General features: G+C 40.1%; 56 protein-coding genes and 1 pseudogene (1 of these 57 only partly in view). 30 read left to right on the top strand and 27 right to left on the bottom strand.

The features are described from left to right. Positions 1 to 78, bottom strand: the start of a protein-coding gene (locus tag PGX00_RS18470; protein ID WP_272139339.1) for a glycerol dehydrogenase. It extends 1008 nt beyond the left edge of the window; the window shows 78 of its 1086 coding nt (coding positions 1–78); it begins with the start codon at positions 76 to 78; its stop codon lies off the left edge, out of view. Positions 79 to 337: 259 nt separating this feature from the next. On the opposite strand from PGX00_RS18470, the gene dhaK reads away from it, so the two are divergent. Genes dhaK through ptsP form a run of 3 tightly spaced genes read left to right on the top strand, consistent with a single transcriptional unit; the run spans position 338 to position 4445 of the window. Continuing rightward, on the top strand, positions 338 to 1402 hold the full coding sequence (gene dhaK, locus PGX00_RS18465; protein ID WP_272139337.1) for a dihydroxyacetone kinase subunit DhaK: 1065 nt from the start codon (positions 338 to 340) through the stop codon (positions 1400 to 1402). A gap of 1 nt (position 1403) precedes the next feature. Then, the gene (dhaL, locus tag PGX00_RS18460; RefSeq protein ID WP_272139335.1) at positions 1404 to 2042 is read left to right on the top strand and encodes a dihydroxyacetone kinase subunit DhaL; all 639 of its coding nucleotides are present in this window, start codon (positions 1404 to 1406) and stop codon (positions 2040 to 2042) included. A gap of 3 nt (positions 2043 to 2045) precedes the next feature. After that, complete coding sequence (gene ptsP, locus PGX00_RS18455) at positions 2046 to 4445, top strand: phosphoenolpyruvate--protein phosphotransferase (protein WP_272139333.1); 2400 nt, start codon at positions 2046 to 2048, stop codon at positions 4443 to 4445. 38 nt (positions 4446 to 4483) lie between these two features. Here the strand turns inward: ptsP and PGX00_RS18450 are convergent, their stop codons facing one another. Continuing rightward, the gene (locus PGX00_RS18450; protein ID WP_272140908.1) at positions 4484 to 5236 is read right to left on the bottom strand and encodes a ParA family protein; all 753 of its coding nucleotides are present in this window, start codon (positions 5234 to 5236) and stop codon (positions 4484 to 4486) included. Between the two features lie 361 nt (positions 5237 to 5597). Continuing rightward, the gene (locus tag PGX00_RS18445) at positions 5598 to 5744 is read right to left on the bottom strand and encodes a hypothetical protein (protein ID WP_272139331.1); all 147 of its coding nucleotides are present in this window, start codon (positions 5742 to 5744) and stop codon (positions 5598 to 5600) included. A 289-nt stretch (positions 5745 to 6033) separates the two neighbouring features. Here PGX00_RS18445 and PGX00_RS18440 point away from each other — a divergent pair, with 289 nt between their 5' ends. Continuing rightward, positions 6034 to 6657: a glutathione S-transferase family protein gene (locus tag PGX00_RS18440; RefSeq protein WP_272139329.1), complete on the top strand. Its 624-nt coding sequence runs from the start codon at positions 6034 to 6036 to the stop codon at positions 6655 to 6657. Positions 6658 to 6659: 2 nt separating this feature from the next. On the opposite strand, the gene PGX00_RS18435 is transcribed toward PGX00_RS18440, so the two are convergent. Then, positions 6660 to 6950 carry a DUF1496 domain-containing protein gene (locus tag PGX00_RS18435; RefSeq protein ID WP_272139327.1) on the bottom strand — a complete coding sequence of 97 codons (291 nt, stop codon included), beginning with the start codon at positions 6948 to 6950 and terminating at the stop codon, positions 6660 to 6662. Between the two features lie 529 nt (positions 6951 to 7479). Between PGX00_RS18435 and PGX00_RS18430 the strand changes: the two genes are divergently transcribed. Beyond that, positions 7480 to 7710, top strand: a complete 231-nt coding sequence (locus PGX00_RS18430; RefSeq protein WP_272139325.1) for a hypothetical protein — start codon at positions 7480 to 7482, stop codon at positions 7708 to 7710. 72 nt (positions 7711 to 7782) lie between these two features. Then, entirely contained in the window at positions 7783 to 8676 is an 894-nt protein-coding gene (locus tag PGX00_RS18425; protein ID WP_272139323.1) for a DMT family transporter, read from the top strand. 224 nt (positions 8677 to 8900) lie between these two features. On the opposite strand, the gene PGX00_RS18420 is transcribed toward PGX00_RS18425, so the two are convergent. The 5 genes from PGX00_RS18420 to PGX00_RS18400 are packed head-to-tail and all read right to left on the bottom strand — an operon-like array spanning position 8901 to position 11442. Next, complete coding sequence (locus tag PGX00_RS18420) at positions 8901 to 9314, bottom strand: GNAT family N-acetyltransferase (RefSeq protein WP_272139321.1); 414 nt, start codon at positions 9312 to 9314, stop codon at positions 8901 to 8903. After that, entirely contained in the window at positions 9311 to 9820 is a 510-nt protein-coding gene (locus PGX00_RS18415) for an AAA family ATPase (RefSeq protein WP_272139319.1), read from the bottom strand. The genes PGX00_RS18420 and PGX00_RS18415 overlap by 4 nt, the downstream gene beginning before the upstream one ends. Before the next feature lie 3 nt (positions 9821 to 9823). Beyond that, positions 9824 to 10459 (bottom strand): DUF1349 domain-containing protein, encoded by a 636-nt coding sequence (locus tag PGX00_RS18410; protein ID WP_272139317.1) that lies wholly within the window; start codon positions 10457 to 10459, stop codon positions 9824 to 9826. Between the two features lie 22 nt (positions 10460 to 10481). Next, the gene (locus tag PGX00_RS18405; RefSeq protein WP_272139314.1) at positions 10482 to 10982 is read right to left on the bottom strand and encodes a GNAT family N-acetyltransferase; all 501 of its coding nucleotides are present in this window, start codon (positions 10980 to 10982) and stop codon (positions 10482 to 10484) included. A 31-nt stretch (positions 10983 to 11013) separates the two neighbouring features. Further along, on the bottom strand, positions 11014 to 11442 hold the full coding sequence (locus PGX00_RS18400; RefSeq protein WP_272139312.1) for a GNAT family N-acetyltransferase: 429 nt from the start codon (positions 11440 to 11442) through the stop codon (positions 11014 to 11016). A gap of 236 nt (positions 11443 to 11678) precedes the next feature. On the opposite strand from PGX00_RS18400, the gene PGX00_RS18395 reads away from it, so the two are divergent. The 6 genes from PGX00_RS18395 to PGX00_RS18370 all read left to right on the top strand — a co-directional run bounded on the left by PGX00_RS18395 (position 11679) and on the right by PGX00_RS18370 (position 18653). Then, a complete protein-coding gene (locus PGX00_RS18395) occupies positions 11679 to 12011 on the top strand; it encodes a DUF3316 domain-containing protein (protein ID WP_272139310.1) in 333 nt (110 codons plus the stop codon). Positions 12012 to 12182: 171 nt separating this feature from the next. After that, positions 12183 to 13712 (top strand): nitric oxide reductase transcriptional regulator NorR, encoded by a 1530-nt coding sequence (gene norR / locus PGX00_RS18390; protein WP_272139308.1) that lies wholly within the window; start codon positions 12183 to 12185, stop codon positions 13710 to 13712. 204 nt (positions 13713 to 13916) lie between these two features. After that, the gene (gene hcp, locus PGX00_RS18385; protein WP_272139305.1) at positions 13917 to 15578 is read left to right on the top strand and encodes a hydroxylamine reductase; all 1662 of its coding nucleotides are present in this window, start codon (positions 13917 to 13919) and stop codon (positions 15576 to 15578) included. Positions 15579 to 15783: 205 nt separating this feature from the next. After that, a complete protein-coding gene (locus tag PGX00_RS18380; RefSeq protein WP_272139303.1) occupies positions 15784 to 16827 on the top strand; it encodes a hybrid-cluster NAD(P)-dependent oxidoreductase in 1044 nt (347 codons plus the stop codon). 175 nt (positions 16828 to 17002) lie between these two features. After that, complete coding sequence (locus tag PGX00_RS18375) at positions 17003 to 18184, top strand: winged helix-turn-helix domain-containing protein (RefSeq protein WP_272139301.1); 1182 nt, start codon at positions 17003 to 17005, stop codon at positions 18182 to 18184. An 85-nt stretch (positions 18185 to 18269) separates the two neighbouring features. Continuing rightward, positions 18270 to 18653, top strand: a complete 384-nt coding sequence (locus PGX00_RS18370) for a CoA-binding protein (RefSeq protein WP_272139300.1) — start codon at positions 18270 to 18272, stop codon at positions 18651 to 18653. Positions 18654 to 18918: 265 nt separating this feature from the next. Here the strand turns inward: PGX00_RS18370 and PGX00_RS18365 are convergent, their stop codons facing one another. The 3 genes from PGX00_RS18365 to PGX00_RS18355 form a co-directional block, all read right to left on the bottom strand. Further along, positions 18919 to 20190, bottom strand: coding sequence for a hypothetical protein (locus tag PGX00_RS18365; protein ID WP_272139298.1), 1272 nt, complete (start codon positions 20188 to 20190; stop codon positions 18919 to 18921). A gap of 24 nt (positions 20191 to 20214) precedes the next feature. Then, positions 20215 to 21198, bottom strand: coding sequence for a Gfo/Idh/MocA family protein (locus PGX00_RS18360; protein WP_272139296.1), 984 nt, complete (start codon positions 21196 to 21198; stop codon positions 20215 to 20217). Positions 21199 to 21342: 144 nt separating this feature from the next. Beyond that, the gene (locus PGX00_RS18355; protein ID WP_272139294.1) at positions 21343 to 21987 is read right to left on the bottom strand and encodes a hypothetical protein; all 645 of its coding nucleotides are present in this window, start codon (positions 21985 to 21987) and stop codon (positions 21343 to 21345) included. 218 nt (positions 21988 to 22205) lie between these two features. On the opposite strand from PGX00_RS18355, the gene PGX00_RS18350 reads away from it, so the two are divergent. Continuing rightward, complete coding sequence (locus PGX00_RS18350) at positions 22206 to 23348, top strand: hypothetical protein (RefSeq protein ID WP_272139292.1); 1143 nt, start codon at positions 22206 to 22208, stop codon at positions 23346 to 23348. A gap of 76 nt (positions 23349 to 23424) precedes the next feature. Here the strand turns inward: PGX00_RS18350 and PGX00_RS18345 are convergent, their stop codons facing one another. Genes PGX00_RS18345 through PGX00_RS18320 form a run of 6 tightly spaced genes read right to left on the bottom strand, consistent with a single transcriptional unit; the run spans position 23425 to position 29057 of the window. Then, positions 23425 to 25305: a methyl-accepting chemotaxis protein gene (locus PGX00_RS18345; protein WP_272139291.1), complete on the bottom strand. Its 1881-nt coding sequence runs from the start codon at positions 25303 to 25305 to the stop codon at positions 23425 to 23427. Between the two features lie 3 nt (positions 25306 to 25308). Beyond that, positions 25309 to 26169, bottom strand: coding sequence for a sugar phosphate isomerase/epimerase family protein (locus tag PGX00_RS18340; protein ID WP_272139289.1), 861 nt, complete (start codon positions 26167 to 26169; stop codon positions 25309 to 25311). After that, complete coding sequence (locus PGX00_RS18335) at positions 26166 to 26954, bottom strand: triose-phosphate isomerase (RefSeq protein ID WP_272139287.1); 789 nt, start codon at positions 26952 to 26954, stop codon at positions 26166 to 26168. The genes PGX00_RS18340 and PGX00_RS18335 overlap by 4 nt, the downstream gene beginning before the upstream one ends. Next, positions 26951 to 27586 carry a dihydroxyacetone kinase subunit DhaL gene (dhaL, locus tag PGX00_RS18330; protein WP_272139285.1) on the bottom strand — a complete coding sequence of 212 codons (636 nt, stop codon included), beginning with the start codon at positions 27584 to 27586 and terminating at the stop codon, positions 26951 to 26953. Before dhaL (PGX00_RS18330) ends, PGX00_RS18335 begins: the two co-directional genes overlap by 4 nt. A 2-nt stretch (positions 27587 to 27588) precedes the next feature. Continuing rightward, positions 27589 to 28590: a dihydroxyacetone kinase subunit DhaK gene (locus PGX00_RS18325; RefSeq protein WP_272139283.1), complete on the bottom strand. Its 1002-nt coding sequence runs from the start codon at positions 28588 to 28590 to the stop codon at positions 27589 to 27591. Between the two features lie 5 nt (positions 28591 to 28595). Continuing rightward, positions 28596 to 29057 carry an RpiB/LacA/LacB family sugar-phosphate isomerase gene (locus PGX00_RS18320; RefSeq protein WP_272139281.1) on the bottom strand — a complete coding sequence of 154 codons (462 nt, stop codon included), beginning with the start codon at positions 29055 to 29057 and terminating at the stop codon, positions 28596 to 28598. A 486-nt stretch (positions 29058 to 29543) separates the two neighbouring features. Here PGX00_RS18320 and PGX00_RS18315 point away from each other — a divergent pair, with 486 nt between their 5' ends. From PGX00_RS18315 to PGX00_RS18275, 9 genes are all read left to right on the top strand, one after another. Then, a complete protein-coding gene (locus PGX00_RS18315; RefSeq protein ID WP_272139279.1) occupies positions 29544 to 30203 on the top strand; it encodes a GntR family transcriptional regulator in 660 nt (219 codons plus the stop codon). A 135-nt stretch (positions 30204 to 30338) separates the two neighbouring features. Then, complete coding sequence (locus tag PGX00_RS18310) at positions 30339 to 31301, top strand: sugar phosphate isomerase/epimerase family protein (RefSeq protein WP_272139277.1); 963 nt, start codon at positions 30339 to 30341, stop codon at positions 31299 to 31301. A 110-nt stretch (positions 31302 to 31411) separates the two neighbouring features. Then, on the top strand, positions 31412 to 32422 hold the full coding sequence (locus tag PGX00_RS18305) for a Bug family tripartite tricarboxylate transporter substrate binding protein (protein WP_272139275.1): 1011 nt from the start codon (positions 31412 to 31414) through the stop codon (positions 32420 to 32422). 101 nt (positions 32423 to 32523) lie between these two features. Beyond that, entirely contained in the window at positions 32524 to 33384 is an 861-nt protein-coding gene (locus tag PGX00_RS18300; protein WP_272139273.1) for a tripartite tricarboxylate transporter TctB family protein, read from the top strand. A gap of 15 nt (positions 33385 to 33399) precedes the next feature. Further along, entirely contained in the window at positions 33400 to 34929 is a 1530-nt protein-coding gene (locus PGX00_RS18295; RefSeq protein ID WP_272139271.1) for a tripartite tricarboxylate transporter permease, read from the top strand. A 302-nt stretch (positions 34930 to 35231) separates the two neighbouring features. Continuing rightward, a complete protein-coding gene (gene fusA, locus PGX00_RS18290; RefSeq protein ID WP_272139269.1) occupies positions 35232 to 37250 on the top strand; it encodes an elongation factor G in 2019 nt (672 codons plus the stop codon). Positions 37251 to 37402: 152 nt separating this feature from the next. Further along, complete coding sequence (locus PGX00_RS18285; protein WP_407702397.1) at positions 37403 to 38254, top strand: tetratricopeptide repeat protein; 852 nt, start codon at positions 37403 to 37405, stop codon at positions 38252 to 38254. Then, on the top strand, positions 38254 to 38985 hold the full coding sequence (locus tag PGX00_RS18280) for an AzlC family ABC transporter permease (RefSeq protein ID WP_407702417.1): 732 nt from the start codon (positions 38254 to 38256) through the stop codon (positions 38983 to 38985). The genes PGX00_RS18285 and PGX00_RS18280 overlap by 1 nt, the downstream gene beginning before the upstream one ends. Then, the gene (locus tag PGX00_RS18275; RefSeq protein ID WP_272139263.1) at positions 38982 to 39299 is read left to right on the top strand and encodes an AzlD domain-containing protein; all 318 of its coding nucleotides are present in this window, start codon (positions 38982 to 38984) and stop codon (positions 39297 to 39299) included. The genes PGX00_RS18280 and PGX00_RS18275 overlap by 4 nt, the downstream gene beginning before the upstream one ends. A 23-nt stretch (positions 39300 to 39322) precedes the next feature. On the opposite strand, the gene PGX00_RS18270 is transcribed toward PGX00_RS18275, so the two are convergent. Continuing rightward, entirely contained in the window at positions 39323 to 40189 is an 867-nt protein-coding gene (locus tag PGX00_RS18270) for an EAL domain-containing protein (RefSeq protein WP_272139261.1), read from the bottom strand. Positions 40190 to 40192: 3 nt separating this feature from the next. Further along, positions 40193 to 40569 (bottom strand): annotated as a pseudogene (locus PGX00_RS23045) (diguanylate cyclase domain-containing protein); the annotation flags it as partial. Between the two features lie 599 nt (positions 40570 to 41168). Between PGX00_RS23045 and yqfB the strand changes: the two are divergent. After that, on the top strand, positions 41169 to 41465 hold the full coding sequence (yqfB, locus tag PGX00_RS18260; RefSeq protein ID WP_272140906.1) for a N(4)-acetylcytidine aminohydrolase: 297 nt from the start codon (positions 41169 to 41171) through the stop codon (positions 41463 to 41465). Positions 41466 to 41632: 167 nt separating this feature from the next. Beyond that, positions 41633 to 43543: a methyl-accepting chemotaxis protein gene (locus tag PGX00_RS18255; protein WP_272139257.1), complete on the top strand. Its 1911-nt coding sequence runs from the start codon at positions 41633 to 41635 to the stop codon at positions 43541 to 43543. Positions 43544 to 43593: 50 nt separating this feature from the next. On the opposite strand, the gene PGX00_RS18250 is transcribed toward PGX00_RS18255, so the two are convergent. Continuing rightward, positions 43594 to 44478 (bottom strand): LysR substrate-binding domain-containing protein, encoded by an 885-nt coding sequence (locus PGX00_RS18250; RefSeq protein WP_272139255.1) that lies wholly within the window; start codon positions 44476 to 44478, stop codon positions 43594 to 43596. Positions 44479 to 44568: 90 nt separating this feature from the next. Between PGX00_RS18250 and PGX00_RS18245 the strand changes: the two genes are divergently transcribed. Continuing rightward, on the top strand, positions 44569 to 45501 hold the full coding sequence (locus tag PGX00_RS18245; RefSeq protein ID WP_272139253.1) for a DMT family transporter: 933 nt from the start codon (positions 44569 to 44571) through the stop codon (positions 45499 to 45501). 170 nt (positions 45502 to 45671) lie between these two features. Beyond that, entirely contained in the window at positions 45672 to 46415 is a 744-nt protein-coding gene (locus PGX00_RS18240) for a phosphatase (RefSeq protein WP_272139251.1), read from the top strand. A gap of 97 nt (positions 46416 to 46512) precedes the next feature. On the opposite strand, the gene PGX00_RS18235 is transcribed toward PGX00_RS18240, so the two are convergent. From PGX00_RS18235 to PGX00_RS18225, 3 genes are all read right to left on the bottom strand, one after another. Next, complete coding sequence (locus tag PGX00_RS18235; RefSeq protein ID WP_272139248.1) at positions 46513 to 48747, bottom strand: Ig-like domain-containing protein; 2235 nt, start codon at positions 48745 to 48747, stop codon at positions 46513 to 46515. Next, a complete protein-coding gene (locus PGX00_RS18230) occupies positions 48744 to 49841 on the bottom strand; it encodes an OmpA family protein (RefSeq protein WP_272139246.1) in 1098 nt (365 codons plus the stop codon). Before PGX00_RS18230 ends, PGX00_RS18235 begins: the two co-directional genes overlap by 4 nt. Before the next feature lie 229 nt (positions 49842 to 50070). After that, on the bottom strand, positions 50071 to 51453 hold the full coding sequence (locus PGX00_RS18225) for an MATE family efflux transporter (protein WP_272139244.1): 1383 nt from the start codon (positions 51451 to 51453) through the stop codon (positions 50071 to 50073). Positions 51454 to 51553: 100 nt separating this feature from the next. Here PGX00_RS18225 and PGX00_RS18220 point away from each other — a divergent pair, with 100 nt between their 5' ends. Both PGX00_RS18220 and PGX00_RS18215 read left to right on the top strand, forming a co-directional pair. Continuing rightward, positions 51554 to 52519 (top strand): LysR family transcriptional regulator, encoded by a 966-nt coding sequence (locus tag PGX00_RS18220; protein ID WP_272140905.1) that lies wholly within the window; start codon positions 51554 to 51556, stop codon positions 52517 to 52519. A gap of 94 nt (positions 52520 to 52613) precedes the next feature. After that, positions 52614 to 52829 (top strand): hypothetical protein, encoded by a 216-nt coding sequence (locus tag PGX00_RS18215; RefSeq protein ID WP_272139242.1) that lies wholly within the window; start codon positions 52614 to 52616, stop codon positions 52827 to 52829. A 77-nt stretch (positions 52830 to 52906) separates the two neighbouring features. On the opposite strand, the gene gloA2 is transcribed toward PGX00_RS18215, so the two are convergent. Then, on the bottom strand, positions 52907 to 53305 hold the full coding sequence (gene gloA2, locus PGX00_RS18210; protein ID WP_272139240.1) for an SMU1112c/YaeR family gloxylase I-like metalloprotein: 399 nt from the start codon (positions 53303 to 53305) through the stop codon (positions 52907 to 52909). A gap of 74 nt (positions 53306 to 53379) precedes the next feature. After that, on the bottom strand, positions 53380 to 54297 hold the full coding sequence (locus PGX00_RS18205; RefSeq protein WP_272139237.1) for a LysR family transcriptional regulator: 918 nt from the start codon (positions 54295 to 54297) through the stop codon (positions 53380 to 53382). 119 nt (positions 54298 to 54416) lie between these two features. Between PGX00_RS18205 and PGX00_RS18200 the strand changes: the two genes are divergently transcribed. Beyond that, entirely contained in the window at positions 54417 to 55610 is a 1194-nt protein-coding gene (locus PGX00_RS18200; RefSeq protein ID WP_272139235.1) for a glycine C-acetyltransferase, read from the top strand. Positions 55611 to 55650: 40 nt separating this feature from the next. Continuing rightward, the gene (tdh, locus tag PGX00_RS18195; RefSeq protein WP_272139233.1) at positions 55651 to 56682 is read left to right on the top strand and encodes an L-threonine 3-dehydrogenase; all 1032 of its coding nucleotides are present in this window, start codon (positions 55651 to 55653) and stop codon (positions 56680 to 56682) included. Between the two features lie 580 nt (positions 56683 to 57262). Here the strand turns inward: tdh and PGX00_RS18190 are convergent. Beyond that, entirely contained in the window at positions 57263 to 57610 is a 348-nt protein-coding gene (locus PGX00_RS18190; RefSeq protein WP_272139231.1) for a cytochrome b/b6 domain-containing protein, read from the bottom strand. Positions 57611 to 57671 lie beyond the last annotated feature (61 nt).

Below are 57671 nucleotides of genomic sequence, written 5' to 3'. Positions count from 1 at the left end.
TTTTACATATTCACCAATACTTTCTAGTACGTTTGCGCCTTGAATATATTTGCTTGGTGAGATAATGATTTTGTCCATTTTAAAGACCTCTTTGAAATTTGGGTAGGGGTAAGGTTCACCCCGTTATAAGAACAATATTTCATCGGGTTCACAGTGATCGATCACACATTTTGTGATTTTGTGTATGTTTTTGTTTGTTTGATTTTGAGCTGTCTCACGTTAAACGTTTACACTGTTGGAAAATTTACAATTTATGACATAAGGTAGTAACCAATGTAATATCCCCCTATTACCTATGTGTGTATAAATTTATTCAACAATCAGTGAAGTGAATGTGATGAAAAAGTTAATTAATGAAGTAGAAAACGTAGTTTCTGAGCAAGTAGAAGGCCTTGTACTTGCTAACCCAGATCTCAAGCTCGTAACTGACCCTTACTTTATTTACCATGAAAAAAGCCAAGGAAAAGTCGCTTTGGTTTCTGGTGGTGGTAGTGGACATGAACCTCTTCACGCAGGATTCATCGGTAAAGGTATGCTAACAGCCGCTTGTCCGGGTGCTGTATTTACGTCTCCAACTCCAGATCAAATGATGGAGTGTGGTAAAGCAGTCGCTAATGACGAAGGTGTACTTTACTTCATTAAAAACTATACAGGCGACATTCTTAACTTCGAGATGGCTGTAGAAATGCTACATATGGAAGGCATCAAAGTCGGTTCGGTTGTTATTGATGATGATGTTGCAGTAAAAGATTCTCTATATACAGCAGGTCGTCGTGGTGTAGCAGCGACAGTACTAATCGAAAAATTAGTTGGTGCTGCAGCAGAAGCAGGAAAAGATATCGATTATTGTGAAGCATTAGCAGCTCGTCTTAATAACCGCGCACGTTCATTTGGTATTGCGTTATCTGCGTGTGTTGTTCCTGCTAACGGTAAGCCTTCTTTTGAACTTGCTGATAACGAAATAGAGTTTGGTGTTGGTATTCACGGTGAACCAGGTATCGAACGTCGTGCATACAAAGATGTAGATACAACAACGGCTGAAATGCTTCAAGAGCTTCTTGCTCCTGATACTTATACTCGAACATTAAAAACGTGGGATCGCGAGAACGGTGACTGGATCGAAACTGAGCAATCTACAGAAGCCTATGAAAAAGGTGATGAACTGATCGTATTAGTAAATGGTCTTGGTGGTACTCCAGAATCTGAGTTATTTGGTGCTTATCGTAAAGTTCATACTGAACTAGAGGCAGCAGGTTTTAAAGTAGCTCGTACGCTGGTTGGTAACTACTGTACTTCGCTAAATATGGAAGGCTTTTCAATTACGTTGATGAAAGCAGATGCTGAAACACTAGAATTATGGGATGCACCTGTAGATGCTCCTTCATTACGTTGGGGTTGTTAATATGTCTGAGATTACTAAAGCACAAATTGTTACTTGGCTGACAAATTGCAGCGCTGTTTATTCTGAAAATCGCGATATGCTTACTGAACTAGATGCGGCAATTGGTGATGCAGACCATGGTCTAAATATGGAACGTGGATTTGGCGAAGTAGCTGCGAAACTACCAACCGTTGCGGATAAAGATCTTGCTAACATCTTTAAAATTACTGGTATGTCACTACTTTCTAAAGTGGGTGGTGCTTCTGGTCCTCTTTATGGCACATTTTTCATCCGTGCTGCGACGAAATCAGCAGGTAAAGATAGCCTAACTCTTACTGAGTTTGTTGATGCGCTTCAAGCGGGTGTTGATGGCGTTGTTGGTCGTGGTAAAGCTACCCCTGGTGACAAAACAATGTGCGATGCTTGGTGGGAAGTAATCGCAGCGGGTACTGCTGCTGTTGAAAGCGGACTAGACGTAGCTTCTGCTTTAGACAGTATGGCGAATGCAGCGGCTAAGGGTGTAGAAAATACGATCCCTATGCAAGCTAAAAAAGGTCGTGCGAGTTATTTAGGTGAGCGCAGTATTGGTCACCCAGATCCAGGTGCGACATCAACTAAGTTAATGATCGAAACGCTAAGTAAAGTAGTAAATGAGGCATAAAAAATGGTAGGTATCGTTGTTGTATCACACAGCGAATTGCTAGCTAACGGTGTCGTTGAGCTAGCAAACCAAATGACTCAAGGCCGCTGCAAAATTGCAGCGGCTGGCGGTATTGACGACCCTGAAAACCCGATTGGTACGGATACTATTCGTATCATGATGGCTATCGAAGAGGTGTACGACGATAGCGGCGTTGTTGTGATGATGGATATGGGCTCAGCCCTATTAAGTACAGAAACGGCATTAGAACTTATTGACCCAGATATGGTGGAAAATATTGCACTATGTTCGGCGCCTATTGTCGAAGGCACGATGGCCGCATCGGTTGCTGCATCTGCTGATTTACCAATGTCTGCAGTATTGGAAGAGGCGGCCGGTTCTTTATCAGCCAAGCGTGAACATTTGGGTGAAGTGGATGAAGAAACAGCACCAGCGACGGTAGTCGAAGTTGCTGCTGATGCTTTAGAGTTTAATTGGGTAGTATTAAACCCACATGGTTTACATGCTCGTCCTGCTGCCGCTATTGTTGGTGCAATGGCGAAATTTGAATCTGATATTTTGCTTGAAAAATCTGGAACGAAAGTGAATGCGAAGAGTTTAAACTCTATCGCTAAACTTGGCGTTAAGTTAAATGATGAGATCCGTATTCTTGCATCTGGTAGCGATGCTATTAAAGTTATTACTGCATTTGAAACGCTAGCAAACGACCATTTTGGCGAGTCTGTTGACCAACCAGAAGAAACGACAACAAGCGAAGATAACTCGGTAATAGCGAAAGTTGAGGGAGCTATCTCTGGTATCCCAGTATGTGATGGGATTGCAATTGGTCAAATTCTTGGCCTTGAAAGCGCAATGCCTGAAGTCCCATTACGTGCATTTACTTCGGAAGCTGAAGAGTTAGAAAAGTTTACTCAAGCCGTGGAAAATGTTTCAGCGTCACTCAAGCAGCAAGAAGTGGAGGCTGAGAAAACCTTGGGTAAAGAGCATGCAGAAATTTTTGGTGCTCACGAAATGATGATTACTGACCCTGAATTATTAGAAATGGTTCAGAATGAGATTGCCGCTGGTGCCATTGCCGAAGCTGCTCTTATGACAGTTATGACTCAACAAGCAGCGGAATATGCTCAGTCTGAAAGTGAATACATGCGAGAACGTGAAGCCGATGTATGGGATGTGGCGAAGCAGACAATGTATTCGTTTGATGGTGCAGAAGCGGAATCCATTGAACTTGTTGATAACTGTATTATCGTAGCAAACGATTTGTCGCCAGCGCAGACTGCACAGTTGGATCCTTCCATGGTAGCAGGTATCTGTTTAGAGGCAGGTGGCCGTACGTCTCATAGTGCGATTATCGCTCGTGCAATGGGTATTCCATGTATTGTCAAAGCAGAAGGTATTCTTGTCTCTACTGAAAATGGTCAAGAAGTAATTCTTGATGGTAAGCAAGGCCATTTATGGCTTGCACCAGACGCTGAAACAACTTCTCGTTTAACAGAAGAACGTAATGCCTGGATTGCAGATACCGTGACAAAAAAAGAGCAAGCATCTAAACCAGCCATTACCGTAGATGGTTTACAAATTGACGTACACGCTAACATTGGTGGACTGAAAGACGTAAAAGCCGCGTTAGAATCGGGCGCTGAAGGTGTAGGTTTACTGCGTACAGAATTTGTATTCCAATCGAGCAAAACGTTACCGACCGAAGATGAGCAATATGAAATCTATCGTGATATCGCCGTTGCTTTAGAAAATCGTCCTCTTACCATTCGGAGTTTAGATGTAGGCGGAGATAAACCACTTCCATCGTACCCGATGTGCGAAGAAGAAAATCCATTCTTAGGGTTACGTGGTGTTCGTCTTTGTTTGACAGATAGCGAGCTATTTAAGCCACAACTCAAAGCGGTATTGCGTGCAGCCAAAGACAACTCAAACATTCAGTTAATGATACCGATGATTGCTGAAGTGGATGAACTTAAAGCAGTCAAATCACTTATTGCTGAATGCCGAACCGAGTTGAATCTATCTGAAAGTGATTGTCCTTTGAAAGTGGGCATCATGATTGAGGTACCAGCTGCAGTTTTGAATGCTGATGCGTTAGCAAAAGAAGCGGATTTCTTTAGCATAGGTACCAATGATCTTACACAGTATGTAATGGCTGCAGATCGCGGCAACACAGCAGTGTCAGATTTGGTAGACTATAAAAAATCTGCTGTTATTTCAGCAATTGAAATGACGTGTATTGCTGCTAGAGCAAATGATATTCCAGTTAGTATGTGCGGTGAAATGGCAGGTGACACAGACTTATCGGAACAGCTTATAAAGCTAGGTGTGCATAAACTAAGTGCAAGTTCATCTCTTATTCCTAACGTGAAAGCGAAGGTGCGCGAAATTAGCTATAAATAACTGCTATTGTTAAGAAAGACCAACGGACTTAGTGCGTGCTAAGTCCGTTTTTTAATTTGCCATTTTTTCTGTACTGTTCGCCAGCGACTTATGTTAGAACGATGGTGAGGATTTTGTATCTTACTCTCAATCTGTGTATTTAATTTCACTGGTAGATGAGCCACTTTATTGTCAACTATGCTTATACCCAGCCAACGAAAAATGTTATTCCAAAGTGGTTCATCTAAGCTTATTTTCGAGATGGTTTTATTTTGAAATGGTTCTTGATAAAGATAAGAGTCGGTCATTAAACCCAATGTTTGATATTGTTGAAAATGGTCAAGTAGATCCCGTACTTTTTTTACTTGCGGGTTTCCTTCAGAACACCGATTAATAATAAAACCTACCTGAACATTTTTTTTAATTAATGAAAGGTTTACCATTATTTTTTCAATTAAGGGTAGGGTAGCATGGAGATCAACAGGGGAAGGTTGGATAGGAACAACAACAAAATCTGCGAGCATCAAGTACTTTTTTATGTGGTTATCATCGAAATTAGCGGGTGAATCAATAATAATAAAGTCACAATTTTTACTTACTTTTACGGATGAGGCGATATCTGAATAACCGCGGAAACTAATATTTAATTGTTGAGTCTCTATTTGTTCTATCTCTTTTGCCCACGAGTGAGACGACACTTGCTTATCGCTATCAATGAGTTCAACGCAATGCTGAGCTGTACATAATTTTGAAGCGAGATTAACCGTAAAAGTCGACTTACCCACGCCACCTTTTAAGTTTAATACTAATATCTTTTTTGACTTCGCGTGTGCAATGCTGATTTTTTTCTAAGCATTCGACATCCCTAAGATATTTATTTTTTATTTCGATACACATTTTTATCATAATGTTTGTACATCAAAAATAGCATAGGGATAGAAAAATAAAAAACAGAAATATAATAATACGTAACTTATAAATAAATACTTGGAGTGAACTGGAGTGCGTGATTTTATCAAGAAGAATTTATTCGATGTAAAAACTGTAAATTACTTACAGCTAGAAATTTTTTTATCGCCCAATCCATGTGAGGAAGGAGTCATTCATACACAATATCAAATTTGATATTGTGGTCACTTCCGGGCTGATAAAAACTTGTGTGATGCTATATGTTTAAGCGATCCAAGTTAGGCTTGTTAGAAGAACTATCGTTGCTGTTACTGAAAACATTGTTGCTATAGTGGCAATTTCACGTAGTACAGATGTTGTTTTTTCGTTTACTTTTGGTGTTTCGATTTGTGAAGTTAGTATTGAGCTCATGTCATTTTCCTCGTTATTAATTATCAGTTGACGATCACATTATCACCATTTATGTGACCTGAGTCAATATTTATTGGTAATTTAATTACATAAATGATAAATAATTTACAGTAATTGAGGCGTTATAGAGTTTTAGTCTTTAAAAACAACATGTTAATTGAATGTGAATTTATTGTGTTGGTGATGTCAAAGTAGAAATGGGTTTTAGAAAGAGTAGCGTTTGGCTTGACTCAACTATATATAATAGACAGTATGCATATGAAATAAATATAAAAACAAAGAGGATTCCATGATTACCTTACATCACCTAGTGAGATCTCGTTCCAAAAGGATAATTTGGCTATTAGAAGAACTCAAAGTCCCTTATGAAATTAAGGCTTATCAAAGAGATGCTGTGACTCAACTAGCGCCTGCAGAATTGCGTGCTGTCCACCCATTAGGGAAATCTCCAGTCATAGAAGAAAATGGTAAAGTACTGGCCGAGTCAGGTGCAATAACAGAGTTTTTAGCTCAACGTTTCGCAAGTGACACATTAGTCCCAGCTAAAGAGTCAGATGAGTATCCGCTCTATCTACAGTGGCTCCATTTTGCAGAGAGCTCAGCAGCACTGCCTTTATTGATGCATTATTTTTTGAAAGTTGATGGTTCTGAAACTCGATTTGTTTCTGACTATAGCGAAAATGAGATCAAACTTATTCTTGGATATATGAATGAACATTTATCCAAGAATACTTGGTTGGTTGGTGATCAATTTACCGCGGCAGATATATTGATTTCATTTATAGTCGAAATGGCTGCAGGGTTAGGTTTTCTCACTGACTACCCCAAGCTCACACAATACCTATCGGCATTAAATGAAATGCCTGCAGCCCAAAGAGCCGCTAGTTTGGAACAGCAGTACGATGCGAGCTGAGTTTAATTTTGCTTATAGCGAGGTTTATTAGACTCTTCTATGCGCTCTTGGCCCAATGGATACCATTTAAGAGGTCCATTTGATTCTCGAGCGTTTTCTTCACTACATACCATGTAGTGTTCTCCGATTTGTAAAACAGCACCTAAAGAATAAGCTTTATCTTGGTAGTAGCAGACTCGTTTAAGCATTGCGTTGTTACTGTTTCCTAGAATAATCGCTTTGCCCGGGGTCGACACAGTATTTGTATGGCCAAGTGTAGGGATTAGGCATAGCAGTAGCCAATATTTTTTCATTCTTTTTCTCTTCTGATTATTTTTATTTGTGGCTAATTAAGTATAAGTTTGTAATCCAATTAAGGTTATTACAAGTTTTCATCATAATTAAAAAAATTTTTAATTGTTTAATTGGCTCAATTACCCTTTGGTTATTAACGTTTTACTTTTTTGAATGCACTTCAATGACCATGTTTGCTTGTGTCTATTGTGTTCAAGTGATTTCTTATTTAGCTCTTTTGCGGTTTTAAGGACAAGGAGTTAGTAAAAATTAAGGTGATGTATACATGATAAAAATGTATACATCATGTATATGCTTCTAAGTATCTGTGATGCTCGTTCAACATGTATGCTCTGTTCTAGAATTGTTGATGCATTATTTCTACCAGTAGAGGATATTGGTAATTAGAACGTCATACTGGTTCTACGCCCAGTCAACATTAACAGTACTTATAATAACTGCTTCTATGGATATGGTCGCATGATAATCCCCGGTACATATTGCTATTTGTCAGAGTATGGAATTTGAGAATAGCGTTGGAGAACTTCGATGCTTAGCCATAAATTAAGTAATTTACTCAAGCTTTATCGTACAGCCAGTCGAGTTGAGAGTCTCAATACAATCATGCATTGCGCTAAAGAATTTGAGAAAGTTTTGATTAAGATAGATGGGTGTGAAGTAGATCCCGTTACTCGTCTCTACTTAAACGACTTAAAAACGATTCACCAGACATCCAACGACATAGTTAAAAGAAAAATGATCGGTGCAGAAGCGGCTTAATCGCAGTTTAATTGGAGGTTTTAAAGTAATTGACTTACTATTGGCTAACTCAATAATAGATAGCTAATTTATATGTCCTCTCATTCGCCGATTAAAGGTGCTAGCTGGATGTTAACCGCAGGGTTAGCATTCGCCATCGTAAATAGCCTTGCGCAATATGTAAGTATTAATTTTTCTCTTCCTTCTACCTCGGTTGCTTTGATTCAATATGCGGTAGCTCTCGTTGTCATTCTTCCGTATTTGAAGTCGCTTGGAATTAAAAACTCGTTATCAACTGACAACCTCAAGATGCACGTATTCCGGGTCTTTTTATCGGTTATTGGTATCCAGTTATGGATGTGGGCTCTAGCGTACCCAGTTCCTATTTGGCAAGGTATCGCCTTATTAATGACCTCTCCACTTTTTGCAACAATAGGTTCGGGCTTATTTCTCAAAGAGAAAGTAGGCTTTGTTCGCTGGGGAGCAACATTGGCAGGTTTTGTTGGTGCCATGGTTATCTTAGAGCCCTGGGCTGATAATTTTAATGCTGCTTCGTTGTTACCGGTTGGCGCTGCATTCTTTTGGGCTTGTTATTCGTTAATGGTGAAGAAGCTTTCTTCAAATGATTCTCCATCGACAATGGTGGTCTATCTATTGTTGTTAATAACTCCCTTTAATATTCTCTTAGCTTTACCCGATTGGACTATGCCGTCAACCTCGACTAGTTGGTTGTTTTTACTTGGTGCAGGGGTGATGACAGCTCTTGCACAGTGGGCTATTGTAAAGGCTTACTCCGTTGCTGACGCGTCATTTGTACAACCCTTCGATAATGCAAAATTGCCGCTAAATGTTTTGCTTGGATGGATGGTTTTCGGCTGGGTCCCACCTGGAAGGTTGTGGTTAGGCGCTGCAATAATTATTGCAGCGGTAGCATTTATCACCCACTGGGAAACGAGTGGAAAAAGAGAGTTAAGTGAAGTCAATTAACTACATGTCTTCTAAATTTTCTACTCTTTCGTATTCATATTCTTTATATGGTTTATTGAGTCTGTTTAGACATTCTTGATAAACCGTATTGCTTTGTCGACTGCAGCTGCTTTTTTGTTGAGCATGAATGGAATTATATAACTGTTCATTAGAGCAACCAGTAATAAAAAGGCTGAATAGCGTGGTAATTAATACCCAGCGATAGTCAGTAAGTCGCCTGCCTATCATAATGCTTTAACCAGAAAGAATTTTTTAGTTTCTACTGGGAAATCATCCATCGTCATGACGTGTGAATAACCTAGTTTTTCATAAAATGGCCTCGCCTGAAAACTGAATGTATCTAGCAAGCATGAATGGCATCCTTGCTCTTTGGCGTATTGTTCAAGTTCTAGCAAAATAGCTGATCCGAGTCCTTGCCCTTTTTCGCTTTTATCAACCCAAAGAAAATGAACTAATAGCCAGTTTCCCCATATTTCTCCAGTTACTCCCGCTTTCTTCTTCCCATTTTCGATGTGGCGGAAGTTTGCGATATCATACCGTCTAAGCTCTTTCAAATAAGGGGAGTTATGCTCGATCAATCCATTTCGAATCTCTTGGATATCTTCGGTCGATGGATTTACTACGATAGTTGTATTCATTTCTTACACACTGTTTCGTTATTGTTTGAATCAGGTAATTTCACAAAAGTGACTTTTTCATCTGATGTTGGAACTTCAAACCACTGCCAAAACATATCCATCATGTCAGGTGTCATTTCGTAAGCTTGCTCCTTGCGCCCTGAATTGCGTTGATAAGCTCTCTCACAACACGTTTCGAAACTCGCATCCAGGTAGATGATTTCGTATTCGAAGCCTTCAGAATGTGCCCAGATGGCAATGTCATCTCGTTTTTTTCGGTTCCAAAAACCAAAATCAAAGATAACAGAAGTATCTAATTGCATCATCTGAATAGATGCTGTTTTAAAAAGTTCGGTCAGAATACCGATGCGTTGGTCAAATAGCTCTCTTGGCATATGTTCGCCAAATAGCGGTATCATCCATTCGTCCATAGAAAAACGAAAAGCGGATTGCGACTTAGCCAGTTGTTTAGAGTAAGTGGTTTTGCCAGAACCAATAAAGCCGCATATAAAGTATATCTTTGCCATGTTTTAGAGTGTCCCGTGAGCTTTCCAAATACAATCTTTAATTGAGAAGTCGGAAAATTCTGCTGTGAAGGAAGATTTCGTGGGGCTACAAGCATACACACCAAATTTCATTGGGGTATCTGTTGGTAAGGGTGGGTTCGCCCGCCCCATTTCAGAGGATGTAGGGCCTAAAGCGTGCATATGAAATATTCTCATTTGACGAAACTCTATCCCGTCAAAGGCACTTTCAATGAGGAAATCTGGCCCCCTGCGGCTTAATCTGTACCAAATTTCTTTTGGTAACTTAATATCGGTAGTAGCCCAGTCTGAGTGCCCTAAATTCGTTACAACACTACCAAGACGAGAGTAGTCGTCGTTTTCGTATTCGATGGAAGCTTTGAACCAGTTGTCTTGATCTAAGTAAATAATGACGCCACATTGGTCGAATAGATTTTGATATTCAAATGTTGCCTTCACCGTAAAAGTGAAATTATCCGAAGATTTGAACTGGTAGGCGGGAGCATTGTTGTTCTGAAATCCATAATATGAGCGTTGCCAAAAGTCAGTATTTGGCTCTGTGGTTATTCTGAGTCGATTATCAGTTATGATTTTTGATTTGGGTTCAAATATCCAGTCACCAGTTGTTAAGTTTAGGGTCATGAGTATTCCTCTACTATATTCTTTAAGAATTAAGCCTAGCCATATGATAAACACTAACAAATTGGCCATTTCTAAATGCGTAATCTTTGGACTCTCCTTCAATGACAAAGCCAAACTTCTTGTAAAGTGCGATTGCAGGCTCGTTGTCGACAAAAACAGTGAGTTCAAGTCTTCTCAAGTTCAGCCAATTGTCAGCAAGTTCGATCATTGAGGACATTAGTGCGCTACCTACTCCTTTATTTTGGTATTCATCTTTCACGCCCATGCCAAATGATCCTGCGTGTCTTCGTCGTGAGTTTACAAAAACCTCGAATCCGAGATTGCCGACTATTTCATCATTTAATTCAGCGACGAAACTGTATATGTTGTCGGGTATATTTGTAATTCTTGATTCCCACACTGCCCCGTCAGGGAAAGGCAGTTGCAACGTATTAGAATAAGCATTCTTGCACTGATAAACTTGTTTAATGCCTTGTGCATCTCTAGCTTCACTGTGACGTACGTTGATTCTATCTGTTTTCATAAACAGCTTCCTCCATTTTCGACTTCCATTTCTATCCGTTTTTATAGACGTTAGGCCGATGGATTTGCATTAACATTTCCGGGGCGTTTATTGCTTCGAATCCAAACTGTTGGTAAAGGCCATGAGCATCACGTGTGGCCAACATTATACGCCTTAATCCTTGTAGCTCGGGGTGATCGATAATTTCTGAAACCAACTGTTTGCTTAACCCTTTGTTTCTGTGTGTTTCGACAATAAATACATCTGCGAGATAAGCGAAAGTAGCCCTGTCGGTAATTAGTCGAGCAAATCCGATCTGATTGTTATCTGAATCAAAAATGGCGAAGCAAAAAGCGTTCTCAATGGCTTTTCTCATGGTTGTTTTAGGAATGCCTTGTGCCCAGTAACTGGTTGAGATGAATTGGTATATAACATCGAAATCCATTTCATTGATATCTGTGCTTATTCGGTAGCCGTCCATATTCAGCTCCTTACTCGGTGAAATTTAGCGATAAACGCACATCGATTCTCAAATATACGTTTATTCTAGAAAAGTGCAATTAGTAGTCAAGGCACGCGAGGGTATGTATTTATCTTTACGAATTAAATACATACCTTTACGTGTCTTGACAGGCTCTTTGCGTTTTACCGCTTAATATGGGTTCATCTCAGAGGGGATAACAAAAATAAAAAGGGCTAGATTATGAAAAAATATTGATGATTGCGGTTGCTAGCATTGCTTTAAGTACGTCTGTTTTTGCAGGAACAAATTTGGTTAAAAGTGAGACAGAATTTCGAACCGAAGGGTATGCAACTCAAGCACAAGCATACGAAGCCGGTTTTGACATTGCCGATGAAATGAAACTAGCATCCAATGGGCAGCTTAAGTTTCAACTCCCAACAACGTCGAAAGGGAATGTTCAAAAGGTTTCCATTGAAGGTGTAGAAGTAAGTTTAGAAGAGTTTTCAGCACAACGGGGTGAGGTGAAATACCGAGCCATAGTCGACGTAGATTACTCTTATACTGTGAAACAGAGTAATGATAGCTAGTGAATTAAATGGGTTCGGCTGTTTAGCTAATATTTCTTAGACCTAGCACTCGAATAATTCATCCTAATCAATAAGGAGTATATGAAAGAAATCTTGCTTAGAATCAAGTTCTAATTGATGTAAAAAAGACATCATGCTGGTTCGGATATTAAATATAGACCTAAGATAGTAATGAAGCCATCCCTAGATAATGTTCTTTTACAGATTGCACTCGACCTGAGCACCTCTTTACCCAAAGGTCAGCATTACCAAAAACTCATAGATTCAGTCAATCAAGTGCTCCCATGTGATGCGAGTGCCTTATTTGTATTGGATAAAGAAGGTTTTTTAATTCCGGTTGCGGTGAGTGGTTTATCCACTTCTGTTCTCGGTAGAAAGTTCTTCCCTCCAAACCACCCTCGATTAGAGCAAATTCTCACGAGTAAAAAACCAACTCGATTTTGCGCTTCATCCAAGTTACCAGATCCTTTTGATGGCCTTCTCTTAGCGACACCAGATGAGCAGATTGACGTGCACGATTGTATGGGTTGCAGCTTGTATGTTGAAGATAAGCTTGTGGGAGTGATCACGTTAGACGCATTAGAAGTTGGCGCTTTTGAGAAGATTGACACTATCACTATTGAAACTTTTGCCGCTTTGGCTGCGGCGACGCTAAGAAATATTTCGTTGTTTGAATCACTACAAGAATCAAATCGTCAACAGAAATCAATTAATCAACAACTTATCGATCAAGCTAGAGATAAGCAAGGGAAATTGGTCGGTGTTAGCCCGCATATGCAATACCTAAAAGACAGCATTTCTATGGTTGCCCGATCGAATTACGCTGTACTTATATCTGGGGAAACAGGCACAGGTAAAGAACTGGTTGCCCATAGTGTGCATGATCAGTCGGATCGTCGTGATAAACCTATGATATACGTTAACTGTGCGGCACTACCTGAATCTATAGCAGAAAGTGAATTATTTGGTCATGTGAGGGGAGCGTTTACTGGGGCGACAAGTCATCGCGCGGGTAAGTTTGAACTTGCTAACAATGGTACGCTTTTCCTTGATGAGATAGGCGAGTTGCCCCTCCAACTGCAAGCAAAGCTACTGCGGGTCATACAGCAAGGCGAGGTTCAACGGGTTGGCGCAGATAAAAATAGTTTTGTAGATGTTAGGATTATTGCTGCAACAAACAGAGATCTTGAAAAAGAAGTCGATGAAGGGCGCTTCCGGACAGACCTATATCATCGGCTTAATGTTTTCCCAATTCATATTCCGCCTTTGCGTGAAAGAGTGGGAGATATCCCCGTATTGGCAGGGTATATATTAGAGAAAGTACGTAGTCAGTTTAATTTACCCAATCTACACATTCATCCAAGATGTTTAGAATATATGGAAACTCTGGCCTGGATGGGGAATGTTCGCGAGTTAGAGCATACGTTGATGAGAGTCAGCTTGAGAGCGATACAACAAGAAGAGTTCGTGATTAAACGTATACATTTTGGGTTAAATGATAAGCCAATCAAAACAAGTAAAACACAATCATTCTTCGATGAGCATCCAAAACCTATGCGTGAGACTGTGGAATTGTTTCAGAAGCAACTTATAGAACATGCGCTTCAAGAAACCAACGGAATATGGGCCAAGGCCGCGGATTACCTTTGTATGGATAGAGGTAATCTATATCGGATGGGAAAAAAACTAGGTGTGAAATAAAGGGCGACAAGAACGATGTATTAATGACAACTGGAGTGATGTCATTAATACATCTTTTTGATGTGTGTTTTTGTTTATTTTAAATAAAATCAAAGGCATATGAGTTGGCATGTTTAGTGCTTTAGTTGGCAAGAATTAAATTACTGTCGCCTACTATCTAGTTTTGTCGAGGCGATGGATAACTAGACTAACTGGAGCTCTATAATGTTTTGTATTCAATGTGAACAAACGATTCAAACGCCTGTCGGAAAAGGCTGTTCTTATACCCAAGGTATGTGTGGCAAAACCGCAGAAGTTTCTGACCTGCAAGATGTATTGGTTTACTCCTTACAAGGTGTTTCATTTTGGGCTGATTTAGGTCGCACAGTGAATGTTATCGATACTGAAGTTGACGAGTGGGCACCCAAAGCATTCTTTTCCACATTAACCAATGTTAACTTCGACCCTGCACGCGTTATTGAATTTGCTCAGCAATCGAATGCATTCAAACAACGTTTAGAAGAAAAAGTACGTGCAGCCGCTTTAGTTACCAATTTTGAAATCCCAGTGCTTTCTCCTGCTGCGCAATTTGATTTACCAAGTGATGAGCAAGCGATCATTGAGCTTGCACCACAAGCTGCAGTGAATCGTGGCCATGAAAGTGAGCATGAAGATGTTATAGGTCTTCGACTTTTATGTTTATACGGGCTAAAAGGAGCCGCAGCTTATCTAGAGCACGCTCGTGTTTTATCCCAAACTGACACAGAAGTATTTGGCGAATACCACAAAATTATGGCGTGGTTAGGTACGGACCCGACCGATCTGAAAGCGTTGCTTGATATGTCAATGAAGATTGGGTTAGTTAATTACCGCATTATGGAAATGCTAGATAAAGGTGAAACGGATACATTTGGTCACCCTGAACCTTCTCAAGTTAATGTTAAGACCATTAAAGGTAAGGCGATTCTAGTTTCTGGTCACGATTTGCATGATTTAGAAAAGATACTTCAACAGACTGAAGGCAAAGGTATTAATGTATATACCAATGGTGAAATGCTTCCAGGGCATTCGTACCCAGAGCTTAAGAAGTACTCTCATCTGGTGGGTAACTATGGCAGCGCATGGCAAAACCAACAGAAGGAATTCGCAAATTTCCCTGGCGCTATTGTAATGACATCTAACTGCCTACTTAATCCGAATGTAGGTCAATATGCTGATCGACTCTTTACGCGTAGTATAGTCGGCTGGCCGGGTGTAGCCCATCTCGAAGGTGACGATTTTAGCGCTGTAATTGATTGCGCATTGGCACAAGAAGGCTTCAAACATGATGAAATAGAGCAGATGATAACCGTCGGGTTCGGCCGAAATGCTCTAATGGCCGCTGCACCTGCTGTAGTAGAGCAAGTTAAAGAAGGAAACATCAGCCACTTCTTCCTAGTTGGTGGTTGTGATGGTGACAAAGCAGAGCGTAGCTATTACACAGACTTTACAGCTCAAGCTCCTCAGGATAGCGTTATTCTCACTTTAGCTTGTGGAAAATTTCGTTTCAATAAAGGTGAGTTTGGTGATATTAACGGTATTCCACGTTTGCTGGATGTTGGCCAATGTAATGATGCATATTCGGCTATCCAATTGGCCATTGCTCTTTCAAAAGAGTTTGATTGTGACATCAATGAACTGCCATTAACGTTAGTGCTTTCTTGGTTTGAGCAAAAGGCAATTGTTATCCTTCTTACTCTATTTGCACTTGGGTTAAAAGGTATCTACACAGGGCCGACAGCGCCTGCGTTCTTGACGGATAACCTCTTGGCTATAATGCAAGAAGAGTTCGATATGCGTAGCATTGGCAACGTAGAAGATGATCTCAAATCTATTTTAGCCGCTTAATTAGACGGCTTATCTCCCGGTAATGATTATCGCACGACTGCTTGGTTAAAAGTATTAAATTTCGTCATCCCTACGAAAGTGGGGATCTGTTGCCACAGATTCTCATTTTTATGAGAAAGATGAAGAATTTATGCAGGCTTTTTCTCAATCAAACAGTATTGCTTTGTTACCGGGTTTTTAAATTTAAGTGTGGAGATGTTTAGCGATGTTAGCGTGGCAGCATACTGATTCCATCGAGCTTATTTGTAAAGATAAGTGGAGCGAAACCCCAGATACAGTCAGTTTTTCTCTGGGTAGTTTCGATGATGATATAACCTTTGATTTTAAACCTGGTCAGTTCGTGACGCTTGGATTTTCATTTATTGAGAATATCGAATATCGAGCCTACTCAATCAGCTCATTACCGAAGAAAAACGTATTGCAGTTTACCGTTAAGCGAGTGACATCCGGGCGTGTATCAAACTACATTAATGACAGTTTGGTGGTTGGCGATAGAGTTACAGCTTTGAAGCCAGCTGGTTCGTTTAACAGTGTTGATTGTTTACCTGCACAAAAAGTGGTTATGCTGAGTGCCGGCTGTGGTATTACGCCAGTGACTTCTATGGTCAAACAATGGCTATTTGAGAATTCGGATATCGAGATCGATTTTATTCACCAAGCTAAGAATAAAGAAAATACGATATATTTTTCTGAGCTTGAAACGATGGCGAAAGAACACCCTAATTTTCATTTAAAACTGCTTCTAAAAGACAGTCAGGGTACGGAATATCAACAAGGTAGATTTGATAAAGAGTGGTTGCAACGGCTATGCCCAGATCTTCACCAACGAACGGCTTATTTATGTGGGCCTGTTAGCTTTATGCAAGATACAAAAGCCTATTTAGAAGCGCTTAGCTTCGACATGACTCATTTTTTCGAGGAGAGCTTTTCTCCGGATCAAAAAGTGTGTGACAACGAGCAAGAGGCCAGTAGTGAAGAAAGTAGAACGGTGACTGTGTCGGTGCCAACGTTTGGTACTGAAGTCGAAACCGAGTCGGGCGCGATGCTTATGGATTCATTGGAAAAAATGGGTGTTCCTGTTATTGCTGCTTGTCGCAGTGGTATGTGTGGTTCTTGTAAATGTAAGGTAAAAGTTGGTGAAATAGAGCGCACAAGTGTTGAAACACTAACGCCAGAAGAAATAGAGCAAGGTTTTGTATTGGCATGTTCTTGTAAAATAAAATCCGATGTAGAAGTAAGTTTAAACTAAATAAAAGCGGTAATTTGAAAAAGAATTGACCATCATAAGTGGTGGTTGATTCTTTAATCGCTCTGTTTGATTAGATTCTTGGATTTTATGCCTATCCTTTCAGAAAAAATTATTTTTATTCCCGTGCTAGTTGTTATGATTCAACAACAGTTAAATTTTCTGGAATATAAATTGAATGACAGAAGCTTTATCAATTAAGCAAGCGCGAAAGCTAGTGTTGTTGTCCCAAAGGTTACCTGCTCGTAAGCAGAAGGGGACGGCATTATCAGCGACCTTATCTGCCATTGAGCATCTAGGTTATGTGCAAATGGATACAATTTCTGTAATTCAACGAGCTCATCACCATACCCTCTGGAATAGAAACCCACGTTATCAACCAAATCATTTAGATGCACTGATTAGTTCCAAGCAAGTTTTTGAGTATTGGTCCCATGCTGCTGCTTATCTACCCATGCGCGATTTTCGTTACAGCCTATATAAAAAGCAGGCTATTTTGTCTGGCGATCAAAGTCATTGGTACAAGCGAAATCACCAAGTAATGAAAGAGGTACTTTCAAGAATAGAAAAAGAAGGTCCGCTAATGGCAAGGGACTTCGATGGAGATGGAAGAAAGTTAGTTGCTTGGCAACATAAGTCAGCCAAAATGGCATTAGAAAATTTATACATGCAAGGAGATCTGATGGTCTCTTCACGAGTAAATTTCCATAAGGTATATGACCTAACAGAGCGTGTGTTACCTCAAGAAGTTAATACTACTATTCCAACCGATGAAGAGTACGCAAGATATCTTATCTTTAGTTATTTGCGAGCAAACGGCATTGCTCAATTAACAGAAATAAGTTATCTCCTCAAAGGTATAAAGCCTCTAATCTCTTTAACGCTTAAAGAATTGGTCGCTAATAAAGAGGTGGTTCCGGTCAGCGTTAAAGGTATTGAGTACTACTCTACGCTGGAAACGTTGTCGTTGCTAAATCGATCTTACCAGCTTAATAAACTTCATATCCTATCCCCTTTTGATAATTTATTGATTCAGAGAAAGCGCATGCAATCACTGTTTGATTTCGATTATCTGATTGAGTGCTATACACCTGAGGTTAAGAGAAAGTTTGGTTATTTTTCTCTTCCGATATTATGGAATGGTCAGCTTATTGCGCGTATGGATTGCAAAGCTTTTAAAGATGAAGCGAGATTGGAAATTTTCCATTTAGCATTGGAAACAAAGTTAAAAAAGGTAGATGACTTTATATTCTCGTTAAAAAAAACACTGCCATTATTTATGAACTTTAATGGCTGTGAAACGATGGTCTTACATAAAACAACGCTTAACAATAAGAAAGTTGCTACTAGCCTAAAATAAGTTTTCAGGGTGTAGTATATACAGCTATGATCAGCCAATGTTATAACTTAATTATTACATTTAATAGATAATGAAGAGTACCTTTATGAACACTAATACCAGTGAAAAAATTGCTATTTTGGGGATTTCTGATAAGTCAGAGCGTTATAGTTTTAAGGCGCATCAAAAACTGCTTGAAAATGGTTTTCTAAATCAGGTCGGTGTTTCGCCTAAAAAATTGGATATTGCTCAGATAGAAATTGTAGAGTCGCTGGATAACCTTATAGATACTGGGGTGCATACACTTACGCTTTATGTAGGGGAGCAGCGCCTAGAGTCAATGATCGAGTCTATATTGGCGATTTCACCAAAGCGAATTATTTTCAATCCAGGTACCGAGAATCAAAATTTGATGGTTCAGGCTGCGAAAGCGAATATTGAAGTAATTGAAGGCTGTACTTTAGTTATGCTGGCTACTGATCAGTTTTAGTTTCTACACACTTTTGTCCTTCTTTAGTGATGCTTACGCCATCAAAGCCCTAAAGAAGATAGATTGCTGCTTAGTTTTCAACATAAATAACGAGAGTGATTTCTTACAAAATGTAATATTAAATTGAATGAGGAATTCTATCTAGAAAGTGCTCAGTTGTATAAACTTGGTATCAGATACTAAATATCAGTTTCATTTTTGAGATTGATCATCCTGAAGAATTAATGAAAACCAAAGTGGTTGGTATGACAAAGAATATGTTGATTTAGTGATTTAATAATGAGTCTTCTAACATCTTATTAAGTCGAGTTCTAATCTTTGTTTCATGGCTATTTAATAATTGATTTTTATGAGTTTCAACGAGGGTGATATTTTTATCTTGTGTTATTGGGTTAGATGTAAGCTGGTAGATATCTCTAAGAAGTACCATTGAATTGCGCATGATTTTTTCGCTGAGATCTGAGCTTATTAATGCCGCTTCGTTACTAATGCCAAGTAAGTTCCGGATATCAATGAAGTGTTGAACATAACCGGATTGTGCAACTTTGTACTCCCTTCTAATAACCTTTGTATCGGAAATTGAGCAAAAATAGGGGGAATATTTTAGTGTGCCAAAACCAAGCACGATAACGCAGTTTTCGTAATAGAGCTCTAGTCGTCGATCCCAAGTATCAGTACCTTTTCCGCCCTCAATTATAAATGCGATGTCATTGCTAGCAGAAGTTACATTACCGGAGCAAAGCATATAAGTTTCGGCATTGTTATCTCTTTTTAAATCGGGGTAGGTAAGCGCCTCAAGAAAAACGTTGTCTATTGTAATATTTGTAACGGTAATCGGTAATTTTTCAATAAGTGTCATAAAACCAGCGATAGCATGTATGCCCATATCAAGCCCAAACCCAGCGCCTCCACTCGTCGCTAGATTGAGCAGTTGTCTTTGGTTATATGAGGCAATCTTATTGCAAAAACTGAATTCAGAGATGAGCGGGTGAGGATTCAGAGGATTATCCACACCTAAAGCGATAATTTTTTTAGGCAGTTCTTCATGTGGAATCTCTATATTGGTCGAAAAGTCCATCAGAGGAGGAGTGACCATCGCAGTATCAATGAAATAGAAGCGGTTATCTTGTTCTTTCATTTTTTGTACGGTTTGGTTAAAACCTTCATCTATTTCGTCGATTGAAAAAGAGGGTTTTTCGATGATGACTAAGCAGTCGTTATTTGGGATGAAAGGTTGGATCTGATTTAAGATGTCTAGATGATAAATCACAGGCGTTAAGATAAAAACGGCTGAAATCTCGTGTTTTCCCTGATTATCTAGATAGTTATTTAGATTAGGGTAACTGTGGTGGTAATTGATATTCGTTTGGCTATAAAGTTCTTCACGTGCTTTATTATGATTTTTAATTGGGTCTATAGCGATCAATGAGTAATGTGAATAAAGCTCTATCAGAAGTTCGCGATAGAGTTTTATCACCGAGTGCTCTGGGTTACCTAAACCCCCAAAAATGAGGATATGCTTATTAATCATTGCCATAACGTTGTTACATCACTTATGAACTTATTTATCCGCTGGAAAGATAACGCCTGTCTGTTTACGAATCTCGGTGATAACTTCTGAAACCTCTAGCGATCGTTGAACATAGGCGTAGTTCATCGCTCCATCTCGTACCTGTTCTGCGAAGGCGATTGCTTCGTAGATCATGGAATTATCTTCTTGTTCGACGTGAATGGTTTGCGGGCTTACCTCTCGCTTATGGATTGTGAATCCAGTGCATTCCGAGAAGTCTTGAATTAAGATAACGCCATCTTCGCCTTGTATCTCACTCGCGATATTGCCATCAGATACTTTTGAGTGTTGAACCGATACGATGAAATTAGGGTATTCAAGAATAACCGTTCCATGAGCATCAACACCAGAGTCTAGGAGCTTTGCACTAGCCTGGATTTTATCTGGTTTGCCGAATAAGGACACGGCGGTTGATACGCTGTAAAAACCGATATCCATAATGGAACCGTTGGAATATAAAGGGTTAAAAGTATTCGGGTTCTCTCCGTTTAGGTACTTCTGATACCGCGACGAATATTGGCAGTAGCTCAGATGTACGCTCCTTACCTTACCTATTGAAGCGAGACTCATTTTCAGTTCTTCAAAATTGGGTAAAAATTCGGTTTTAAACGCTTCAAAGAGAACGACGTTGTATTTTTCAGCAACGCTGTACATTCGAGTAACTTCGTCGATATTGGAGGCAAGGGGCTTTTCACAAATAACATGTTTGCCATGTTCCATCATAAGAATGGCTTGTTCACAATGTAAACTATTTGGTGAGGCGATATAGACTGCATCAACGCGTTTGTCCGCACCTAGTTCTTCTAAGTTATTGTAAAAATTGCAGTCTGGGGCTTGATGTTCTTTTGCGAAACCGTCGGCGCTTTCTATCTGCCGAGAATAAACAGCGGATAGTGTAAATTGATTGCTGTCTTTAGCAGCTTCGACGAATTTTTCTGATATCCAGTTGGTTCCAATTACAGCTAAGTTGATCATTTGATCGTATCCCCAAAATTGATTTTGCACATAGGCAAATCAAGTTTAGCACTGTTAGATAATAAAACGGGCAGTAATTCACAATAACTTACGGTTTTGTAAAGAAATATGAAATTATATGACTCTGCTCTAATTGTGTAGTGGCTATTGTTTTCGTGACATATGGAAACTGCCAAAAGCAATTTTCTCTAATCCTATATTGCCATTCTCTTCCAGAAAGAAAAATTCAAGGGTGTCGTCTTTCTCTTTGCCCAAAAAATGATGGAGAGTGCCATTAATTGTCAATGTTTTTGTGTAAGCCGTAATATTCGCGCGCTTGATTTTATGCTTAGACAAAAACTCATAGTATTTTCTTGGACCACCAGCGCGTAAGTCGAGAATGACTTGGTTTATGAGTGGCATAAATGGATAGACATTTTCCGGAATATCAATTTCTCGTTTGTTCTTTTTGTCTTCAATTTTTCTCGTTAGGAAATCGTAGGTAAAGGCTTTTTTCTTAGAACCTATTTTTTCAGCATATTGAGTAGCAACGGGTATAACCTGCCGATCAACCTGTTTGTATGTTCCTATTTCTTTAATATCCGCACCTATAAACATGAACGACCCTTTTATATGAGTTTCATAGTTGCAGACTTCGTCATCACAGTTAGATTTCATTACGACATCACCAAGTTCTATTGGCCCTAAACCCACTATAAATTCGCCACTAGCCCCTGCCATCGCTTGAATGCTGACAGAGAATAGTAAAGCCATTGTGATAGTACAGAGAGTTAGTGTTTTAGTTAACATACATTCAGATTTTTATTTAAATTACAGGTTGATTATAGTCTAAAATTTAGATGAATTACCGATTCAAAGCCAATAACTTTTGAGACTGATATAGTTGAAAAAAGTGGTGGACCACTGCGCTATGTAAAAGAGTAAAGTGTAAATGGATTGTAAACAATAGCTTTGTATGTATTTAATCTATAATAAGAAAAAGAATAACAAAAAAGAAAAGGGAATATTTGAAAAATTTAGAGCGTAGAAATGAAGACAAAGTAAATCTATATCCCTCGAAAGCGAGAAGGCAGATGAGTTCTCGCTTCTGCTTTTTGATTATTTGTATGCACCTGACAGTAGTCTCTACGGTTTACGGTCAGACTTCAGAAGAGATCGAAGTTGCAATGACTCAGGCTGGCGAGTCAGAGCCAGTACTATCGACGGATTCTTCGTATCCTGATGACACTTCATGGATAGAAGCAACAGAGGACTATTTTTCCGAAACAGTTCATGATTTTAGTACTTTTTTAGATCAAGGGTTGGCGAAGGATGATGACGAAGAAGCCTTGGTAAATAGAAGTTATTTAAAATTGAGATACCGCGCTGAATACAGCCATCATGGTTATTTTACATCTGACGAGAGAGTCTCTATTCGGATAGATCTTCCCCACGTAAAGCGTAATTGGAACCTTATATTAGAAACCGACCCAGATGATTACGATTCTTTAGAAAGCAAACAGAGGGGGTTACCTTCAGATGCGTCTAAAAATAGTCTAGATGGTGCTATCGGAGGGGTTCGGCTGCAAGATGAAGAACTGCTGAACTGGAGAACTAACCTCGATTTGGGTGTAAAAATTCGTCTCCCTTTCGATCCATTTGTGCGAGGGGAACTTCTTAGAGTTGGGGAGCTGTCAGAAAACTGGACCGCACAGTTCAAACAAGATGTATTTTATTATCATTCGTTAGGATCTGGTTCTTTAACCGAACTAAATTTTTATCATGCTTTGGCTGAAGATCATACTCAGATTTTCAAAGTGGGCTCAAGTGCACAATATATATATGAAGATGATAACTGGGAACTGTTGTTTCAGTTAAAGTACTTTGACCGCATTAGCAGCGATCATTTACTAGAGTATTCCACAGGTGTGAGTATTGAACCGAATAAAGGTGATGAGGTTTCTAATTCGTGGATTTCGGCATCTTGGAGACAAAAACTTTATAGTAATTGGCTTTACCTCTCTTTGACCCCACAGGTAGATGCCCCTAGAGAGTTAGATTATAAGTATAATGTTGGGTTTCAGTTAGAGCTAGAAGCTGTTTTTTCTAAAAATAGAAGCCTAGATAGACTTAACCGATTTATACCTAGGTCAACCAGAGTGACAGATTAAATGGTTTGACTGCCAAATTACGATGAGCTTATTGATAATGAGCTTAGAAATTTGGCAGCCAGAATTGCAAGGTGGTTTAATATTGAAAAAACGCCACAGACTCATTGATCCTAGAGGTGATGTTTTTAAGGTCATCTGCCAGCGCTTTGTTGTCAGTGGAGCGTTTATTATTTACTCGAGCAAGATCATTCACTGCGACGATACTTGTATTGATTTCGTTGGCTACATGGCTTTGTTGTTCAACTGCTGTCGCTATTTGATTGTTCATGTCTTTGATCACAGCGACTGAATTCTGAATTTCAATCAGTGCGTCTTTTGCTTCTTGAGAACGAGCAACGGTCACTTCGGTATCTTTAACATTTACGCTCATGAGTTGCACCGAATTTTGAGCTTTTTCTTGCAAGCGACTTATCATGTCTTGAATAGTATTGGTGCTCTCTTTGGTCCTGTTGGCTAAATTTCTGACTTCATCGGCAACCACAGCAAAACCTCTGCCATGCTCTCCAGCCCTAGCAGCTTCGATAGCGGCATTTAGCGCGAGTAAATTTGTTTGTTCTGAAATACCGTAAATTACATCTAAAATTCCGCCAATAGATTGAGTTTCAGTTTCAAGTTCGCTTGTTACGTTGGCTACCTTTTCAATGCCAGATAGAAGGTGATTAATGTCTTTGTTCATGTCTTGAACGAGATCCATCCCATTCTGAGAGAACTGATTCGCTTGGTCTGCGGATACGGAAGCTTGTACTGCATTGTTTGCTACTTCATCAACGGTTAATGACATTTCGTGCATTGCTGCCGAAGTTTGCTCAATCTGTAACATTTGTGAGTTAGAACTTGTTGTTAACCCTGATGCAGAATCCATCGATCTATTTGCCGTATTGATTAACTCATGAGTCGCCTTGTTTATATCATCTACGCTGCCAATGAGACGCTTTGTCATACTTTGTAGTGACGCGTGAATGCCAGACAATTCAATAGATTCATTAAGGTCAATTGCCAGATTTCCATTTGCAATTTGCTTTACCATTTCTTCGATTTCGCTAGGCTCTCCGCCAATTGGTACGTACATTAGCTTAACCACAAGAAAGTACGTCGCTAATAATGCAAAAATGGTCAATACCACGGCCAAATATGTGCTCTTCAAAAGGTTATTTTCAGCATCAGCATTAATGGCTTGCCATGTTTCCCAAGACCAGACATGCCACCCAAGTTCTGGTGCATTTGCGCTGACAACATAATGTTCAATATTGTTTTTCATGTAGGTATGACTTGAACTATTGTCGGTAATGTATTGTTGAAAGCTCGGGTGGATTTCAAATAAATTAATACCTACTTGTGTAGGGTCTCCAGATGCCAAAACATAGCCGTCAGCCCGACTCAAATAGACCTGGTTATTCTGAGATTCGTTTTTTATCGACCTCGAGATTTCATCCACAGAAATATTTGCGTTGAGCACGCCGACAATCTTGCCAAGCCGTTTCACTGGCACAGACAAAGACATGACTAACTCTCCTAGGTTATTAACATAGGGAAGCGTCGCAACATTTTTTTGGTTTGCCATGGAACGTACAAACCATTCTCGCTGTAATCGTTTCGCGTTGAAGTTTGGAATAATTCCTTCAGGCTTATACGTTATGCCATCATCAGTGGCATAGGCGGCACCAAACATCCCGAGGTTTTTCTCAACTTTGATTAATTGGTTAGCGAGTTGTGCCGTGATGGGCATGCCAGTTTCATCAATTGCCAGTGTCTCACTGATAAGCCTTAGCCCTTGATAATAACTTAACATTTTATTTTGTACTGAACTTGATACTAGCTTTGCTTCTAGCTCAAGGCTAGAGAGCGCTTTGTGTGTGCTAGATTGCTTGAAGTTATGATCGCTATAGAGTGTTATGACTAACACAATAGTCGAAATTAATAAGGCAAATGCGGAAACAATTTTGAATTTTACGCTCATAATTTAACCTATGTTAGCGAAAGGGACCGGCTCTGATTTACAGGCAAAGATAGACTCAATAAGCCGACTCTCAATCTCGGCTATCGTGAGTAATTCATCTTTGGGTTTTAGGTACGTGCTACCGTCTGTATTCCGTATTAAAGCAAACGGCAGTTCTAAGCTATAAAAAGGTAGCGCCTTGTCGCAAGTGAGAGAGAAAAACTCGGTGTAGTGGCATATCCCTTTGCCAATAGAACAAAACTCGTATGAATCCTTATTAAGAACAAGATCTTTAATATGAATATGCTCTACATGATCAACGCTGCGTAATGTTTCATTTAAGAGGTCGTGATTTGGTCTGTGTGAAGCTAAGTTACCAGGGTCAAAATTAATGCCTAATGCACTAGAGTCGAACTGCTGTAAAACAGGTATAAAGTCATTTGAGTCATTAAGCATGTATGGCTTGGTATCACCAACGTTTTCGATAAGAATTTTTACATTAACTGACTCTGCAAAGCTAATGGCTCGCTTCGCGTGTTGTTGAAACTCAAACAGCGAGCCATCTCTTGGGGCATAAAGTATTAGCCGTGGACAGTCGAGTAAGTGGGTTAATTGGACTCGTTTGTAAAGTTGTTCGTCACAGTTTGCAATTGTCATATGGCAATGAGCAGCTAACGATGTACATTGCATATTTCGTTGGTCTAATAGTTGCTTTATCTCATTGGCATTTTCGATTGAGACATCGTCTTCAGTGAGTCCATAGATAGCACCTTGAATTAGAGCGAGTTCGATGTTTTTTACACCAATGCGAGCGAGAGAATCGAGTGCCAATTCGATAGGGTGACCTGAATAGGCCACCGTACTGACTGAAAAATGGGTATTCATTGCTCCTCCTTACTTTCACAGTAAGGTTTAACAAGCGAGATAAGTTTAGCAAAACCACTAGCTTCCCAGGCAGAGCGACCAACAAATAGGCCATCTATACTAGGTTGTTGAATAAGTTCTTGGGCGTTGTCTGGGTGTACACTGCCTCCGTAGAGCAAGACGATTTTGTTGGCCAGTTCAGCACCGTATTTTGTAACTAAAGCATGCTTTATTGCAGATAAACCTTCTTCAGCTTCAATTGCACTTGCTGGGATACCGTTCTCGCCAATAGCCCACACCGGTTCATAAGCAATGATAACGTTTTCTATCTGATCTATGCTGACATCAAAGAGTGCAATTTTTACTTGTCGAACAATTGATTCTCTGGAAACGTCCCATTGCTTTTCATCAAAAGTATCCCCCACACAAATAAGTGGCGTTAGTCCTAAGTTTAAACTGGCTAATACTTTTTTGTTTACGCTATGGTCGGTTTCATTAAACATCGCGCGGCGCTCTGAATGGCCTATTTCGACAATGCTTGCACCAATGTCTTTCGCCATAGAGGCGGATATCTCTCCAGTAAAAGCGCCTGCTTCTGCCCAACAAATATTTTGTACACCAACGCGTGTTCCGTGTTGAGTAACCGACTCTGCTACGCTTTGGACATAGGGGAAAGGCGGAATTAAAAACGTTTGAAGTGATTGGGGTACTTCAGAGAGCGCGTTTTGAATCTGTTGGTTGAATTCAGCTACTTCCGTAGCAGTTTTATTCATTTTCCAACTGGAACCGAGCCATATTTTTTTCATGCGGCAACCTCAAGCTGCGAGTATTCAGCCATGAACTTGAAGATAAGTGACATTGAAATAGCACCGGGATCTGGGTGGCCTAAAGATCGCTCTCCAAGTGTTTTTGCCTTACCTGTTGTAGCGATCATATCTTTGGTTTGTTCAACGCCTTGCTCTGCACTTTCAAAAATTAAGGGGATGGCTTGATGAAAATCCATATCTCCTAATTCTTTTGCGCGTCTCATAGCAGGCGCAAGGGCGTCAATCATGGTTTTGTCACCCTCGCTTGCGCCACCACGTTTAAATACACCTTCTAATCCGGCTTCCAGAAATCGAGCGAATACTGGAGTCGTTAGTTCGATTTCTCCGGCAATGGCTTTTCCTCCGGATCTAAAGAGTGTACCAAAAATAGCTCCAGACGCACCTCCCATAGTAGACATAAGTTTCATGCCTATCTTGCCAAGAACATCGCCAACATCTTTGGCAGTAAAGTTGTCATCAAGGTAAATTTCTACATTTTGGAAGCCACGTTCAATTCCCAAGCCATGATCTCCGTCGCCAATAATCTGGTCGCATTTGGTTAGCATGGGTTCGCTTGCAACCATACCTTTGGAGACAAAAGCCATCATTCTAGTCGTGTCACGATTATTCATAGTTATTTCCTCAAGGCGAAAGAGTTGCAAGGTGTGTCATAAAGTTTTTTTAGTTCAGCATCTAATTTGAATAGAGAGATAGAGTAGCCAGACATTTCTAAAGACGTACAGTAACCCCCAACAAGACAGTCATGTACAGTGATGTTTTTTTCTGCAAGATATTGATTAACAGCGCGGTTTGCTATTAAAAGTTCCATTTGAGTTGATGCGCCAAGGTTGTTTACCAACACACAAACTTCGTTACCACTTTGAAGTTCTAGTTCTTCATTGAGGCGATCCATAAGTTCATATACGGTTTCATCGGCATTTGAAATTTTGGTTTTGCCTACACCGGGTTCACCGTGCAAGCCCATACCTATTTCTATTTCGTCGTCGGCTATTTCAAAATTAAATGTGTTATTGCGTGGAATTGCGCAAGGACCTAATGCAACACCAACAGAAGCGGTATGTTGTAGTGCTTTTTCAGTTGCCTTTACAACATCATCAAAATTGTCATGTAACTCTGATGCCGCACCAGCTGCTTTTAAAACAAAAAGCGCTCCGGCTATCCCTCTGCGTTCTACTCTGTTTTCATCGGAGGCGGAGATGACATCATCATTTATTCTGATAGTGTGAGATGGGATATCTTCATCTTCTAATAATTCTGCAGCGATATCAAAGTTCATATTATCGCCAGCATAATTGCCATAAACAAAAAGGACACCGTTTGAAGGCTCCAATGCCATCGTGGTTTCATAAATGACGTCTGGTGTTGGTGCTGCGAAAACATCACCTGTTGCAACCGCATCTGCTAAACCTTGCCCTACGTAACCGCCATACATAGGCTCGTGACCAGCACCTCCGCCTGTAACAACAGCAACTTTACTCGAGTTAAAGTTCTTTCTTACAGCTGCAGTGAGCGAACCTACTTGTTGTAAGTCCTTATTCGTGGCGGCTATAAAGCCTTCAAATTGTTCAACGGCAACATTTTGAGGGTCATTTAATAATTTCTTAGGTACTCTCATTGTCATTACTCCGATTTAGACAAAATAGAATCTTCAATTTCGTTGATTCTTTGAACTTTGGGTAAGGAGGAGGGATCAATTTGATCGGCTTGCAACCAGTTTTCTAAGATGGTTTTTGCTAGTTCAGAACCAATGACTCTAGCGCCCATCGTGATGATTTGAGCGCCATTACTTTTGCGAGCTCTTATGGCCGAAAAGACATCATGGCAAAGAGCTGCCCGAATCCCAGGGACCTTATTCGCCATTATTGAGACTCCGATTCCAGTACCACAAATAATGATCCCTCGTTCATGTTTATGTTCTGCCACAGAATATGCAACTCTTGCAGCCACATCGGCATATAAATTGGATTCATCTTCTGCTGGCTGGCTATAATCTGTATATTCATAACCGAGAGATTCTAAATGTTTTGCTAATGTGTTTTTTAGTTCTACCGCTGCGTCATCGCAGCCAATGGCAATATTCATTTCAAACTCCGAATTGGTATTTTATATTTATATTTCATTTTTAAGCTAATTGAATAAATATAATAATGCTATTTTAAATACTTGCTGATTTGAAGTTCGTCACGAAATATTTTTTAATAAATTTATTAAAGATAACCATGAGATAACAATAGTCGTGCCATTTCAATAAGATAGTTAAAATTCACCGTTAATAATTTAATTACAAACAATAATATTCAAAATAAAATTATTAAAAAATAAATAATGATAATTGTCGTTTTAAAAAATGTTTACTAATTGTCTGTTTTTGAAAATTAAATTACTAATTAAATATGTTGGTCCTTAAATTAATTATCGTGACAAAGTTCAAATTTATATTTAATTTACTCACTTATACTTCAGTCAATATTTACGAATACGTTAATAAATTTTTTAACATATGAATTGAAAGTCGTGATGCTTTACACAAGTCAATGAATTAGTTTTAACAGATAGGGTTAGAGTAAAATGAAGTTATCGGATAAAGCCTACGATACTCTTAAAATGATGATATTAAATAATAAATTTAGAATAAATCAGCGTTTGCTTGTCGACGAAGCAGTAGAGTTGTGTGGGTTTAGCCGAACACCTGTTAGGGAAGCATTACTTAGATTACAAGAAGATGGCTTAATAAAACTTCACCCTAGACACGGTATGGAAATCTGCGCTTTGTCTAAAAGAGACATTGAAGAGTTATACGAAATAATTGCTCATCTAGAGGTTACAGCGATAGAACTTTGTATTGAAAATACGCTAGAAAAATTGCAGTTAGACCAATTAAAAAAATATACGGAGGAGATGAAAGTCTCCTTAGAAAGAAACGATATTATAAGATGGGCAGATTATGATAGACAGTTCCATCAGGCAATTTTCGATTATACAGAAAACTCAAGGTTAATTGAGGTCGCTAAAAAATACAATGAACAGAATAAACGTTGTAAAGAAATAGTAATAAAACTAAGGCCTTTACCTTGGGAATCAATTGAAGAGCATGAGAAAATCATAGAATCAATAGAGAATAGAGATGCAGATGGTGCTAGAAAATTACATCTATATCATTGGAAAAATATCTCTAAACAATTTGTTGAGTTTTTGGATGAGTACCACTTCGTTGATATTAATAATTAATCAACATCTAGTCGGATAGATTGATATTTTTTAAAGATGTTAAATTAAAACAACCAATTTAATTAAATTAATGTGCATCTATTTAAATGTAACATTTAAATTTGGGTGTATTAAAGATAATAAAAGGAAATAACTATGTTTAAACATGCAGTCATCACCCCTTTTTTGGGAAGAACGCAGGATCGTTTCTCTGAGTACAATCAGCCTAGAACCCTAGAAGAAAAATTTAAGATACTGAAGTCAATAAACGGTATGACCGGGGCTGAGTTAGTTTATCCATATGAAGTGAACGATGTTGAAGAGACGAAGAAACTTCTAGATAAATATGACGTTAAATTAGCCGCGATAAACGTGAATATCAAAGTGGAACCAGAGTTTAAGTCTGGTGGTTTAACCTCGACAGATCCAAAAGTAAGAGCGCGCGCGGTTCAGTTTATTAAAAATGCAAAAGACTTTGCTGAAGCACTCGGTGCAGACAAGGTTCAGTGTTGCCCATTAAGTGACGGATACGAATTTAGTTTTCAGGCTGATTATGTTGAAACGTGGAAGTACCTAACAGATACCTTCGCTGAAGCGGGTGCTTACAAGCCACATATCCCTCTGTTTATTGAATACAAACCTAATGAAGTTCGTGGGCGTTGTTATATCGATAATGCTGCCAAAACAGCTTGCCTTATTAAAAGTATCGGCAATGAGAATATCGGCGTGACATTGGATTATGGACACTCACTTTACGGTGACAATAACCCGGCCGAAGAGTTAGCTCTTCTTGAGTCTGAAGGTCTCAAATACTACATCCATATCAATGACAATGATGGTAAATGGGACTGGGATTATTTTTGTGGCAGCCGCAGCTTGATGCAATACATCGAGTTTATCTATTACCTGAAGAAGTTTAACTACCAAGGGTGGTTGACTTCAGATACCTCGCCAACTCGATGGGACATTGAAAAAGTATTTGAAGCGAATGTGCGCATGACGAACAAAATCTCGAATCGTATTGATGAGATTGGAATGGGTGTATTTGGTGAATCACTAAGGAAGAAGGAGTACATGGATATTTGGGCAGATCTAGAGAATTACTTTATTAAAATCTAGTTAGCTATACATGAAATGACTATAAAGGCAATAAACCACAGGTTTGGAATGTTGCCAATAATATGGGTTACCTGATGGTAACCACCTGAAACAAAATTAAGGTATCAATCATGAAAAGAAGAACATTGTTAACCGGAGCCGTCGTAGCGGCTGTCTCTTTAATGGCGAACGTATCCTTTGCCGATGAGCGTTATCCAAACCGCAATATCAACGATATTGTGACTTGGTCAGCGGGTGGTGGTACAGACGTGATTAACCGTGTTATCACAGCATCTATGTCTAAATACTTAGGCACAAATATTAACGTTATCAACAAACCCGGTGGCGTGTCTGGCTCGGTAGGCTTACTTGCTGGCTTTAATAGCAAACCAGATGGTTACACGTTAGTAGGGCTTTCTGAGTCGAACGTTACCGCTGCGGTAATGGGTGGCTGGGAAAACCGCATGTCAGTGTTTGACTACTTTATCGTAGCAAGCTCACCAGATGTATTGTCGGTTTCTAAAAACTCTGAATTCAAAACCTTGGAAGAACTGGTTAAATACATCAAAGCTAACCCAGGCAAAGTTCGTGTCGGTGCTGGTTCATCAGGTTCATTACACCACATCAATTACCTTGCTTTTGCACAGGGCATTCAAGGTGAAATGAACTTTATCCCTTACCCTGGGTCATCTAAGTCTCAAAACGCGACGTTAAGTGGCGAAGTGGATGTGGTTATTACTTCTGCTGCGGAGCAAAATCAGCTTATTCAATCTGGTGACTTCCGCGCACTAGGTACGCTTACAGAAAAAGGCTTCGAAGTGGGTGGTATGACTATCCCATCGGCGATCGTTAAATACCCTGCATTAGGCGACTACCTACCAATCTCTCAATCTATTGGTTTTGCAATGAAAAAAGAAACACCAGTAGATATTAAGAAAAAGGTCGCTAAGGCGTTTATTGCGGCGATGGAAAGTGAAGAAGTTACCAAATACGCGGCTGAAAACTACTACAGCTTAGTGGGTGAGTACGGTAAAACAGCAAATGAGCGTATGGCTCGTCTAGAGTCCTTGTTCTCATGGACATTGTGGGATTTGAAAGCGGCTAAGATTGACCCTGCTTCATTAGGTATTCCAAAACCATAACCAACCAACTCGATGGCATTGGCTCCACCAGTGCCATCTTTATCACTTAGTTTTCCATGCATAGATATGGAAAATGTTTGTTTAATTCTGAGGGAATCGATATGTCAGAGTCAATGAAAGACTTCGATGATGGCTCGCTATTAGAAGAAAAAGCAAGACAAGAAGAAGAGCTTGCCCTTCATGGCTGGGATTTTATTTTTTCAGCTGTTGTTATTGTTTTTTCTATATTTATTATTGCTCACTCACTGACGATGCCCTTTTCTGGCACCGTAGGTGGGGTTAAAACAACGTGGTACGAATCACCGGGCTTGTTACCACTCTTTATTGGTGCGGCTTTATTGCTCGCTGGCATCGTATTGTTTGTAAATAATGCGAAAGAAAACGGCCGTACATTGTTTATGGAAAGGATCAAAGATGTTAATCCATCGGGCTTTCTTATCTCAGGTGGTGGGATCCTGACTTATATCTACATCATGATCACTTGGTATGATTTCTTTTTAGCATCACTTGTCTTTCTTCTGTTTTATATCGGTTTGTACTATTTAGATGAACCTAAAATCTCGTCAAAACTCATCAAGTTGTATTCGGCCTTCATGGTTCTATCTGTTGCTATCTTTGGCTCAGGTTTAGACGAAACAATCAATGCTGGGTACGAATTTACCACCGACATTATTTTGATCGTGGCTGCTATCGCTATTTTTGCGCTGTTTAAAATCAGTGAAAAACAGTATGGCGCAGAGTTTAAACGAAAGGTAAAAGTTCTTGCTTTGGTCTCATTTCTCTTCCCATTGGTGATTTGCCCCATTTTCCGCTACTTCCTTTTAGTACCGTTACCAAAAGAAGGCATTGTCGTTGAGCAAGTGTTGAACACCACCTACTTTAAGTACGCAGGTCAAAAAGAAGTGAAAGAAGGCAAAACCTTGTCAGCGGACGAAACGGCAGAGCTGGATGATGCTTTCTAATTAAGGAATAACGTAATGGATATTTTATCTATATTTACCGGTATGCTTTGGCAAATATTTACTTCGCCAACGTTAGTGCTCATATTGGTCGGCAGTACCTTTCTCGGTATTATTTTTGGCGCGATGCCCGGTTTAACGGCAACGCTCGGTGTGGCGTTATTAACCACGCTCACCTATGGCTTAGATAGTCAAACGGCGTTGCTTGCCTTGCTCGCCATCTACGTTGGTGGCGTGTACGGTGGTATGTATACCGCTATTTTACTTAACATTCCGGGCACGGCTGCATCGGCGGCTACCGCAATGGATGGCTACCCGATGGCCAAAAAAGGGCAGGTGGGGAGAGCGTTCGGTTTAACCACAACGTCATCGTTGATCGGCTCGTTTATTGGAATGATTTTTGTGGCACTGCTTTCTCCTGTGATTGCTCAAGCCGCTTTGCAGTTCACCTCTTACGAATACTTTTTACTCGCCCTGTTTGGCATCTTGATCAGTGGCAGTTTGACCTCGCCAGATCTGGCAATAAAAGGTTGGGTTGCGGGTTTATTTGGTATTTGGTTATCCACCATTGGTCAAGACCACATGCAGATGTACCCACGTTTCACTTTTGGGATGCACGAGCTTGATAATGGTATCGATGTAGTGCCTGTGCTTATCGGTGCTTTTGGTATGCCACAAATCATGTCGGTGTTGGAATCTAAAATGAAGATGGGCAAGATGGGTTCTTCGTTTGGTAAACTGCTGCCTGACTTCAAAACCATGTACAAGAACACCAAAAACATCGTTTCATCTGCTTTGATTGGTGTGGGTATCGGTGCGGTGCCGGGTATTGGTGAAGATATTGCCGCTTGGGTTGCGTACGGTGTTGCGAGAAAAACCAATAAGAACCCAGAAGAATTTGGTACAGGTAAAGCCGAGGGTGTGATTGCCACTGCAACCGCTAACCAAGCGTGCGTGGGTGGGGCGATGATCCCACTACTGAGTTTAGGTATTCCGGGATCACCACCTGCGGTAATGTTGTTAGGGGCATTGATGTTACATAATATAGCGCCAGGCCCAATGCTGCTTAAGACTAATCCGACCTTCATTCCAGAAGTGACGGCGATACTGTTTGCTGCAGCAATTGCAATGTGGATCTGTGGCATGATCTTGTCTAAGCAGGTTATTTACATCCTACGTATCCCACAAACGTTGTTCATGCCATTGATTGCGGTATTGTGTGTTATCGGTTCGTTTGCCTTGGGTCTTCGTGTATTCAACCTTTACTTAATGGGTATCATTGGGGTTATTTCTTATTTCTTTATGAAACTCAGGATCCCAATTGCACCACTGGTGATTGGGGTCATATTAGGGCCAATGGCAGATACCTCATTGAGAACGGGCTTGAAAACAACGGGTGGTAGCTTGTGGCCAATGGTTGAACGTCCTATCTCACTTGCGCTTGTCGTGATTATTCTATTAATCCTATCAAGCCAAATTCCAGCGTTTAACAAACTCATTAGGTACCTATTTGGCTCAGTAAAACGTGCTTTAGCGACCAGTTCTTAATCTAGAAAGACCTCTTAAAAAGGAGCTGTTAACACAGCTCCTTTTTTACATTTGTATGTTGCTTAAAACACGTTGTTTAGTTCAAATTTTGATTACCCTTTTTTCTCTCCTGTTACAGCTATGAATTAAGTCACATTTTTTTTATGGGAATAGGTTCAAGCTAGGTGTAACTAAGTGAGTTGAAGGATCGACTTTGCATATAGTAATCCGAAAAATGACGTGGAAGACGAGAAGGCGGTGAGCCCGCCTACTCTGAAGGTGTTTTTTTAAAGAAAACGTTCACATAATTTTAGGAGTTTATTATGCCCGTAAATAAAATCCGCAATATCGCTTTTATCGGCCAAACTGGTACCGGTAAAACCAGCCTTATAGAGCGCCTACTGTTCGAATCTAAAACTATTAATACGCTTGGACGCGTTGAGAAAGGGGATACCGTTACTGATTTTGATCCGCAGTCAATTCAGTATAAACATAGTATTGAGGCAACGCCCATCGCATTGTGTTGGGATAACCACAGGATGAATTACATTGATACGCCAGGTCAAGCAGAACTGCTTGGTCGTACCTTTAGTATCTTTCCAGCGGTTGAATCTACGGCACTGGTTCTCGATGCGAATACCCCTTTAAACCAAGTTTCTGATCGATTATTTGCCTTTGCTAAAGAGCAAAAAAAATGTCAAATGATTGTGGTAAACAAAATCGATCTTAATTCAAATAAAGTCGTAGAACTGATGGCTGATATAGCAGAGCACTTTGGCGACAGCTGCTTACCCATTAACTTGCCATCTGAAGATGGGACTTCGGTCGTCGATTGTTATTTTGAGCCTAAATACGATACGGCTACTCTCTTCGACAATGTAACGATGGCTCACGAAAGCCTCGTTGACCAAGTGATAGAAGTTGATGAAGAGTTAATGGAAGTCTATTTAGAGCAGGGTTCTGAGCTTAGCCCCAACCAATTACACGATCCGTTTGAAGAGTCATTAAGAACTGGCCATATTATCCCGATCTGTTTTGTATCGGCAGAAACAGGCGCTGGTGTAGAGCAGTTATTGAGAATATTAGCTGAAATCATGCCAATGCCGAATGAAGGAAATCCTCCTCTATTAGAAAAAGAAGGGAAACAAGTTAAAGTGAATTGTGACTCTTTGGAGCACAGTGTCGCACATGTTTATAAAATCAGTGTTGACCCTTATATGGGGAAATTAGCTTATATTCGCCTTTTCCAAGGTGAAATTAATGCGGGTAGTCAGCTTTATATTGGTGAAAGTAATAAAGCATTTAAAGTGGGTCACCTTTATCAGTTGCAAGGTAAGCAGAGAAGAGAAATTCAAAAAGCAATCGCTGGTGATTATTGTGTATTAGCTAAGGTTGATGATTTGTTCTTTGATTCGGTTGTCCACGATTCACATGAAGAAGATGGCATTCATATGCGTACACTTAGTTTTCCTCAATCTATGTATAGCTTAGTGGTGAAACCTAAAAAGCGCGGTGACGAACAGAAACTATCTGAGATATTGAATCGTATCTCAGCAGAAGACCCTTCAATTAGAATTGAGCACAGAGTTCGGACAAATGAGACACTGATTAGCGGGCAAGGTGAATTTCATCTAAAAGTGGCCTTAGAAAAAATGGCTATGGTTTATAAACTTGAAGTAGAAACCAGTCAACCGAGCGTAGAGTATTTTGAAACCATAACCAAACCAGCAGAGGGGCAGTACCGCCATAAAAAACAGAGTGGAGGTGCCGGTCAGTTTGGTGAAGTTCAACTTAAAGTTCGTCCATTGGAGCGTGGTGCTGGGTTTAGTTTCGTAAATAAAGTTGTTGGAGGCTCTATCCCGACATCGTTAATTCCTGCGGTAGAAAAAGGCGTTTGGCAGGCACTCGAAGACGGGGCAATTTCAGGTAATCCAATTAAGGATATTGAAGTAACGGTTTACGAGGGTAAGTACCATTCGGTCGATTCAAAAGAAATCGCTTTTGTCATTGCAGGCAAGAAAGCCTTTTTGGATGCAGTTAATAAGGCAGATCCCATCGTATTAGAGCCTATTGTGCAATTGGATCTGCATATCCCTACACAGTGTGTAGGGGATGTGTCTGGTGATCTTTCTGGTAATCGGGGCTTGATTGAAGGTAGTCAACCTGAACCCAATAACTTCACATTGCTTAAAGCGAAATCTCCTATAAATGAGCTACAAGAATACTCGCGCCGTATTCGAGCTATCACAGGTGGAGAAGGCACTTTTAGTATGACTTTGAGTCATTATGAACCTGCTCCTCCTGCGGTACAGAAAAAAGTGTGTAAGGAAGCAACTCAATAGCTACGACGAAGCAGTGAATATATAGGCGATTCTTAGGACTCGCCTTTTTTATTGTTTTTTTAAAGGTAAGTAAACCTATTACTGCTTGAAAGGACAGGGTTTACCTCCTATTGTATAGCTTCTTTAATGCACATATTTTGGTTGTGACTGTGATGAAAAATTTATTGGTGCTTTTTGTAGCTCTATTTATCTCTTTTAGTGGTGTAGCAGCAGAAAAATACTCTGAAAGTGATATTTTGGAGCGCCCACTTGTTGAGCGCTATATATTGGACGAGTTGAAAGCGCTTAGGCAAGATCAGCAAGACCTTGAACGTAGAATGGTTATTCAAATCACCGACCGTGAATTGGAAGTTGCCGATAAGTCCATGAATTATGCAAATGTTACCGTAACGTATTTCTTTTATATTATTGCTGGAGTTGCCTCGCTTATTGCATTAGTTGGTTGGCAGTCTTTGAAAGAAATGAAGCAAAGTACCAAAGAAATGGCTGATGCGCGTCTAAATAAACTGGCGAAAGAGTACGAAACCAAATTCCTAGCGCTTGAGCGAGATCTTAAGCGTAAAACGCGTATTATTTCTGAAAATAACCAAGAAATTGAGATTATTAACGAAGTACACAACCTTTGGTTACGGGCACAAAATGCGCAAACACCCGAACAGAAAATGGAAGTTTGTGACGAGATACTTCAAATTCGCCCAGGAGATTTAGAAGCACTGACTTACAAAGCGGATGCAGCGATGGAAATGAGCGAATATCATTGGGCGATGAGCCTATGTAATCGAGTGCTTGAAGTTGATGACAAAAATGCACATGCGTTATATCAAAGGGCTTGTTCATATGCTCGTCTTGGAGCAGAAGAGCAAGCGATATACGACCTTCATCGTTCCATTGAAGTAAGTGCTTCTATACGTGAACTGGCAGCAGAAGAACCGGATCTAGAGTCATTACGTGGTAATTTACAATTTGATTCCTTGATTGAAGGGGCTGAAGGTAGCCAAGTTTGATATCGAATAAACGGTTATTTTGGCAGGGAGCTGTCGCTATATTTCCACTTTGTGTAGCGGTGATACCATGGGGATTTCTTGTGGGATCGTTTGCTATGGATGTTGGGCTGAGTCCCTTTGAAGGACAGGCGCTGTCAGCCATATTATTTGCGGGCTCTGCTCAATTGGTTGCCGTTGGGATGTTCAAAGCGGGAGTAGGGTTAAGTACTATGCTTCTCACTACGTTTTTCATTACATCCAGACATTTTCTGTATAGTGTTTCTATGCGAGGAAAGATTGCGCCTCTGCCGATTAAGTGGCGATTATTACTCGGTTTTTTGCTTACAGATGAATTGTTTGCTGTCGTTGGTAACCAAACGCCAGAGAGATTTAAGCCCTGGTACGCGTTAGGTGCTGGGTTAAGTTTTTATCTGGTCTGGAATATCGCAACCTTGGTGGGTATCGTTGCGGGAAGCCAGATACCGAATTTAGATCGATTTGGACTGGAATTCGCCGTTGCAGCGACTTTTATTGCTTTGGTTGTCCCTACTATAAAAGATAGTCCTATTCTCGTCTCTGTTCTTGTCGCGTTAGTTCTGTCGGTTGCTATGGCGTATTTCAGTATTGAAGGTGGACTTATAATATCCAGCGTCTGCGGTATGGTTAGTGGTTTTGCTTGTGAGTCCCTAATGAGGAATAAAAAGCTTAAGCATAATACTCAAAGTGATCAGAGCATAGAAGGTGAAAGATGATCCTACTGTCCATATTTGCTATGGCTGGCCTAGTATTTTTTAGCCGTTATCTATTTTTAGAGCCTAAGCTACCTATTAAACTCAATCACACTACTCAAAGATTACTGGCTTATTCAAGCCCTGCTATATTAACCGCTATTTGGGCACCGATTGTATTTATCAGAGATGGAGATCTTGCGATTTCCCCGACTAATCCTTATTTGCTTGGCGCACTCTTTGCGGCAGTAATGGTGTGGAAAACCAAGAATGTGCTTTGGACGACCGTTGTTAGCATGGCTCTGTTTTTGATATTGAAGTTAGCGGTGTTTGTTTAATCAAAAGTGTAGCTAATTATTATCTAATCATCTGTTTTTAAAATAATTGATCTAATTTCAGCTTCAGGTCTTTGTTTCTCTTTAGGTAAAGGTTTTTGGAATAGGTAACCTTGCATGTAAATAGGGGAAAACTGGCCAAGGAAAGCAAACTGTTGGGTTGTTTCAATACCTTCCGCTACAACATCAATGTCTAATTTTTGAGCGAGTCCAACGATGCTCTCATAAATCCCTGCACTTTTAGGGTCGATTTCAGCGTCTAATAAGAAAGAGCGATCAATTTTAATTTTATCGACGTTTAGGTGTTTTAAGCGGCTTAACGAAGAATAGCCTGTACCAAAATCATCAATCATCACCTTGATACCCAATTTATTTAACTCATCAATTCTGTATGTGGTTTCTTCGAAGTCGGTAAGCAATGAAGTTTCCGTAATTTCCAATTCAATTAAGAAGTCGTCATACATTGAGAGGAACTGACGCGTGTTGGTTAAGAAGTATTCATCTAAAAATTGTTTAGCTGATACGTTAATAGCGACAAATTGAGACTGTTTTAAAAAGTGGGAAGTCTCTTTCAAGGCTGTTTTTATAAGCCATTTATAGAATATTTCAGAAGCGCCGATGTCTTCTGCCAGTGAAACAACCAATTCAGGGTTGATATGAGTGCCGTCGAGATTCCAACGAGTTAGTGCTTCATAACCTTTAATTGTGCCAGAATTACTGCATATGATAGGTTGAAAAACCAAATAAAGTTGTTCGTTTTCAATCGCATGTCTTAGCTTCGAAGATAATTGATTTCGTTCTGAAATTTTATCTCCTATTTCATCGGTATAGTAGCAAGCGGAGTGTCGTTTATTTCTTTTTGCTTCGTACATTGCGTTATCGGCTGCGATCAATAGTTCTTTGACCGAGTCGCCATGTAAAGATGAAATAGCGGCACCAATACTGAAACTCGTTGTAATTCTTCGATTGTTAATACTGAATGATTCGCCTTGGCATTGTTCGACTTTGTTAACGAGTACAGCGATATTGTCCGAGTTCTTAGGGTACTCACCGATGACTAAAAACTCATCGCCACCGAGTCGACATACGGTGTCATTATCGTTAAGAATAGATTCTATCTTCTTTCCAATTTTTTTATTAATAGATCACCAGAGTCATGCCCGTGAGAATCATTAACTTCTTTAAAACTATCTAAATCTAGAAAAATAACAACGATAGATAGGTTGCGCTGCTTGGCACGCTTAAGGGACATTTCAAGCTGATAGAGCGCCATGCTTCTATTTGGTAAGCCTGTTAATGAGTCGTAGTAGGCGCGTTGAGACACTTCTTTGTTAACGGTTTTGATATCGAGAACGCGTCGAACACCATAAATGGAAGAGATTAAAGCGACCCAGATAAAGCTAAAAATAATTTCATCTAACTCCCAATCTTCATGCGCTCGGGTAAATTCAAATAGAGATTCAACAAACTCTATTTCAAATGCAGAGGAAAGCAGGGTAAGAGTAAGGACGATTCCGATCCCTAAAAGAAGCTCTATTCGAGCCCGAAATTTCATGCGTATGCTGGATTGAGTCTCTGGATTTATTTTGTATAAGTTCATTCAGTTTCACGAAAGAGGGTAGATTAACTGTTTAAAAAAACATACATATCATCGATTTATCAATACTTTCTCAGTTTAGTTGGAAAATGAGAAAACAGGTAGTTAGTTATTCTTTTTTCATGAACAAAGACCGGCTATTAAAGTTGTTCGAGAACCTTTGGTTCATAGTCGGTATTGTGGTCTAATTCCGGTTGTTGGCTTGAAGCCTGAATGTGAATACATTCGGGTAATTTACGGTATTGAAAAAAGGAGATAAAATGAGCTTTTCTGAAATGACATTCTTTGAGCGATTTGAAACCGATATTTTATCGGGTAAAAAGACCATCACCATCCGAGATGAATCAGAAAAAGACTATGAAATAAACTCGGTTGTTCAGGTGTCGACTTATGAAACTGGCCGTTGGTTTTGTGCTTTGAAAATTGTATCGGTAACCGCGATTCAGTTCGATGATCTGACAGAATTTCATGCTCAGCAGGAAAACATGTCACTTCCAGAACTGAAAGCAGTTATTCGTGAAATTTATCCCAATGTCGATAGCTTATACGTTATTGCTTATTACCTCGTTTAAGGCGTAAAAGCGCCTACAAATTAAACGGCTTCATATTGTTCTGCCTGTCGCGTTTGCACTGTGCATGTCTCGTTGTGGATATATACTCAAGCAATATTAAACTTAATGCTTAAGAATGCTCTCATTTAGCCGATGAATGGTAACGGTCTAACTTTGGAGCGACGTCAATGAACAAACTAGGTTTTCGAAACACACTAATACTGTCTATAAGCATATTGATAGTGATCTGTCTTATATTGAGTAACGGGTACTCATACACGGTCTTAAAATCGAGTACGGTAGCGAATGTAGATACGCAATCAATAAATACATTAAGAACCGAAGGTGCAAGGCTTGAGCAGTGGTTCAATCATAAGTTTTCAACTATTGATAGTTTGAGCAAACACTATCAACCTAACCTGAAGGCCGAGGATTACGTAGGACTAGTAAAATATACGAAAGATATATCTGGTCTTAGTGCTGTACTGATCTCTTTGGATGATGGTCAATCTTTTTCAACCATATCGAGTCCACTCTGGAAAAATGGTGTAGCGATAATAGATAAATACGATGCCCGTCAAAGGCCTTGGTATTCTCAAGGTAAACAAGCAAATGGTGCTTTAGATATTACCAATGTGTATACAAGCGCTTCATCAGGAAAGCAATTAGTATCTATCGTCAAATCAATAAATGGTGGTGTTCTGTTAGGGGATATAGAAGTGAGTATCCTAGAAGAAACCGTTAACTCTATTGACTATCCTGGTGCGGTAACGGTTATCTTTGACGAAAATGGTAAGACACTTGCTTCGAATTCTACGGCTTTGAAGATGGGTGATACTCTGCAATCAATTGGTATGGGCGATGTTAATAAGCAGATGATGTCGGCTGATAGCAACAAGTTTGATTATGAATTAAAAGACGTCGAAAAAGTGGCATTTACTCAAAGCATCAACATGGTCAACGGTAAGAAGTGGTACATATTCATAGGAGTAGATAAGTCAATCGCATACAAAGCAGCAGATGAAGCCTTACTTAATGCAGTTATTAGTTCTTTCATTATGGTGATTGTCTCAAGCATTTTGTGTATTGCTCTACTACGTGTGTTGTATTCCCCCATTCTCCTTTTGAAAAATTTAGTTCAAGATTTATCCCAAGGCAATGGCGATTTAACACGGCGACTTCCTGTTTCTAGCACTGATGACCTGGGCCAAATATCTCAAGGTATTAATACTTTCATTGCTAACCTACAAGATATGATGACACAGGTTTCGCACGCGTCGAAGGACATCGCGTCTAGCGTGGGTAAGCTAGATACGTTGACTGGAGAAAGCCATAGTGTCTTAAATGAGCATCGCAGAGAAACAGAACAAGTTGTTACTGCGTTGGATGAGATGAGCGCAACTTCCAATGATGTTGCAACCAATACGGCTGATGCTGCTCAGTTTACCAGTTTAACTAACGATCAGGCCGTAGAGTCACAGGGTGTGATGAGTGGTGCGAATGAAACTGTGGGTCAACTCGTTGTTCAGGTTGATTCAACGTCGGAGAGTATTGCACAACTTGGAACAGACATGACAGAAATAACAAATGTGCTAAATGTCATCGGTGAGATCGCAGACCAAACGAACCTTCTTGCTTTAAATGCAGCAATAGAAGCCGCACGGGCTGGAGAGCATGGACGTGGGTTTGCTGTCGTTGCTGATGAGGTTCGTACACTTGCCTCTAGAACGCAGTCTAGTACCGCTGAGATTGAAGCTACACTTCAAAAAATAAGAGTGGGTGTCAATACGGCGATTGGCGCGATGGAGCAGACTAAATCAAGCTGTGAAGAAACGGCGTCAACAACGGTAATTGTGGCAACAGATCTTGAGAAAATCACCGAATCTATTCAACAAATTAATTTGTTGAATACGCAAATAGCAACAGCGGCTGAAGAGCAGAATTCAGTCTCGGATGAGATAACGAGGAATATGTCTAAGATTAACGATATGGTGGACAAACTGACCCATGTTGGATCGGATACCAACGTTGAAAAACAGAATCTTGTCAGTGCGAATTCTCAGCTAAACAATATTGTTGGTCTGTTTAAATTGAGTTGATTGATATTCTGTCTCCGTGTACTAAAAAACCACTTCTTGACGTGGTTTTTTTATGCGAATTCTTTACGCAGCCAACTGCGTAAAGTAAGCACGCTTTCAAGTTTTAGCTTGTCAGGCTGACAGGCGAAATAGAAGCTTTGTGAAGGGTGCTTAACAGGCTTACCTACTTCAACGAGTAAGCCGAGTTTTATATCATCCTTTACAAACTGTCTATGCGTAACAAATATTCCGAGTTTGCTGATTGCCGCTTGTACTGCGTGTACAGAAACGACAAAGCTTAAGTTATTTCGTCTCTTGGGAATAGGTAATTGATGTTCTTGACACCAATAGCCCCAGTCGTTTTTACGGCGATCATTGGAGGCATAAATTGCAGGGTAAGTTTTAAGAAGGGATTCAGCGGTTGTATTACTGCTGACAAGTTCTGGATTGCAAACCATGACCATCTCATCATCGCCCAGTTTTTCACAATAATAGTCTTGCCATTCATCCTTTAGACCATGAATAAGCGCAACATCAACGCCTTCATTTTCCAAGTTAAAAGGGCCAACAAGATTGGAAACCCTAACATCGAGATTAGGTGCCGTTTCTTGAAAGCTCATCATTCTAGGTATCCACCAATGAACAGCGAGCGAGTTAATCATATTTAATGTTACTCGATTAGAGTGTATTGGCTTTTGTAATGCTTCAGAAGCATCGACTATCTGTTCCAAAGCCGGTGCGACTTTTTTGTAATAACGTTTTCCTTGGCTGTTTAATTCAACATGGCGTCCTATACGTCTAAAAAGTGGTTGCCCTAATTGGTTCTCTAAACTTTTAATCGCCTGACTTACAGCGGAGTGACTGACGTTAAGAACATCAGATGCATTCGTCATGCTACCTGTTTCAGCAACAGCAACAAATGTATAGATAGATTTTAGTGGAATCAACGTTCGCATATGTAAGTTTTTCTAACAGTTTAAGTTAATAATACTCGCTTTTTTATCATACGTCACTTCTCTAATATGCACATGTCCAAGGAGGTATGTATGCCCATTGAATATAAACCCACCATTTTTATGCTTTTATCTACATTAAGTCTTTCTTTATCTGGCGTTATCGCAAAGTATCTAACAGAACAGTTTAGCTTACCTTTATTGGTGTTTTTGCGGCTATTTGTTCCTGCTATTGTTATGTTGTTTATGATGGCGACTACACGATTTATGTTTCCTCAAAAAAACGTAACGAAATCCCTTGTTATAAGGGCTTTGTGCGTAGCTGGTTGTCAGGTGTGTTTTTTGTTTTCCCTTAATACGCTTACGTTGGTGGAAAGCGTGGTGTTATTCGCTACTGGCCCACTTTTTATTCCTATATTTGAAAAAATATTTTTTGGTGTAAAAGTTCAGATCGTCACTAAGATCGGCTTAGTTGCCACATTCTCTGGGGTTTTAATGCTCGCTGGTGACGTAAGCGGTATTGCTTTGAAACCTGAGTTATTGGTTGGATTAGGTGCGGCAGTCTTTAATGCGGGTTCTCAATTGAGTCTTTATCGTTCAACTAAGGGTGATATGCCAGCCATGGCTGTTAATGCTTGGAGTTTTTTCTTTAGTTCAATTGTCGTCTTGCCTATAGCCATGTGGTATGGCGTATCGGATATAGATGTTCAGATAATGTCTGAGCCTATGACGAGTTGGTCTATCTGGGTCGCTGTAATTGCACTTACATTTGTCATTATTAGTAACCAAACGTTCCGAGCTAAAGCGTATAAATTGGTTGATAGCAATTCTCAGCTAGCACCATTGATCTTCACCAACTTAATCTTTACTTTAATTTGGCAGATGGCGTTCTTCAATGAAACGCTTACGTCTGAAAAACTTATCGGTGTTTCGCTTATTATTATGGCGAGCGTCCTGCAAGTTCTATGGCCAAAAATTGTTAATGTTTGGCATAAGCCTAGGTTGAAAAAGTTACCTGAAGCCTAAAAGTGAGCATTTATAATAATTGATAGCTGTTGCATTCGATAAGGTAAGAAATTCTCGTAATGTTTAGAAAATTATTTTTCATATTAGATGATGAGAAAGTGTGAGTTAATTAGAAAATAATTGTTACACTTGTTTAAAATAATGAATAAAAGATGGGCTAGTGAGGCGATATGAAATTTGAAGTGGATACACATACTCATACCTATGCAAGTGGGCACGCGTACAGTACATTAATAGAGAATGCGAAGTCAGCGAGTGAGAATGGGTTAAAGGTTTTTTGTTCGACCGATCATGCTGAAACGATGCCTGGTGCACCACATTATTGGTTTTTCGCCAATCAACAGATACTACCTCGATTTTTGTCAGACGTTGGTGTCATTCGTGGTATTGAGTCGAATATTCTCAACGTGGCTGGTGAAGTGGATATACACCCAACACTTGATGTAAAACTCGATTGGGTAATTGCCAGCTTCCATGAGCCAGTATTCCCATCTAAAGACAAAGCGACCCACACCGAAGCATTAATCAATGTAATAAAAAGTGGCCGTGTTGATGCACTAGGTCATTTAGGTAATCCAAGTTTTGATTTCGATTTTCATAAGGTATTGACCTGTGCAAAAGAACACAATGTAGCCGTTGAAATTAATAACAGTTCTTTGAAAGGCCATAGTCGCGTGGGAAGCGTAGAACGTTGCTATGAAATTGCCATGGTTGCAAAAGAAGTAGGTACTTACATCACGACAGGTTCTGATGCGCATTTTTGTGTGGATATTGGTCGATTAGAAAAAGCGAGCGACCTGCTTGATAAAGTTGGAATGCCGACTTCTCAGGTGATTACTCATACCGCTAAGCAGTTTATGGCATTTTTAGAGCTTCGAAAACGAGCGCCAATTGCTGAGTTCGAGCACCTATAATTTATTGGTTTAGTTGCTGCTTGTGAGTGTTGATATTAATTAACGGTCAATAAAGTTGACCGTTAATTTAAAAGGTTAATATAGAGAAATAGTTTTTTTATCGGTATATAAACTGCATACCCGTAACGTCTGCCGCTTCTTCCGGCGACGATTTATATACAATAATGCCCAACACTTCATTGTGAATGAAAACCTCAGACCACTCTTCTGTATACCAATAGCCTACAGAACGGGGTGTACCTTCGTCCCATTCTAAGATTTGTAGTTGATCTTCCTCACTACGAATTTTACCTACAAACCCTTTCAAATATGAAACATTGTTGACTAGCATTTGGTCGGCAAAAAACGGTGATGAATCTACACTGTAGGTTCCTGTTCCTCCAGCTAGTCGTATATCGCTTGTCGCATCATAGATGCCATTAATTACCGAACCCCCTCGAAATTTTAGTTGTTGGTTTAGATCGGCTGAAATGTCATCGGTATAGGCGGTTTCTAAGCCCATAGTCTGGCTTACTTCCGATTCGACCATAGTGACAGAGGCGGGTTCAGATTCAACGCCGAGATAAGATGCGCTTACTTGAGCTTCTTGTCCATCAACAAGGTTTAGAGTGCTTACCTTACCATTGGTAATTAACAGGTCAGTACTGTCGCTGTGCCATTGACTTGTCGCTGTTGCATCGTAAGAATGTCCGTCTGAGTATATTGCCAATGCTGTTAATTGAACGCCAAAATATTCGGTAACTCGGACAGATGAAACATTGAGTTCTAGTTTTTGCAATATCGGTTCAGTGATAATTATCTCTATAGTATCACTGAAAAATTGGCCGTTGGCAGTGCCTGATGCGGTAATGGATACGTTACCTTGATTAAGCCCACTAATCATCCCTTTGTCTGCTTGGTTATTACTGACACTCGCGGTTGTGAGATCACTGCTGCTCCAACTAATGGCATCGTTATCCGTCACGTTCACTTTTTCTCCATCTGACAGCGTGACCTTGGCCGTGAGAAACAAATTCAGCCCAGTAGGTAGTGATGAGTCGGGTGTTTCTATCGTCAGTTGAGTAACGATAGCATCTGTTATTTCAACCTGTATAGAATCAGTAAACAAATTGTTGTTCGCCATTCCTGTAGCTGTGATGGTCACGAACCCTGGTGCTAGGCCTGATAATTCGCCTTGATTATCCTCCCCATTACTTACCGATGCGATTGAGGTATCACTGCTGCTCCAGCTAAGTGCCTTGTTTGTTGATACATCAAGTATTTCACCATCAGACATTGTCGCTTCTGCAAATAAGAGCCGAGTCAGACCAGAAGCTAGGGATACTTGCTCTTGTGTAATACGCAGCGTCGTGACTATTGCATCGGTTACTTCAATTTGAACGCTACTAGTGAATGACTTTTTATTTGCCATACCAGAAGCCGTAACTATCACAGTGCCCTTATTGATACCAGTGAGCATGCCTTTAGTTGGTCCAATATTATCGACCTTAGCGATAGACACATCATTACTGCTCCACTGAACTGTTTCACTGTTCGTCACGTCAATGATGTCATTATTTGATAATGTGGCGATGGCCCTTAAATTTTCGGATAGACCGATAGGTAAGTGCGATTCAGCTACTTCCAAATTTAGGTGAATGATAACCACATCTGTGATTTCGATTTCAACTGTTCCTATGAATGACTGACCATTCGCGGTCCCGGATGCCGTTATGATTACGGTTCCTTTGCTAATACCTGTAATCTGCCCTTTGGTACCAGCCTCGTTGCTTACACTCGCAATTGAGACATCGTCACTAGCCCATGTTATGGCGTCATCTTGTGTTACATCGATGACTTGCCCATTTGACAGTGTGACTTCCGCAACTAGATTTTGTGTTAGTCCTATTGGGACTGATGGGTTGGTGGACGTAACTTGCAACTGTGTAACAACAAGGTTGCTCACTTCGACCTGAGCAGTACCACTGACCCGTTGCCCATTATCAACACCTGAAGCGGTAATAGTTACTTTTCCTATCGAATGTCCTGTTACTTTCCCTTTGTCTTCGAAATCATTGCTTACAGTGGCGATGTTTTTATCGCTGCTGCTCCAGTTTACGTTATCTGCTTGAGTGACGTCGATTACACGGCCATCAAGCAGAGTGATTTCTGCGCTAAGTTGTTCAGATAGGCCTATAGGTATCGATGAGTTTTCAGGTAGTACAAGTACATCTACTATATCGGTAAGTCGCTCTGCTTGTTTTGGTAGGCCGTTATTGTCACTGTTACATGCAGTAAGAAATGCCAATACAAACACAATTATGATTGTTTTATAAGATGTTTTGTCGGTCATATTTTTACGCCTCCAAAGTTATTTATCCACGTTGTTAATACGACTCGACGATTTTTCATTCTTCCATGGTCAGTTTTATTGTTTGCTACTTGGCTTCTTGCCCCTAGACCTTCTACTTGGATCCGATGAGTTTCGATACCTTGAGAAGTCAGATAATTTTTGACGGCAGTTGCTCTACGAATTGATAGCGCTTTATTGTATGGGTCGGTTCCAATTCCATCGGTATAACCGCTAGCTAATACGTGTGTATTAGGGTGTTCTTTTAAATAGCCGACGATCAGATTAAGTTCATTTTTCATTGCATCCGATAGTGAATATGAATCAAATCCAAATAGCACTACCGGAAGTTCTTTATTAGTTAGCTCTGTTTTATTTCGTTCTGTTTTATCTACTTGATCATAAATATTGTGGTTATTTTGAATAGTTTTGTTGGCGACTGGGTGCGGATTGGTAACAGTTGGCACCTTGTTTTTTTGTTTTGTAATGAAACGATAGGTAATTCCTGCGGAAAGCATGCTTATATTGCTGCGGCCTGTCTCATGGCCTCCGAGATTAGGAAATTGTTGAAACTCTGCACGTAGAAACCACTGATCATTTAGAGCGTATTCTGTGCCGAGACCAAACAAAGCATCCCAGCCTTTCTCTGACTTTGTATAATCAAAATCAATTTCTCTACCCTTGACTTCATTTTGCCATGCTAATGCACCAACCTTTCCGAATACCGTGAGTTTGTCATTGATTTGAATGGATGGTTTAAGGCTAAATTCTATACCTTTAATCTCACTACTGTATGGAGCTTTAATGGACGCATTCATTAGTGCTGGATAGACGGCATCCACATCTCCGAAATCGAGATAGCCGATTTCAGTTGCAATCCATTTATTCCACTGAACCCCACCATATATACCACCACCTAGCATGTCCTTATCACAACTTAATTGTTGAGGTTCACACGCATTGTGCACATAACTCCAACTTAGTTTGCTGCCTAGGTAAACATTGTCTAGCGTTGGATTAGAATAAGCACTAGATGATATAAACGCGATCATTAAACAAAGTAATGATGAATGTTTTATTAAAAAATCTTGCGACAATGTTGCCCCCTTTTGTCCTAAAATAGCCTTTTAATTCAGAAGGATACCGTTCGGTATAAAGTGTGGTTTGATGTTGAATTTACGATAGAGAGCATTATGCACATAAGGGTTTAATACTTATGTAGGAAAAGGATGATAATGAGAATAGGCTTCAGTTTTTGAAATGAAATAGCATATGGAAAACCATATGCTATAGAAATAAAAGCATAATTGGATTAGTAGGCCGTTATTACTTAGATGAACAGACAATCACTTCTAGAATTTCTTTAGGGTTGTTATCTGAATTTTCCGTGTTGAGTACCTTCAAGAGCTGAATTAGGAGTAAGATCCCTGTAACAGCCAAACCAACACCAATCCCTCCCCAAATACCGGCTAAACCATACTGTTGCATTAACCACCATGCAGAAGGTAAGCCAAAGATCCAATAACCTACAGCAGTCATAATCGTTGGTGAAAGCACTATCTTCATTCCTCTCAGTAGGTTCAGGGCTAGTAATTGCCAAGCATCAACAACAAAGCACAAAGCAACTACCCAGATAGAGGAGGTAAGTAATAGAGTTAACTCCATATCCTTGGACGTACCACTTTCGTCAAGCTGAAATAGTTGAGCGATGGACTCCGGCCAGAGAATGAATACAGCAGCCAGTATTATGCTAAGTAATGTCACTAGTTTAAAACTTTGCAGTGAAATTTTTCTAATTCCATTCTGGTTACCAGCACCGTAATCTTTACCAACTAAAATAGCGGCAGCTTGAGAAAAACCGAAATTAATGTTCCACGTAAAGCTTAAGCACTGTAACAATATTTGGTGCATCGCCAAGGATGCAACGCTGAGCATTCCCGCCATTAATGTTCCGCCATAGATGAGCCCATGCTCTAGAACACTCACTAGGGCAATCGGCAGACCCATAGTCAATAAAGGTGTAATGAGTTTTATGGAATATTCTTCAAGTCTTAACCATGGGGCAAAACGGTGGTATTTTTCGCGGGCAAAAACCCAGCAACCGTAACCGATTAATGAGATAAGTGCGGAAATTGCTGTCCCAGAACCAAGACCGGCTATCCCGTACCCTAAAGGAAATGCCAATACGTAACTGATAGGGACATTTATTAATACAGTAACAACGGACATCAGCATAACTGAACGGGCATCTCCGAACGTACTCGTAAGGCCTCGCAATACCAATAACAATAAGGTAGGCAACATCGCCCATTTCAGTGCATGGAGATAATCCATCGCGACAGAAATGACACTATCTGATTGCTTTGCTGACCGTAATAGCTCTGGTGCAAAGTAGAAACTCATGGTCAATAATAAAGTACATAGTACGGCTAATACCACCGCGCCTTTTACAGCGTTTCGAATTTGCTGCATGCCAAACTCAGGGCGAGCTAGACTTTGCCCGTAAGCGATGGCAATTAGGTTCGCGCTACAGCCAACGGTACTTGCCGCAATAAGAAAAACGAATGAATATACGGACGCACCTAATCCACCAGCAGCAAGTGCTTGTACGCTTATGCGAGACATCATCCAGATATCGGTAAGTACCAACGCCATAGAAATGAGTTGAGAAATAATAAGTGGTAGTGCGAGAGATATTAATTTTTGCATACAAGCCTCAATGTTATGAAGCACAAATTAACGTTTTCAAGGCTAGCGTTCAATTTACATTTGTGCCATTCTGACATTACATAAACTCATGCGAACTAATATGTCACCCTATTCTAATTTACCTTATTCTCATAAAGGCTTGCAGGTGTTTGAATCTGTAGCAAGGCTTATGAGCTTTACCTTAGCAGCAAATGAATTGCACGTTACTCAAAGTGCGGTGAGTCGGCAGGTAAAACAGCTTGAAGATGATTTAAACGAAACTCTAGTGATTAGAGGCAATCGTTCTATTGAGCTGACATTAAAAGGACACGCACTATACTCGGTGTTAGAAAAAAACTATCTAGCGTTAGAGTCATTGATAGCCAGCTGGAAGCAAGAGAGCCAGAAAAAAATCGTCATTAAGGCCGCTTTAAGTTACGCGACTCGTTCACTTATACCTAAAATCCAACAGTTGCATGAAAAGTTTCCAGATTACGAAATAGTCGTTATTCCTAGTATGGATGAAGATGAAAGTGTGAATGCGAGTGAATACGATGTGTTGATATTAAACACTCGCCGAGGATCTATTTATGCGGATAATCCGGATATCTTATATCTGCGAGAAGAATTTATGGCTCCCGTATGCGCGCAACAACTCGTATCCGATCAATCTAATATAGAAGCGATAATTCAAATGCCTAGGCTTCATCCAACCATGGATCATTATGATTGGATAACATGGCTAAGAAACACGCATTTTGATCACTTTACAAAGGCGCGAGATACCACCTTCTTTACTCTGGATATGGCGTTAAGTGCATGTCTATCGGGGCAGGGTGTGACAGTGACGGATCTGCTGTTGGTATTGCCTGAATTAGAGCATGGTTATTTAATATGCCCTGAAGGAGCACCGGTTCAATACAGTCCGTGGCAATACTTTTGTCATCGTCGTACTAAATCAGCAATAGTAGATGAGATTATAGAATGGTTAAAGATAGAAACGGACAAAGAGGTACAAACCCTTAATCGTTTAGCTGATCAGTACCTCTGGAAAGGAGTAGTGCAGGATAGTGAATTAGCGCTGTAAGTGATGGGCCCCTAACAATTCGCAATCTTATCTATCTCTAAATTTTTATAGGAGTAGTGTGGTTGTTCGAGAACATTAATTGTTAGAGGTGATTATGAGTTTGTTTTATGTGGATAAGAAAGCACAAGAAAATGGCGATCATGAAATTCACACCGCATCATGTACTCACAGCCCAGGTATAAAAAACTGTGATCCGCTTGGCTATCATATTGCGTGCAGCACCGCGTTGGATGCTGCTAAAGCGATATACCCTCAATCAAACGGTTGTTACTACTGCTCGCATTCCAGTTATCATTCAGAGGATAAGTAATACTGTAGGCTACAAACATAACTAGTTTGGCATAAAAAACAAAGCTAGACAGCAAGGCGCCTAATAGATCCTATGGTTTAGTCGTCTTGTTGATGTTCTTGGTAAAGTTCCAACGGTAATCCGTCTGGGTCTTTGAAAAAAGTGAAAGCTCTACCAGTATATTCATCAACCCGAATCGGCTCTACGTCGATACCTTTGCTCTCTAATTCACGTTTTGAATCTTCTACCGAATCCACTACAAATGCGAGGTGCCTTAATCCTTGAGCTTCTGGAGTATCTGGACGTTTAGGGGCATTGGGAAAAGAGAACAATTCAATTTGTCCACCATCCGGTAGAGCAAGATCCAGCTTATAAGAGTCTCGATGAGCTCGGTAATTTTCCGCGACGACTTTTAAACCCAGAGTTTGAATATAGAACTGCTTTGAGACCTCATAATCGGAACAGATAATAGCGGTATGATGAATTCGTTTAAGCACAGGTGATCTCCTAGTTAACTTCAAGTCGGATTAAGAAAGTCTCTTAATTTTTCGAGAACCAATTACTTATTAGGTTAATTGGATATGGGTAAATGCTCCATCACATAATCAATGAATACACGGAATCGAGCGGGCATGTACTTGGTTTGAGCAAACTGTAGGGCAATAATGCCATGGTAATTACCTTTTATCGTCCAGTCATTCAATACTTCTTCGACTTCACCTTTCTTAAGTGCCTCTTGAATAACAAAATCATGAAAAATACCAATCCCTAGGCCATTTTTGACCCCATTAAGTCGCATCTGAGAATGGTTGACGGCGTAACGTCCTGAAACAGATACTTGATGCAACTCGTCATCTTTAACAAAATTCCATATATGATCAGTGTCGGTTTCAGCTAGATAAAGGCAATCGTGCTCTGTTAGTTGGTTGGGGTGAGTAGGGTGACCTCTGTCGATAAGATAATCAGGGCTAGCGCACAGTACCAGTTTCGTTTTACCCATCTCTTTTAGCACTAAGTTCTCGTCGGGTTTGTCCGTGAGCCGAAAGGCAATATCAATACCGTTCTTAAAGATATCTATTGCCCCATCTGCCGCGCGAAGCTTTAACTGGATATCTGGGTATTTCTTTAGAAAAGGAATGACAAACGGTTGTAATACAGAATTAAGAAAAGCTTCTGGTGCTGCAACAGTAATTGAGCCACTGGGGTGGTTATGGTCCTCTGCTGAAAGCTCAATGGCCTGCTGAGCCGAATTAACCATTGTTAGGCACTCTTCATAGATTTTTTTGCCCGCTTCTGTAATCAGTAGCTTTCGCGTCGTTCTTTCGAATAGCTTGACCGAGAGTGCTTTTTCTAAGCGTGTGATGGTTTTACTTAGTGCGGAAGGAGTCACATTGAGTTTTTTTGCTGCTGCTGTAAAACTTTTTTCCTGTTCGACTAAAATAAAGGCAGCAAGATCGGGAAGCAGTGTAAGCAACTTATTAGAAATCATTGTTATTTGTGCCTTGGATTCATTAATGTTTTTCCATGTGGAGGGATAATAGTCTTTATCCCGATCAATTAGAATAGCTTTACACTGTAAATACACTCATTTCTGGAAGGAATATAAGCATGTCTTCTGCATTTTATGATCAGATAAATAAACAGATTCAAGAAGTCAAAGAAGAAGGACTCTATAAGTCTGAACGTATTATTACCTCTGCACAAAAGGCCGCTGTTTCTATCTCAACCGGAGAAGAAGTACTGAATTTTTGTGCGAATAACTACCTTGGGTTAGCGAATCACCCAGACCTTATTCAAGCCGCTAAAGATGGTATGGATGAACACGGTTTCGGAATGGCGTCGGTTCGTTTTATTTGTGGAACACAAGATTCTCATAAAGTATTAGAAGAAAAGCTATCTGAATTCCTAGGCAAAGAAGATACGATCTTGTATACCTCGTGTTTCGATGCAAATGCGGGTCTTTTTGAAACGATCTTAGGCAAAGAAGACGCGATCATTTCAGATGCATTAAACCATGCTTCTATTATTGATGGTGTCCGTTTATGTAAGGCAATGCGTTTTCGTTATGCCAATAACAACATGCAAGAGCTAGAGCAGCAATTAATCGATGCCGACAATGCCGGAGCTCGTCATAAACTGATCGTGACAGATGGTGTATTTTCGATGGATGGTGTTGTTGCAAACCTTCCTGCAATCTGTGATTTAGCGGATAAATATAATGCATTGGTGATGGTTGATGACTCTCACGCCGTTGGTTTTATGGGGGCAAACGGTCGCGGTACTCACGAATACCATGACGTAATTGACCGAATTGACCTTATTACAGGTACGTTAGGTAAAGCCATGGGCGGTGCTTCTGGTGGTTATACTTCGGGTAAAAAAGAAGTGGTTGATTGGTTACGTCAACGCTCTCGTCCTTATTTATTCTCAAACTCTGTAGCGCCCGCTATTGTCTCAGCATCTATTCGAGTGCTTACGTTATTGGAAGAAAGTGGCGAATTACGTGATCGTTTATGGGAAAATTCGGCCCATTTCCGTGCTCGTATGGAAGAAGCTGGTTTCACTATGGGTGGGGCTGACCACGCAATTATTCCTATCATGCTAGGCGATGCAAAAGTTGCCGCTGAATTTGCTGAACGTGCATTAGAAAAAGGTATTTACGTGGTGGGATTTTCATTCCCTGTTGTACCAAAAGGGCAAGCGCGTATTCGTACCCAGATGTCTGCGGCACATACTCGCGAAGAGTTGGATAGAGCGATTGATGCCTTTATCCAAGTGGGTAAAGAGATGGCGATCATATAACCTTCGGGTTAAGACTTAGCGTGTTTCGAGAGTATTGAGTATGAAAATTAAAGCATTAGCAAAATTAAAACCTGAAGAAGGTATCTGGCTTACAGAGGTTGATAAGCCAGAACTGGGTCACAATGACCTGTTGATCCGAATTAAGAAAACCGCCATCTGCGGAACAGACATACATATCTACAACTGGGATGACTGGTCACAAAGTACTATTCCTGTTCCGATGGTTGTAGGTCATGAATACGTGGGTGAGGTCGTCGGTATTGGGCAAGAAGTACGTGGTTTCGAACTAGGTGACCGAGTGTCTGGTGAAGGGCATATTACCTGCGGTCATTGCCGAAATTGTCGAGGTGGGCGAACCCATCTTTGTAGAAATACAGTTGGTGTTGGTGTGAATCGTACGGGCGCATTCTCTGAGTTTCTTGTTATACCTGCGTTCAACGCATTTAAAATTCCACACAGTATTTCAGATGATCTAGCATCAATATTTGACCCATTCGGTAATGCTGTTCACACCGCTTTGTCATTTGATTTGGTTGGAGAGGATGTGCTTATTACAGGTGCAGGTCCGATTGGGATTATGGCGGCCGCCGTTGCAAAGCATGTTGGTGCTCGCCATATTGTTATTACAGATGTTAACGAATACCGTTTAGAGTTGGCCGAGAAAATGGGCGTAACTCGTGCTGTCAATGTGGCCAAGCAAAACCTCGAAGAGGTGATGGCTGAGCTAGAAATGACAGAAGGATTTGACGTAGGGTTAGAAATGTCTGGTAACCCATCCGCATTTAATAGCATGCTACACGCTATGAACCATGGAGGTCGAATTGCATTACTTGGTATTCCACCAAAAGATATGGGCATCGATTGGAACCAAGTAATTTTTAAGGGTATGGTAATAAAAGGGATCTATGGCCGTGAGATGTTCGAAACCTGGTATAAGATGGCCAGCCTCATCCAATCAGGCTTAGATCTTACCCCGATCATCACTCACCACTACAAGATTGATGATTTCCAAAAAGGCTTCGACACTATGCGTAGTGGGCTGTCTGGGAAAGTTATATTAGATTGGGAATAGAAATAAAACCGCTCTAAACTAGAAAACATATCGCTTACTAAATACTGTTTTTATTCACAGTTAAATGGAAAATAAAGCAGTATTTAGCCCCACAAAAAGCCCCAAAAAAGCCCCAAAATTTATATAAGTAGCCCCAATGATACTCTTGGGACTTTTTACTAAAATTAAGCTAATGCTTTTTGTCCAGTGATGCGCTAGAACTATACCTACTAACATATCTTTGCCCCTTTATTGGTTAGTGCGACTACTCAGCAGCGGATTATTCTGCTGAGTTTGCGATACGTGAAGTTATGAAAGATACCAGAACGGCACAGCACGGAGCCACCCAAAACCGAGCATGAGCGGCTTGCTTATTCAAAATTTTACTATCTGCATCATTATGCACTCGATGAGTGACTGTCTATTTATCCACCTTCCTTTGAAACCACATTCGAGAAAACAAATAGTCTTTTAAAATAAGTTGATGGTAAAGCGCAGCAAACACGTGCAAAGTAACCATAATTGCAATTATTTTTGTTAATACACCATGAGCTTTTCTAATTGGTACTGATGAAAGATTAGATGGCATCGTCTCACTCAGTTATACAATACCTTTCATATTGATTTGGATGGCAATCGCAATACCACTAAGAACAATAGCAAAAACCACAAAATATAGTGCCAGATGATAGGCTTTCACGAGCTTAGCGAATCTATTATTGGCCTTTTTGTCGGTCATAATTGGTCGCGAAAGATATATTGCAACCAAACGAACAACAAAAAGTGCGCCTATCACCCCTCCAGCGGACATGTGGACAACCAACCTATCTACTTTTAAGTCAAGATCATTAGATAGGGAGGCAATGTCGCCCCCCATAAATAAGGCTACGAATAACGCCAAAGCCAATGCCCAATGCAATACAATTAGTGCTGGTGAGTATCGGTTCATCCTCATCTTCTCCTTACTTAACTTTGGAAAAAATAAAGTCGATTGCACTGCTGATCTCTGT

The organism is Vibrio algarum, from assembly GCF_028204155.1.
GTDB classification, from domain to species: domain Bacteria; phylum Pseudomonadota; class Gammaproteobacteria; order Enterobacterales; family Vibrionaceae; genus Vibrio; species Vibrio algarum.
The sequence above is the reverse complement of the archived record's forward strand: the minus strand, read 5'-3'. Positions and strand labels throughout refer to the sequence as shown.

Bases quoted from the DNA above. Each gene is read 5' to 3' on its own strand.
- dhaK (WP_272139337.1), top strand. From the start codon at position 338: ATGAAAAAGTTAATTAATGAAGTAGAAAACGTAGTTTCTGAGCAAGTA.
- dhaL (WP_272139335.1), top strand. From the start codon at position 1,404: ATGTCTGAGATTACTAAAGCACAAATTGTTACTTGGCTGACAAATTGC.
- ptsP (WP_272139333.1), top strand. From the start codon at position 2,046: ATGGTAGGTATCGTTGTTGTATCACACAGCGAATTGCTAGCTAACGGT.
- PGX00_RS18445 (WP_272139331.1), bottom strand. From the start codon at position 5,744: ATGAGCTCAATACTAACTTCACAAATCGAAACACCAAAAGTAAACGAA.
- PGX00_RS18440 (WP_272139329.1), top strand. From the start codon at position 6,034: ATGATTACCTTACATCACCTAGTGAGATCTCGTTCCAAAAGGATAATT.
- PGX00_RS18435 (WP_272139327.1), bottom strand. From the start codon at position 6,950: ATGAAAAAATATTGGCTACTGCTATGCCTAATCCCTACACTTGGCCAT.
- PGX00_RS18430 (WP_272139325.1), top strand. From the start codon at position 7,480: ATGCTTAGCCATAAATTAAGTAATTTACTCAAGCTTTATCGTACAGCC.
- PGX00_RS18425 (WP_272139323.1), top strand. From the start codon at position 7,783: ATGTCCTCTCATTCGCCGATTAAAGGTGCTAGCTGGATGTTAACCGCA.
- PGX00_RS18420 (WP_272139321.1), bottom strand. From the start codon at position 9,314: ATGAATACAACTATCGTAGTAAATCCATCGACCGAAGATATCCAAGAG.
- PGX00_RS18415 (WP_272139319.1), bottom strand. From the start codon at position 9,820: ATGGCAAAGATATACTTTATATGCGGCTTTATTGGTTCTGGCAAAACC.
- PGX00_RS18410 (WP_272139317.1), bottom strand. From the start codon at position 10,459: ATGACCCTAAACTTAACAACTGGTGACTGGATATTTGAACCCAAATCA.
- PGX00_RS18405 (WP_272139314.1), bottom strand. From the start codon at position 10,982: ATGAAAACAGATAGAATCAACGTACGTCACAGTGAAGCTAGAGATGCA.
- PGX00_RS18400 (WP_272139312.1), bottom strand. From the start codon at position 11,442: ATGGACGGCTACCGAATAAGCACAGATATCAATGAAATGGATTTCGAT.
- PGX00_RS18395 (WP_272139310.1), top strand. From the start codon at position 11,679: ATGATTGCGGTTGCTAGCATTGCTTTAAGTACGTCTGTTTTTGCAGGA.
- norR (WP_272139308.1), top strand. From the start codon at position 12,183: ATGAAGCCATCCCTAGATAATGTTCTTTTACAGATTGCACTCGACCTG.
- hcp (WP_272139305.1), top strand. From the start codon at position 13,917: ATGTTTTGTATTCAATGTGAACAAACGATTCAAACGCCTGTCGGAAAA.
- PGX00_RS18380 (WP_272139303.1), top strand. From the start codon at position 15,784: ATGTTAGCGTGGCAGCATACTGATTCCATCGAGCTTATTTGTAAAGAT.
- PGX00_RS18375 (WP_272139301.1), top strand. From the start codon at position 17,003: ATGACAGAAGCTTTATCAATTAAGCAAGCGCGAAAGCTAGTGTTGTTG.
- PGX00_RS18370 (WP_272139300.1), top strand. From the start codon at position 18,270: ATGAACACTAATACCAGTGAAAAAATTGCTATTTTGGGGATTTCTGAT.
- PGX00_RS18365 (WP_272139298.1), bottom strand. From the start codon at position 20,190: ATGGCAATGATTAATAAGCATATCCTCATTTTTGGGGGTTTAGGTAAC.
- PGX00_RS18360 (WP_272139296.1), bottom strand. From the start codon at position 21,198: ATGATCAACTTAGCTGTAATTGGAACCAACTGGATATCAGAAAAATTC.
- PGX00_RS18355 (WP_272139294.1), bottom strand. From the start codon at position 21,987: ATGTTAACTAAAACACTAACTCTCTGTACTATCACAATGGCTTTACTA.
- PGX00_RS18345 (WP_272139291.1), bottom strand. From the start codon at position 25,305: ATGAGCGTAAAATTCAAAATTGTTTCCGCATTTGCCTTATTAATTTCG.
- PGX00_RS18340 (WP_272139289.1), bottom strand. From the start codon at position 26,169: ATGAATACCCATTTTTCAGTCAGTACGGTGGCCTATTCAGGTCACCCT.
- PGX00_RS18335 (WP_272139287.1), bottom strand. From the start codon at position 26,954: ATGAAAAAAATATGGCTCGGTTCCAGTTGGAAAATGAATAAAACTGCT.
- dhaL (WP_272139285.1), bottom strand. From the start codon at position 27,586: ATGAATAATCGTGACACGACTAGAATGATGGCTTTTGTCTCCAAAGGT.
- PGX00_RS18325 (WP_272139283.1), bottom strand. From the start codon at position 28,590: ATGAGAGTACCTAAGAAATTATTAAATGACCCTCAAAATGTTGCCGTT.
- PGX00_RS18320 (WP_272139281.1), bottom strand. From the start codon at position 29,057: ATGAATATTGCCATTGGCTGCGATGACGCAGCGGTAGAACTAAAAAAC.
- PGX00_RS18315 (WP_272139279.1), top strand. From the start codon at position 29,544: ATGAAGTTATCGGATAAAGCCTACGATACTCTTAAAATGATGATATTA.
- PGX00_RS18310 (WP_272139277.1), top strand. From the start codon at position 30,339: ATGTTTAAACATGCAGTCATCACCCCTTTTTTGGGAAGAACGCAGGAT.
- PGX00_RS18305 (WP_272139275.1), top strand. From the start codon at position 31,412: ATGAAAAGAAGAACATTGTTAACCGGAGCCGTCGTAGCGGCTGTCTCT.
- PGX00_RS18300 (WP_272139273.1), top strand. From the start codon at position 32,524: ATGTCAGAGTCAATGAAAGACTTCGATGATGGCTCGCTATTAGAAGAA.
- PGX00_RS18295 (WP_272139271.1), top strand. From the start codon at position 33,400: ATGGATATTTTATCTATATTTACCGGTATGCTTTGGCAAATATTTACT.
- fusA (WP_272139269.1), top strand. From the start codon at position 35,232: ATGCCCGTAAATAAAATCCGCAATATCGCTTTTATCGGCCAAACTGGT.
- PGX00_RS18285 (WP_407702397.1), top strand. From the start codon at position 37,403: ATGAAAAATTTATTGGTGCTTTTTGTAGCTCTATTTATCTCTTTTAGT.
- PGX00_RS18275 (WP_272139263.1), top strand. From the start codon at position 38,982: ATGATCCTACTGTCCATATTTGCTATGGCTGGCCTAGTATTTTTTAGC.
- yqfB (WP_272140906.1), top strand. From the start codon at position 41,169: ATGACATTCTTTGAGCGATTTGAAACCGATATTTTATCGGGTAAAAAG.
- PGX00_RS18255 (WP_272139257.1), top strand. From the start codon at position 41,633: ATGAACAAACTAGGTTTTCGAAACACACTAATACTGTCTATAAGCATA.
- PGX00_RS18250 (WP_272139255.1), bottom strand. From the start codon at position 44,478: ATGCGAACGTTGATTCCACTAAAATCTATCTATACATTTGTTGCTGTT.
- PGX00_RS18245 (WP_272139253.1), top strand. From the start codon at position 44,569: ATGCCCATTGAATATAAACCCACCATTTTTATGCTTTTATCTACATTA.
- PGX00_RS18240 (WP_272139251.1), top strand. From the start codon at position 45,672: ATGAAATTTGAAGTGGATACACATACTCATACCTATGCAAGTGGGCAC.
- PGX00_RS18235 (WP_272139248.1), bottom strand. From the start codon at position 48,747: ATGACCGACAAAACATCTTATAAAACAATCATAATTGTGTTTGTATTG.
- PGX00_RS18225 (WP_272139244.1), bottom strand. From the start codon at position 51,453: ATGCAAAAATTAATATCTCTCGCACTACCACTTATTATTTCTCAACTC.
- PGX00_RS18220 (WP_272140905.1), top strand. From the start codon at position 51,554: ATGTCACCCTATTCTAATTTACCTTATTCTCATAAAGGCTTGCAGGTG.
- PGX00_RS18215 (WP_272139242.1), top strand. From the start codon at position 52,614: ATGAGTTTGTTTTATGTGGATAAGAAAGCACAAGAAAATGGCGATCAT.
- PGX00_RS18205 (WP_272139237.1), bottom strand. From the start codon at position 54,297: ATGATTTCTAATAAGTTGCTTACACTGCTTCCCGATCTTGCTGCCTTT.
- PGX00_RS18200 (WP_272139235.1), top strand. From the start codon at position 54,417: ATGTCTTCTGCATTTTATGATCAGATAAATAAACAGATTCAAGAAGTC.
- tdh (WP_272139233.1), top strand. From the start codon at position 55,651: ATGAAAATTAAAGCATTAGCAAAATTAAAACCTGAAGAAGGTATCTGG.
- PGX00_RS18190 (WP_272139231.1), bottom strand. From the start codon at position 57,610: ATGAACCGATACTCACCAGCACTAATTGTATTGCATTGGGCATTGGCT.